Origin of the sequence: Aquimarina besae, from assembly GCF_042434905.1 — a bacterium.
GTDB lineage: Bacteria > Bacteroidota > Bacteroidia > Flavobacteriales > Flavobacteriaceae > Aquimarina.
This window is the reverse complement of record NZ_CP170199.1, coordinates 2,539,098-2,596,768: the sequence shown is the minus strand read 5'-3', so window position 1 is coordinate 2,596,768 and position 57,671 is coordinate 2,539,098. Positions and strand designations below refer to the sequence as shown.

General features: G+C 33.9%; 58 protein-coding genes (2 of these 58 cut by a window edge). 35 read left to right on the top strand and 23 right to left on the bottom strand.

From position 1 onward, the window contains the following. The 3 genes in view from ACE94K_RS11370 to ACE94K_RS11360 are tightly spaced (at most 6 nt apart) and all read left to right on the top strand, a layout consistent with a single transcriptional unit that may run on beyond the window. Window positions 1–1,584, top strand: the 3' portion of a protein-coding gene (locus tag ACE94K_RS11370; protein WP_378172048.1) for a response regulator. The gene continues 501 nt to the left of window position 1, outside the view; only the last 1,584 of its 2,085 coding nucleotides appear in the window; the start codon falls outside the window, past its left edge; it ends in the stop codon at window positions 1,582–1,584. 3 nt (window positions 1,585–1,587) lie between these two features. Further along, on the top strand, window positions 1,588–3,648 hold the full coding sequence (locus tag ACE94K_RS11365) for a response regulator (protein WP_378172045.1): 2,061 nt from the start codon (window positions 1,588–1,590) through the stop codon (window positions 3,646–3,648). A 6-nt stretch (window positions 3,649–3,654) separates the two neighbouring features. Next, a complete protein-coding gene (locus ACE94K_RS11360) occupies window positions 3,655–4,476 on the top strand; it encodes a DUF1853 family protein (RefSeq protein ID WP_378172043.1) in 822 nt (273 codons plus the stop codon). Window positions 4,477–4,820: 344 nt separating this feature from the next. Here ACE94K_RS11360 and ACE94K_RS11355 read toward each other — a convergent pair whose 3' ends face one another. After that, window positions 4,821–6,284, bottom strand: a complete 1,464-nt coding sequence (locus ACE94K_RS11355) for a magnesium chelatase (protein ID WP_378172040.1) — start codon at window positions 6,282–6,284, stop codon at window positions 4,821–4,823. Window positions 6,285–6,324: 40 nt separating this feature from the next. Continuing rightward, on the bottom strand, window positions 6,325–7,455 hold the full coding sequence (locus ACE94K_RS11350; RefSeq protein ID WP_378184265.1) for a VWA domain-containing protein: 1,131 nt from the start codon (window positions 7,453–7,455) through the stop codon (window positions 6,325–6,327). A 211-nt stretch (window positions 7,456–7,666) separates the two neighbouring features. Here ACE94K_RS11350 and ACE94K_RS11345 point away from each other — a divergent pair, with 211 nt between their 5' ends. The 3 genes from ACE94K_RS11345 (at window position 7,667) to ACE94K_RS11335 (ending at window position 10,923) form a co-directional block, all read left to right on the top strand. Next, on the top strand, window positions 7,667–9,133 hold the full coding sequence (locus tag ACE94K_RS11345; protein ID WP_378172037.1) for a M28 family peptidase: 1,467 nt from the start codon (window positions 7,667–7,669) through the stop codon (window positions 9,131–9,133). A gap of 35 nt (window positions 9,134–9,168) precedes the next feature. After that, window positions 9,169–10,314 carry a serine hydrolase gene (locus ACE94K_RS11340; RefSeq protein WP_378172035.1) on the top strand — a complete coding sequence of 382 codons (1,146 nt, stop codon included), beginning with the start codon at window positions 9,169–9,171 and terminating at the stop codon, window positions 10,312–10,314. Window positions 10,315–10,575: 261 nt separating this feature from the next. Then, on the top strand, window positions 10,576–10,923 hold the full coding sequence (locus ACE94K_RS11335) for a hypothetical protein (protein WP_378172032.1): 348 nt from the start codon (window positions 10,576–10,578) through the stop codon (window positions 10,921–10,923). 16 nt (window positions 10,924–10,939) lie between these two features. On the opposite strand, the gene ACE94K_RS11330 is transcribed toward ACE94K_RS11335, so the two are convergent. Beyond that, window positions 10,940–11,173: a hypothetical protein gene (locus tag ACE94K_RS11330; protein WP_378172029.1), complete on the bottom strand. Its 234-nt coding sequence runs from the start codon at window positions 11,171–11,173 to the stop codon at window positions 10,940–10,942. Window positions 11,174–11,286: 113 nt separating this feature from the next. Here ACE94K_RS11330 and ACE94K_RS11325 point away from each other — a divergent pair, with 113 nt between their 5' ends. The 9 genes from ACE94K_RS11325 to ACE94K_RS11285 all read left to right on the top strand — a co-directional run bounded on the left by ACE94K_RS11325 (window position 11,287) and on the right by ACE94K_RS11285 (window position 23,281). Next, entirely contained in the window at window positions 11,287–12,060 is a 774-nt protein-coding gene (locus ACE94K_RS11325; RefSeq protein WP_378172027.1) for an MBL fold metallo-hydrolase, read from the top strand. Window positions 12,061–12,077: 17 nt separating this feature from the next. Further along, window positions 12,078–15,317, top strand: coding sequence for a WD40/YVTN/BNR-like repeat-containing protein (locus ACE94K_RS11320; RefSeq protein ID WP_378172025.1), 3,240 nt, complete (start codon window positions 12,078–12,080; stop codon window positions 15,315–15,317). An 11-nt stretch (window positions 15,318–15,328) separates the two neighbouring features. Beyond that, on the top strand, window positions 15,329–17,278 hold the full coding sequence (locus ACE94K_RS11315; RefSeq protein ID WP_378172023.1) for an alpha/beta fold hydrolase: 1,950 nt from the start codon (window positions 15,329–15,331) through the stop codon (window positions 17,276–17,278). 18 nt (window positions 17,279–17,296) lie between these two features. After that, window positions 17,297–17,974: a DUF2490 domain-containing protein gene (locus ACE94K_RS11310; protein ID WP_378172020.1), complete on the top strand. Its 678-nt coding sequence runs from the start codon at window positions 17,297–17,299 to the stop codon at window positions 17,972–17,974. A 91-nt stretch (window positions 17,975–18,065) separates the two neighbouring features. Then, complete coding sequence (locus tag ACE94K_RS11305) at window positions 18,066–19,793, top strand: FAD/NAD(P)-binding protein (protein WP_378172017.1); 1,728 nt, start codon at window positions 18,066–18,068, stop codon at window positions 19,791–19,793. A 21-nt stretch (window positions 19,794–19,814) separates the two neighbouring features. Further along, window positions 19,815–20,390: a cysteine hydrolase family protein gene (locus tag ACE94K_RS11300; RefSeq protein WP_378172015.1), complete on the top strand. Its 576-nt coding sequence runs from the start codon at window positions 19,815–19,817 to the stop codon at window positions 20,388–20,390. Between the two features lie 48 nt (window positions 20,391–20,438). Beyond that, window positions 20,439–20,633 carry a hypothetical protein gene (locus ACE94K_RS11295; RefSeq protein WP_378172012.1) on the top strand — a complete coding sequence of 65 codons (195 nt, stop codon included), beginning with the start codon at window positions 20,439–20,441 and terminating at the stop codon, window positions 20,631–20,633. 141 nt (window positions 20,634–20,774) lie between these two features. Beyond that, window positions 20,775–21,251 (top strand): hypothetical protein, encoded by a 477-nt coding sequence (locus tag ACE94K_RS11290; protein ID WP_378172009.1) that lies wholly within the window; start codon window positions 20,775–20,777, stop codon window positions 21,249–21,251. Between the two features lie 176 nt (window positions 21,252–21,427). Then, entirely contained in the window at window positions 21,428–23,281 is a 1,854-nt protein-coding gene (locus tag ACE94K_RS11285; protein WP_378172006.1) for a cystathionine beta-synthase, read from the top strand. 257 nt (window positions 23,282–23,538) lie between these two features. Here the strand turns inward: ACE94K_RS11285 and ACE94K_RS11280 are convergent, their stop codons facing one another. The 16 genes from ACE94K_RS11280 to tssD form a co-directional block, all read right to left on the bottom strand. Then, entirely contained in the window at window positions 23,539–24,465 is a 927-nt protein-coding gene (locus ACE94K_RS11280) for a hypothetical protein (RefSeq protein WP_378172003.1), read from the bottom strand. 27 nt (window positions 24,466–24,492) lie between these two features. Continuing rightward, window positions 24,493–24,909: a hypothetical protein gene (locus ACE94K_RS11275; protein WP_378172001.1), complete on the bottom strand. Its 417-nt coding sequence runs from the start codon at window positions 24,907–24,909 to the stop codon at window positions 24,493–24,495. Between the two features lie 24 nt (window positions 24,910–24,933). Beyond that, on the bottom strand, window positions 24,934–25,293 hold the full coding sequence (locus tag ACE94K_RS11270; protein WP_378171998.1) for a hypothetical protein: 360 nt from the start codon (window positions 25,291–25,293) through the stop codon (window positions 24,934–24,936). A 90-nt stretch (window positions 25,294–25,383) separates the two neighbouring features. After that, window positions 25,384–25,944 (bottom strand): hypothetical protein, encoded by a 561-nt coding sequence (locus ACE94K_RS11265; protein ID WP_378171995.1) that lies wholly within the window; start codon window positions 25,942–25,944, stop codon window positions 25,384–25,386. 109 nt (window positions 25,945–26,053) lie between these two features. After that, window positions 26,054–27,151 carry a hypothetical protein gene (locus tag ACE94K_RS11260; RefSeq protein ID WP_378184184.1) on the bottom strand — a complete coding sequence of 366 codons (1,098 nt, stop codon included), beginning with the start codon at window positions 27,149–27,151 and terminating at the stop codon, window positions 26,054–26,056. After that, window positions 27,148–27,351, bottom strand: a complete 204-nt coding sequence (locus ACE94K_RS11255; protein WP_378184182.1) for a hypothetical protein — start codon at window positions 27,349–27,351, stop codon at window positions 27,148–27,150. The genes ACE94K_RS11260 and ACE94K_RS11255 overlap by 4 nt, the downstream gene beginning before the upstream one ends. Window positions 27,352–27,371: 20 nt before the next feature. Beyond that, window positions 27,372–28,142 (bottom strand): hypothetical protein, encoded by a 771-nt coding sequence (locus tag ACE94K_RS11250; protein ID WP_378184180.1) that lies wholly within the window; start codon window positions 28,140–28,142, stop codon window positions 27,372–27,374. Further along, window positions 28,139–29,101 (bottom strand): tetratricopeptide repeat protein, encoded by a 963-nt coding sequence (locus tag ACE94K_RS11245; RefSeq protein WP_378184178.1) that lies wholly within the window; start codon window positions 29,099–29,101, stop codon window positions 28,139–28,141. The genes ACE94K_RS11250 and ACE94K_RS11245 overlap by 4 nt, the downstream gene beginning before the upstream one ends. After that, complete coding sequence (locus tag ACE94K_RS11240; RefSeq protein ID WP_378184176.1) at window positions 29,102–29,779, bottom strand: hypothetical protein; 678 nt, start codon at window positions 29,777–29,779, stop codon at window positions 29,102–29,104. Continuing rightward, complete coding sequence (locus ACE94K_RS11235) at window positions 29,776–30,393, bottom strand: hypothetical protein (protein ID WP_378184174.1); 618 nt, start codon at window positions 30,391–30,393, stop codon at window positions 29,776–29,778. Before ACE94K_RS11235 ends, ACE94K_RS11240 begins: the two co-directional genes overlap by 4 nt. Further along, window positions 30,371–30,907 carry a hypothetical protein gene (locus ACE94K_RS11230; protein ID WP_378184172.1) on the bottom strand — a complete coding sequence of 179 codons (537 nt, stop codon included), beginning with the start codon at window positions 30,905–30,907 and terminating at the stop codon, window positions 30,371–30,373. Before ACE94K_RS11230 ends, ACE94K_RS11235 begins: the two co-directional genes overlap by 23 nt. 6 nt (window positions 30,908–30,913) lie before the next feature. Beyond that, a complete protein-coding gene (locus ACE94K_RS11225) occupies window positions 30,914–31,144 on the bottom strand; it encodes a hypothetical protein (protein ID WP_378184170.1) in 231 nt (76 codons plus the stop codon). Window positions 31,145–31,181: 37 nt separating this feature from the next. After that, window positions 31,182–32,048 (bottom strand): hypothetical protein, encoded by an 867-nt coding sequence (locus ACE94K_RS11220; protein WP_378184168.1) that lies wholly within the window; start codon window positions 32,046–32,048, stop codon window positions 31,182–31,184. A gap of 45 nt (window positions 32,049–32,093) precedes the next feature. Further along, window positions 32,094–32,939, bottom strand: a complete 846-nt coding sequence (locus tag ACE94K_RS11215) for a hypothetical protein (RefSeq protein ID WP_378184166.1) — start codon at window positions 32,937–32,939, stop codon at window positions 32,094–32,096. Next, complete coding sequence (locus tag ACE94K_RS11210) at window positions 32,936–34,381, bottom strand: hypothetical protein (protein WP_378184164.1); 1,446 nt, start codon at window positions 34,379–34,381, stop codon at window positions 32,936–32,938. The genes ACE94K_RS11215 and ACE94K_RS11210 overlap by 4 nt, the downstream gene beginning before the upstream one ends. Window positions 34,382–34,386: 5 nt before the next feature. After that, window positions 34,387–35,058, bottom strand: a complete 672-nt coding sequence (gene tssD / locus ACE94K_RS11205) for a type VI secretion system tube protein TssD (RefSeq protein WP_378184162.1) — start codon at window positions 35,056–35,058, stop codon at window positions 34,387–34,389. A gap of 248 nt (window positions 35,059–35,306) precedes the next feature. Here tssD and ACE94K_RS11200 point away from each other — a divergent pair, with 248 nt between their 5' ends. The 6 genes from ACE94K_RS11200 to ACE94K_RS11175 all read left to right on the top strand — a co-directional run bounded on the left by ACE94K_RS11200 (window position 35,307) and on the right by ACE94K_RS11175 (window position 41,058). After that, window positions 35,307–36,002 carry a hypothetical protein gene (locus ACE94K_RS11200; protein WP_378184160.1) on the top strand — a complete coding sequence of 232 codons (696 nt, stop codon included), beginning with the start codon at window positions 35,307–35,309 and terminating at the stop codon, window positions 36,000–36,002. Window positions 36,003–36,445: 443 nt separating this feature from the next. After that, a complete protein-coding gene (locus tag ACE94K_RS11195) occupies window positions 36,446–36,925 on the top strand; it encodes a hypothetical protein (RefSeq protein WP_378184158.1) in 480 nt (159 codons plus the stop codon). A 216-nt stretch (window positions 36,926–37,141) separates the two neighbouring features. Continuing rightward, window positions 37,142–37,753, top strand: a complete 612-nt coding sequence (locus ACE94K_RS11190) for a macro domain-containing protein (protein WP_378184156.1) — start codon at window positions 37,142–37,144, stop codon at window positions 37,751–37,753. Between the two features lie 413 nt (window positions 37,754–38,166). Beyond that, window positions 38,167–39,135: an ABC-three component system protein gene (locus tag ACE94K_RS11185; RefSeq protein WP_378184154.1), complete on the top strand. Its 969-nt coding sequence runs from the start codon at window positions 38,167–38,169 to the stop codon at window positions 39,133–39,135. Next, window positions 39,122–39,346, top strand: a complete 225-nt coding sequence (locus ACE94K_RS11180; RefSeq protein WP_378184152.1) for an ABC-three component system middle component 6 — start codon at window positions 39,122–39,124, stop codon at window positions 39,344–39,346. Before ACE94K_RS11185 ends, ACE94K_RS11180 begins: the two co-directional genes overlap by 14 nt. Then, the gene (locus tag ACE94K_RS11175; RefSeq protein ID WP_378184150.1) at window positions 39,337–41,058 is read left to right on the top strand and encodes a DUF2326 domain-containing protein; all 1,722 of its coding nucleotides are present in this window, start codon (window positions 39,337–39,339) and stop codon (window positions 41,056–41,058) included. The genes ACE94K_RS11180 and ACE94K_RS11175 overlap by 10 nt, the downstream gene beginning before the upstream one ends. Window positions 41,059–41,143: 85 nt before the next feature. Here the strand turns inward: ACE94K_RS11175 and ACE94K_RS11170 are convergent, their stop codons facing one another. Further along, window positions 41,144–42,286, bottom strand: a complete 1,143-nt coding sequence (locus tag ACE94K_RS11170; RefSeq protein WP_378184148.1) for a N(5)-(carboxyethyl)ornithine synthase — start codon at window positions 42,284–42,286, stop codon at window positions 41,144–41,146. 422 nt (window positions 42,287–42,708) lie between these two features. Between ACE94K_RS11170 and ACE94K_RS11165 the strand changes: the two genes are divergently transcribed. The 6 genes from ACE94K_RS11165 (at window position 42,709) to ACE94K_RS11140 (ending at window position 47,246) form a co-directional block, all read left to right on the top strand. Continuing rightward, on the top strand, window positions 42,709–43,068 hold the full coding sequence (locus ACE94K_RS11165; protein WP_378184146.1) for a hypothetical protein: 360 nt from the start codon (window positions 42,709–42,711) through the stop codon (window positions 43,066–43,068). Window positions 43,069–43,324: 256 nt separating this feature from the next. Further along, window positions 43,325–43,846, top strand: coding sequence for a GNAT family N-acetyltransferase (locus ACE94K_RS11160; RefSeq protein ID WP_378184144.1), 522 nt, complete (start codon window positions 43,325–43,327; stop codon window positions 43,844–43,846). Window positions 43,847–43,923: 77 nt separating this feature from the next. Continuing rightward, entirely contained in the window at window positions 43,924–44,331 is a 408-nt protein-coding gene (locus tag ACE94K_RS11155; RefSeq protein WP_378184142.1) for a DUF6326 family protein, read from the top strand. 119 nt (window positions 44,332–44,450) lie between these two features. Next, window positions 44,451–45,476, top strand: a complete 1,026-nt coding sequence (locus ACE94K_RS11150) for a helix-turn-helix domain-containing protein (RefSeq protein WP_378184140.1) — start codon at window positions 44,451–44,453, stop codon at window positions 45,474–45,476. Window positions 45,477–45,574: 98 nt separating this feature from the next. After that, a complete protein-coding gene (locus tag ACE94K_RS11145; RefSeq protein ID WP_378184138.1) occupies window positions 45,575–46,888 on the top strand; it encodes a S41 family peptidase in 1,314 nt (437 codons plus the stop codon). Between the two features lie 133 nt (window positions 46,889–47,021). Further along, entirely contained in the window at window positions 47,022–47,246 is a 225-nt protein-coding gene (locus ACE94K_RS11140) for a hypothetical protein (RefSeq protein ID WP_378184136.1), read from the top strand. A gap of 176 nt (window positions 47,247–47,422) precedes the next feature. Here the strand turns inward: ACE94K_RS11140 and ACE94K_RS11135 are convergent, their stop codons facing one another. Next, window positions 47,423–47,614, bottom strand: coding sequence for a hypothetical protein (locus tag ACE94K_RS11135; RefSeq protein ID WP_378184134.1), 192 nt, complete (start codon window positions 47,612–47,614; stop codon window positions 47,423–47,425). 314 nt (window positions 47,615–47,928) lie between these two features. Here ACE94K_RS11135 and ACE94K_RS11130 point away from each other — a divergent pair, with 314 nt between their 5' ends. The 7 genes from ACE94K_RS11130 to ACE94K_RS11100 all read left to right on the top strand — a co-directional run bounded on the left by ACE94K_RS11130 (window position 47,929) and on the right by ACE94K_RS11100 (window position 54,294). Continuing rightward, window positions 47,929–48,165, top strand: a complete 237-nt coding sequence (locus ACE94K_RS11130) for a LytTR family transcriptional regulator DNA-binding domain-containing protein (RefSeq protein ID WP_378184263.1) — start codon at window positions 47,929–47,931, stop codon at window positions 48,163–48,165. A gap of 147 nt (window positions 48,166–48,312) precedes the next feature. Then, window positions 48,313–48,687: an endonuclease domain-containing protein gene (locus tag ACE94K_RS11125; protein WP_378184132.1), complete on the top strand. Its 375-nt coding sequence runs from the start codon at window positions 48,313–48,315 to the stop codon at window positions 48,685–48,687. Between the two features lie 572 nt (window positions 48,688–49,259). Next, the gene (locus tag ACE94K_RS11120; protein WP_378184130.1) at window positions 49,260–49,868 is read left to right on the top strand and encodes an aspartyl/asparaginyl beta-hydroxylase domain-containing protein; all 609 of its coding nucleotides are present in this window, start codon (window positions 49,260–49,262) and stop codon (window positions 49,866–49,868) included. A gap of 176 nt (window positions 49,869–50,044) precedes the next feature. Then, entirely contained in the window at window positions 50,045–50,539 is a 495-nt protein-coding gene (locus ACE94K_RS11115; RefSeq protein WP_378184128.1) for a hypothetical protein, read from the top strand. 141 nt (window positions 50,540–50,680) lie between these two features. Next, window positions 50,681–52,351, top strand: coding sequence for a SulP family inorganic anion transporter (locus ACE94K_RS11110; RefSeq protein WP_378184126.1), 1,671 nt, complete (start codon window positions 50,681–50,683; stop codon window positions 52,349–52,351). A 40-nt stretch (window positions 52,352–52,391) separates the two neighbouring features. Beyond that, window positions 52,392–52,958, top strand: a complete 567-nt coding sequence (locus ACE94K_RS11105; RefSeq protein WP_378184124.1) for a GrpB family protein — start codon at window positions 52,392–52,394, stop codon at window positions 52,956–52,958. A gap of 121 nt (window positions 52,959–53,079) precedes the next feature. Further along, a complete protein-coding gene (locus ACE94K_RS11100) occupies window positions 53,080–54,294 on the top strand; it encodes an alpha/beta fold hydrolase (RefSeq protein ID WP_378184122.1) in 1,215 nt (404 codons plus the stop codon). A gap of 79 nt (window positions 54,295–54,373) precedes the next feature. On the opposite strand, the gene ACE94K_RS11095 is transcribed toward ACE94K_RS11100, so the two are convergent. Both ACE94K_RS11095 and ACE94K_RS11090 read right to left on the bottom strand, forming a co-directional pair. After that, a complete protein-coding gene (locus ACE94K_RS11095) occupies window positions 54,374–54,772 on the bottom strand; it encodes a hypothetical protein (protein ID WP_378184121.1) in 399 nt (132 codons plus the stop codon). 198 nt (window positions 54,773–54,970) lie between these two features. After that, window positions 54,971–57,247, bottom strand: a complete 2,277-nt coding sequence (locus tag ACE94K_RS11090) for a fibronectin type III domain-containing protein (RefSeq protein WP_378184119.1) — start codon at window positions 57,245–57,247, stop codon at window positions 54,971–54,973. A gap of 162 nt (window positions 57,248–57,409) precedes the next feature. Here ACE94K_RS11090 and ACE94K_RS11085 point away from each other — a divergent pair, with 162 nt between their 5' ends. Next, a protein-coding gene (locus ACE94K_RS11085) for a DoxX-like family protein (protein WP_378184117.1) crosses the window boundary here: on the top strand, window positions 57,410–57,671 show its beginning. 635 nt of this gene lie beyond the right edge of the window; only the first 262 of its 897 coding nucleotides appear in the window; the start codon lies at window positions 57,410–57,412; its stop codon lies beyond the right edge, outside the window.

The following is a 57,671-nucleotide window of genomic DNA, read 5'->3' as shown; positions in this document are numbered from 1 at the left end:
TTCAAAATTGTAACACTACGAGATGAACTCGAGTGTTTAACCGAGTTGGATTCTGGTAAATATGATGCCTATGTCGGTCCCAGAGCTGTAGCGAATCATTTCATTAGATCCAAAAAATTAGATAATCTAAAAATAAGATCGGGTATTAGTTATAATTATAAACCAGGTATAGCCATCAACAAAACTAATACCGTGTTGGATGGTATTATTTCTAAAGCGTTGGGGAGTATAACAAAAGAAGAAAGAGAATCTACATTAGACAATTGGTTATATCAGAATGTAGTTCCGTTTTATCAAACCTCAAGATTTTGGATCATCGTATCTTTGATTTCTTTACTAGCCTTTATAATAGGAGCAGTTTTCAATTCGTACCTAAAATATAAGATACAGCAGAAAAGAGAAGAACTTATTATTGCAAGAGACATAGCAGAAGAAAGTAATCGCTTAAAAACAAATTTTATAAATAATATCCCACAAGAAATTCGGACTCCAATGAACGGGATTATAGGACTTTCAGAATTTTTAAATGAAGAAGATTTAAGTCCGGAAGAAAGGCAAAAATATGCCCAAATGATTATCGGAAACAGTAAAGAACTACTATCGATAATTGACAATATTTTGGAGATATCTCAATTGCAAACTAAAAGATTCACTCTTAGACTCGTTGAGATAAATCTTAGTGACGTGTTCAAATTATTGGTCACCAATTATGAAGCCAAGGCTGCAGAAAAGAATCTTAGCTTTTACATTGAAAGTAACTTGACCAACTCCCAGAGTCGGGTACTTATGGATCGCCCTAAACTAAACAAAATACTAAACGCATTTATCGATAATGCTGTAAAACATACACAAGACGGTGCCATCACCATCTCATACAGGATAAAAGACGACTTTTTACTTATTTCAGTAAAAGACACTGGTATTGGTATGAGCGAAAAAAATCAAAATAAAATAAAGAAAAGTTTAGCTTCTACTTCCGAAAATATTGTTGGAGGATATGATGGAATAGGACTGGGATTAACTATTGCGAAAAAGAATGCTGATTTTATTGGAGGCAAGATCACAATGGAAAGCCAAGAAAACAAAGGCACCACTTTTACCTTACAAGTACCTTACAATCCTGTTTTAAAAAACAAAGACGATGCAAATGATAGCACAGACAAAAATCTTTCAAAAAAAGAGAAACATATCATCTTAATTGCCGAAGATGGAGAAACCAACTTTTTGTTTCTTAAAACCATTCTCACAAAAATGAATGATTACGATTTTACTATTTACAGAGCAAAAAATGGCCAGGAAGCGGTAACAATCTGTCAAGAAAATGAAAATATAGATTTGGTTTTGATGGATATAAAAATGCCGGTAATGAATGGATATGATGCAACTTCATACATCAAAAAAATGAGGCCTGATTTGCCAGTAATCGCACAAACGGCATATTCTATAGAAGAAGATGTACAGAAAGCTCTGGATGCCGGTTGTGATGATTTTGTCTCAAAACCGGTAGACAGAAAAATTCTTCGACCTATGCTCAATAAATATTTTCCTATTTTTAAAAATAGAAATAAGCCCAATTCTAAATAACATATGCTTAACCAAATCAAATGTGCTTTTGTATTGATCTGTTTAATTACAGGCATAACCTCGTGTTCTGATACTACTATTCTAAACACATCTGAAAAACAATGGCTTCAGGAACAGGAAGCTATTAATGTGGCAGTATATCCTTATTATCCACCGTATCAATTCTTAAATAAAAATGATAGTATTGACGGAATTTTGGTAGATCATTTGGGTTTAATAGAAAATAAAATCGATTATACTTTTCGAAAAGTATATTACACTAGTTGGACACAATTATTAGAGGACACTAAAAATAAAAAAATAGATATTGTCCTGGAAATGCAAAAAACAAAAGAAAGACAAAATTATCTGAATTTCTATACTGAGTTTTTTGAAACGCCATTTGTTTTAGTTGTTAGAAAGGATTACGATTCAACTTTCAATTTAAACGATTTCAAAAACCAAACGGTTTCTGCTCCCGAAGGGTACTCAATTGACGATTATCTTCAAAAAACATACCCTGATTTGAACATTAAAAATTATCCTGATGATATTAGCTGTTTGCGCAGTGTTCAAGAAGGATCATCTGACGCTTTTGTAGGAGGCAAAGCGTTGGTAAATTATTTAATAAAATCTGAAGGACTAAATAATTTAAAAGTTGCAACAGAAATTAATTACGACTATGTTCCGAGTATGGCGGTTCGCAAAGAAAACAAAACACTAAATACTATTATCTCCAAAGCAACTCGCAGTGTTTCCGATAAAGAAAAACAAGAAATTTTAAATAATTGGTTATTTAAAACCGTACAACCCTTTTATAAAAAAGCAAAATTCTGGATCATATCATCTATAATTGTATTTGCTGCTTTTGCCAGTATTGTTTTGATTCAATTTTATTTGAAATTTAAAATAAAACAGAAAACCAGAGAACTTCAGGTTGCAAAAGACAAAGCAGAAGAGAGCAATAGGATCAAAACCAATTTTATTCAAAATATATCTCATGAAATTAGAACACCCATGAACGGAATTATGGGGTTTTCAGAATTACTTAAATCTGATTCTTTAACTCCTGAAGAGCGAAAAGAGTATACCGAGATTATCATTAATAGTGGTAAAGATCTTATTACTTCAGTTGACGATATTTTAGAAATTTCGGCTCTGGAAACGAAGCAAAGTACATTGCGTTTTACAGAAACAAACGTACATAAACTTCTAACAGAACTGGAATCAGAATATTATCAAAGGGCCAGCAATAAGAATTTAGCTTTACACTTTGAAAACAAAATCCCAGAAGAGAAAAGCACCATAATTACGGATAAAACCAAGTTACATAAAATACTGAGCAACTTAATTGATAACGGTATAAAATTCAGCAATACTGGTTCGGTGGCAATCTTTTCTTATCTTGTAGACGATTTTATTCATATATCTGTGAAGGATACAGGAATAGGAATTAAACAAAAGGATCAGGACATCATTTTTAAAAGTTTCTCTCAATCAGAAAAAGAAATTTCTAAAAACTTTGGTGGTCTTGGTTTAGGCTTGGCCATAGCCAAAAAATATACAGATTTGATCGGAGGAAACATTTCCTTTGTTAGTAAAGAAAATGAAGGAAGTACCTTTTTATTAAAAATTCCATATACCGAAATGCAAGAAAACCCAGAATCGCCTACTGACCTGCAAGAATCCTCTAAAAAAGAGAAACACGTAGTCCTGATTGCCGAAGACGGTGAAATTAATTATTTATTTTTGAAAACTGTGTTAACCAAAATGGCTGACTTCGAGTTTGTTATTTATCGAGCAGAAAATGGTAAAGAAGCAGTAGACATTTGCACAGGTAATGAAAAAATAGATTTAGTTTTGATGGATATAAAAATGCCTATTATGGATGGGTATGATGCCACCAGGCGTATTAAAAAACTAAGACCCAATTTACCGGTGGTAGCACAAACCGCGTATTCTACGGAAGAAGATATCGAGAAAGCATTAGCAGCTGGTTGTGATGATTTTTTGGCCAAACCAGTAGACCGAAAGATACTAAGACCTATTTTGGATAAATACTTTTCCATCTTCGGAAATCAGTAAATACCCATGTCTGTCAATCATCAATATGCAGGCTTTTTAGATAGCAATTTACTTTGGAATCATTCTTCGCTTTTTCAGCTGCCCCAGTTTAAACCAAAAGATTTCTATCCAATTACTAACTGTAATATATCCATTGATATTCCGGAAAATGAAGTATTGGGAAAAAGGATTGAACATTTTTTTAATTATTTTCTACAGAATAATAAAAACTATCGGGTACTTTTAAATAACCTTCAAATATTTAAAGACAAAATCACTATAGGAGAGTTGGATTTTTTAATAAAAGACCTGACCCAAAATAACATACTACACGTAGAATTGATTTATAAGTTTTATTTGTACGATCCACATCTAAGTGACAAATCAATAGAAAGATGGATCGGTCCAAACCGAAAAGACAGTTTGTTGGAAAAAGTGATTAAACTAAAAGAAAAACAATTACCACTACTCTATCGGACTGAAACAATCGATTATTTGAAAGAACTAGGTATCGATCCCAGTGCTATTTTACAAAACGTATGTTTTTTTGGAAATCTATTCGTTCCACTCCCCTATTTAAACCAAAACTTACCATTATTGAATAATGATTGTATTGTAGGATATTGGATTCGAGAAGAAGACTTTAATTTAAAAAAATATGGTTTAGAGTTATTCTATATTCCTGAAAAAAAGGATTGGATAGTACATCCAAAACATCATACAACCTGGTTTACGTTCGAACAAATCTCAAAACAGCTACAACAACATCTTGCTCATAAAAAATCTCCACTACTTTGGATTAAAAGTACCGGAGATTCTTTTTCTAAATGTTTTGTTGTTTGGTGGTGACTTCGAGTTAATAGTTGTTTGTTTTTAGTTGATAGAAAGAATATAATCATTTGTCAATATCATTAAACCAATAAGACTGATAAATCCATAATGCATTAAAACTTAATAATGACGACAAAAATAAAGCGAACTGAATATTAATTCAGGTTTGATAAAGAGTATAGTTCATTTTTATGCTTTAACATCACACAATTCTGGTGATAATAAAATATAGTATCTCATTAGATTTAAACAGTTCGAAGTCGTAAAAAGTTCTAGTGTAAATTGAGGAGGTCATTATCATATAAGCCCACGATAAACCATCAACCATCAACCATCAAACCATCAACCATCAACTAAATCTACTATAAATCACTAATATAACTTCCATACAAATCTTTAAACCTAAAACCCTCAGACAAACGATATTTACTCAGCTTTTTGTGCTCTACCAATCCCCATAACAAAAATTCTTTCATAAAATAGCTATCATTTGCATCCAGATCACGCTGATATTTTTTGATCAGATCATTGAGTGGTTGAATCTCATCCAACTTCTTTTTATATTCGGCTTCTGGTATTTCATCCAAAAGCTCAAAACCACTTTGCTCAAAAAACCAATCGATCAATTCCTGATACGGACTTCTTTCACTTTCTTTTTCCAATCTTTCAATTTTAGGAAAATAGTCAGGAAACAAGGTTTTGATAGAATCTGAAATCAAATTTTGTGCTACAGAAGCGGCTCCTTCCTGTTCTCCTTCATAGACCAACTCCACCTTACCGGTAATTGCCGGAATCACTCCCATAAAATCACTTAACCTCAAAAACGTGTGTTCATCTCCAGATTTAAGAGCTCGATATTCGGCTGTACTTAATAAGTTTTCATAGGCAGTGATGCTCATTCTAGCACTTACACCACTTTTAGAATCAATAAATTCACTTTCTCTAGCTTGAAAACTGATTTGTTCTAAGAGATCCTTAGCCAAATCCGGTACATATACTAGATTACTTTGCCTGGAATCTAATTGTGCCTCTTGTTGTGTAATCATCCTTGCAATCTCGATAGTTTCGGGATAATGTGTAAGAATCTGAGATCCTATTCTGTCTTTCAGAGGAGTAACTATACTACCCCTGTTGGTGTAATCTTCCGGATTTGCGGTAAAAACAAACTGCATATCTAATGGTAAACGAAGTTTAAATCCCCTTATCTGGATATCGCCTTCTTGTAAGATATTAAACAAGGCTACCTGAATACGTGCTTGTAAATCAGGTAATTCATTAATTACAAAAATACAGCGATTGGCTCTTGGGATCATTCCAAAATGAATTACCCGATCATCGGCGTAACTCAACTTTAGATTAGCGGCTTTTATAGGATCTACATCTCCAATAATATCTGCTACAGTTACATCGGGTGTTGCTAATTTCTCTGCAAAGCGATCATTTCTGTGCATCCAGTAAATTGGGGTTTCATCGCCTTTTTCCTTAAGAATGTTGGTAGCGTATCTGGATATGGGATGAAATGGATCATCATTAATTTCTGATCCTTCCACAACGGGAATCCATTCATCTAATAAATTGATCATTTGTCTGGCCAGACGTGTTTTTGCCTGACCTCTTAATCCTAAAAGATTGATATTATGTCTGGATAAAATTGCTCGCTCCAGTTCAGGAATTACGGTGTTCTCATATCCATGAATCCCCGTAAAAGTATCTTCGTTATTACTGATTTTTGTTCTTAAGTTATCTCTAAGTTCATCTTTTATACTTTTACTTTTATATCCTGATTTTTTTAATTGTCCGAATGTCGTAATGTTTTTAGTATCCATATTTCTTTTCCGTAGTATATTCTATATTTTGGGTTATCTTTTATCCTCTAATTCTTTTTTTTCTATTGGTTTCATAATCTTCAAATATCATCTCGCCCAACCCTTTTAAGCCTGTATAAAAAGCTTTACCTTGATTGGCATAAGTAAATTCTCTTACAAACTGCATCAGATAGGGGTCTTGTGCTATCATAAAAGTTGTAATAGGAATGTGCAATTTTCTGGCTTGTTGTGCCATCATATAACACTTATTAACAATCCGTCGATCTAAGCCATTACTATTTTTATAATACTGTCCATCAGGCATCCTAAGGCAACTTGGCTTACCATCAGTAATCATAAAAATCTGCTTGTTGGTATTACGTTTTCTTCTCAGCATATCCATTGCTAATTGTAACCCTGCAACGGTGTTAGTGTGATAGGGTCCTACTTGTAGATATGGTAAATCCTTGATTGCTATTGGCCAAGCATCATTACCAAACACCAAAATATCTAAGGTATCTTTTGGATATCTTGTCGTAATTAATTCTGCAAGTGCCATAGCTACTTTCTTGGCAGGTGTTATGCGATCTTCACCATATAAGATCATACTATGACTGATATCAATCATCAATACGGTACTCATCTGAGCTTTGTATTGGGTTTCTTCTACCACTAAATCATCCTCAGTGAGATTTAATTCTCCAATTCCGTGATTGATCTGAGCATTTTTCAAACTTTCAGTAATAGATATTCTTTCTAAAGCATCTCCGTACTGATAGTTTCTATACTCACCTGCGTGCTCATCACCTCTTCCTGTATATTTAGTCCTGTGATTTCCGGTTCCGCTGCGTTTCAAATTTCCAAAAATCTGATCCAGCGCTCTTTGTCTGATAGCCCGTTCAGTTTTAGCAGTAATAGACATCCCTCCTTTACCATCAGGTTTTATCTCTTCTCGGATGTATCCTTTTTTCTTAAGATCTTCGATAAAATCGTCTAATGTATAGTCTTCGCTAGTAAGTTGATATTCCTTATCCAACTCACGCATCCAATCCAAGGCCTCGTCTAGGTCGCCAGAGGTATGTGTAATAATCTCCTGAAAAATATCGAAAAGCTTATCAAATGGAGATTGTTCTGGTGCTTCATAATGCTTGAAGGCAAATCCTTTTTTAAAAATTTCCTTTTTCTCTTTCATCATATAAATTTACCACATTTTATAAAAGATAGCGACTCAACTGTCTAGTAATCCTATAGAATTAACAAATGTTTTGGAGAATTGGCCATATACAGCATCTCTTTCTGTTCTCAATCTATAAACTATTCACAATTCTTATCTTTGGAAAGTCAGGCATATTTTTTAATCTATACTCTGAGAATTGCATATATCAAATAATCTTAATCATCTTATGAAAAATATATATTTATCATTATTAGTAGCCTTACCATTCATAAATTTTGCGCAAGACGATATCGAAAAAGTAACATCCACCGTTTCTAAAAGTGAAATTGAGGGTCATATTTATTTTTTAGCGTCAGATGAACTAAAAGGAAGACAGACTGGTACTCCTGAAAACAAAATAGCTGCTCAATATCTAGCTAATATGTTACGTGGATATGGGGTTAAACCTGTAGCAAAAAATAACAGCTATTTTCAAAAAGTTACACTGAACACTACGTCTTCCTTTACAAAATCCACATTAAATATTGGGGATTTTACAACTTCCAAAATAGTAACAATAAATAAAACAAACACCTCGTTTTCCGGACCAATTGTATTTCTTAATTATGGCTTACCCGAAGATTATAAAAATGTTGATGTAAAAGGAAAAATAGTAGTTACTTATTCTGGTACAAAAGATAATAGTAATCTTAGATTCGCATTTTCTAAAATTCAAGAGAAAACTTTGCTAGCCAAAGAAAAAGGTGCTACAGGAATTATAGAAGTTAATAGTATAGACGATAGAACCTGGTCACAATTAGAGCATAGCTTTAACGGAGAAAAAATGAGTGTTTCTGAGGAAGAAAAGACCAATAATTTTACCTATTTATGGATCAATGATCAAAAAGAAGAGATTAGTAAATTCTTTGAAGCTAAAAAAGAAGTGAGCGCCTCTTTAGAAATACAGGGTATTAAAAAGGATACCGTAGTTTCACAAAATGTAGTCGGAATGGTCGAAGGTACGGATCCTAAACTAAAAAATGAGTTTATCATTTATTCCGCTCATTATGATCACGTAGGTATCGGAAAAGCTATTGATAATGATTCTATTTATAATGGTGCAAGAGATAATGCAGTTGGAACTGTTACCGTATTATCTGCTGCAGAAAACATTGCTAAATATCCTACCAAAAGATCTGCATTATTTATCTTATTCACCGGAGAAGAAAAAGGGTTACTAGGTAGTAAATGGTATGTAAATCATCCTATGATTCCTCTTAATCAAATGGTATATTGCTTCAATAGTGATAATGGAGGTTATAACGATACGAGTATAGCAACCATAGTAGGTCTTGAGCGAACAACTGCAGCAGAAGACATTAAAAAAGCAACAACTCCTTTTGGACTAAAAGCTATTGATGATCCCGCTCCAGAACAAGGTTTATTTGATCGATCTGACAATGTGCATTTTGCTGCTAAAGGAATTCCTGCACCAACATTCAGTATGGGTTTTACAGCTTTTGATGAAGAAATAACCAAATATTATCATCAGGTGACTGATAATCCGGATACATTGGATTATGATTATCTATTAAAATTCTTTCAATCCTATGTATTGGCTTGCAGAAATATTGCTAACAATCCTGAAACTCCTTTTTGGGTTGAAGGGGATAAGTACTATGAAGCCGGTAAAAAATTGTATAATAAAAAGTAGATTATCATTTTCTCATCGTTTAATTTCTAATCTATATGAAATCTATAATATCTATCATTATCATTAGCTTTTTGGCGTTCTCTTGTACACATCAAAATCCTCTGGAAAAAATCTTGAATAATAGCGAGCAGGAGATAGATAAAGTGGTTCAAAACCCAGAGAAACATGAAGTTCAGGTTTTATATAGTCAGATTGATAGAGATGAGAACGGAAAAGTGATTTTTACAGATTATGAATTCAATGTTTCTGACAGCACCTATTTTTATCCTGCAAGTTCTGTAAAGTTTCCTATAGCACTACTAGCATTAGAAAAGCTAAATGAGCTACAAAAAAGCGGAATTTCTATAGACAGAAAAACACCGTTCATCATTCAATCTGATACGCTTTATACCAATATTGAGAAGGAAATTACTAAAATTTTTGCAGTAAGTGACAACCAAGCATATAACCGTTTATTCGAATTTCTGGGACAAGATTATATCAATCAAAAATTAAAATCTAAAAACTTACAAGGCAGGATTTCACATCGATTATCAACATCCAATGCTCATATTTTAAAGACACAATCAATTTTTTTCAAAAACAATGTAGCAGATAGCACTTTTCTGTACCAACAAGAAAGCACAGAAAACGCATCTCCAACAAAGTTATCTTTGAAAAAAATATCAAAGGGAAAAGGATATATAGATAATGATACTTTAATAGAACAACCAAAAGATTTTTCAGAAAAAAACTATCTCCCTTTACGCTCTTTACACAAAATGATGAAACAAATTCAGTTTCCGGAAATGTATCCAAAAGAAGAGCGTTTTGATATGTCTGAAAACGATCGTGAATTTGTTCTAAAAGCGATGCGAACTTTACCTGGTAAGGCTGGCTATGATAAAAAAGAATATTATGATGGATATGTAAAATTCTTTATGTTTGGAGATAGCAAAGAAGATATTCCAGAGCATATAGAAATCTATAATAAAGTAGGATACGCTTATGGGTATCTAACAGATTGCGCTTACATCAAGGACACTAAAAACAACATTGATTTTATTCTATCTGCTACCATACACGTAAATGAAAATGGGATTTTTAATGACGACAACTATGAATATGACAGTATCGGCATTCCTTTCCTATCTACCTTAGGAAGAAGCATTTACAACCTAGAAACAGGGCGAAATAAATAAGTGACAAAAAATCGTCTTCACTTCCTTATTCTTCAAAAACCTTACAAACAATGCAATGAACCTCATATTTTATGATTTATTCACATTTTTTTAACATAACTATATCATAAAAGGGTGTTTAATCACTTAATTTTGAAATTCCCTTTATTTAAGAATATCCAAAATTAGTACAGGCAAATACAAAAGTATGGTTACAATATCAACATAGTAGCTATATAGTATGTCTGAGACATAGTATATAGTTTTTATAAAATTTAAAATATGAAACACTATTTACTTTTCTTGGTAGTATTATCTGTCATTATTGCATATCCAAATAGTATCAAAACGAAACAAAATTCTACCTATACTTTTCACAACCAAATAGATCGCAAGCTTTCTGATGAAGAAGTTCAAAGACGTGGTCTTGATATACTTGCGGCTGAAGTGATTGAACGTATCGATGAGATCGATTTAAGGAAAATGGCCAGGTCAGCCATCTTTGAAACATCTTACGGATTTCGGTGGAAGATGATCAATCTTCATACAGGTAATATTATTATTATCAAAGTTGACAAAAATTTCAAGTTAATTTCGGCCAGAAATAGTAAAAAATCAAAACTGATGTAACCTTAATATTTTTTCCTTAGGATAGCATTTCCATCACATCCTTATAATCTTCTAAATACTCCCAATATATGATTCTGTCATAGGCGTATTTAATCAATATATATTTCTCACTAACTGAAAGTATTCGATCCACCGCTACCAGCTTTTTTGAAGCAGTTGCCACCGATACTTCTTCAGTAATTTCTTGATTTCTGGCATCGAAACCGTGCAGTATAATATGATTTTTTAAAGTGAGTTCTATAAATTTCATAATCTTGGTTTTTCTAATTCAAATGTAGCCATTTTTCACCTTAACACCCCTTTAAGAGTTTAGCATTGTCATTTTCTTAACTTTAGGCTCACAATTAGGTAATCGGTCAAAAAATGTTAAAAAGATTTTTTCTTTTAACGCTTATTTCTCTGGGTATTTCTGGTTTTTCCCAAAAGAAATTATCTTTAATCTACACGGGAAATATGGGGGTTTATATATCGAATGGGGATTCTTCTGTATTAATTGACGGCCTGCATACCAAATACGGTGAGGATTACCTTTTTCCTACCTCTTCTTTAATACATAAAATAAGCAAGGAGTTACAACCAGATGCTATTCTATTCACCCATTATCACGGAGATCATTTTAGTGCATCTTTAGCCAATGAGTATCTGGCGTCTAACAAAAATTCCGTTTTGTTTGGGTCCAATCAGATTACTAAAGAAATTAAAACTTCTGAAGATAGGTTGTTTACCATATCCACGACCAATTATAACAAGCAAACCATTAAGGTTAAAGATTTCAAAATTACCGGAATAAAAATAAATCACGCTGGCAAAAGACATACAGCGGTGGAGAATATAGGCTATTTAATTCATTTGGGTACTCATAGAATTTTGCATGTGGGTGATACTAATTGGATGGAAGAGATCAATCTATTTAATCAATTGAATCTGACCAATGAGCACATAGATATTGCGATACTACCTTATTGGATGCTTTTAGAAAATAACGCATCCCAACAAATTAAAAACCATATCAATCCTAAACAAATTATTGCGACACATATATCGCCAAGAATACCAAAACAAGAATTACAGGATCTTCAACAAAAATATCCGGATATACATTTCTTAACAAAACTACAAGAACAAATACAACTATAATTAACGCACTTAACAAAATGAAAAGACTTATATTTCTCATCTCTCTTCTCTTGCTTTCCGCAGTTTCTGCACAAGAATTTTCAATGGATTATGTAAAAAACCTGCAACCACGTAACATCGGACCAGGCGGAATGAGTGGACGTGTAACTTCTATTGATGTGGTCACCTCTGATCCGGATATTATGTATGCCGGAACAGCATCCGGAGGACTATGGAAATCTACATCCGGCGGAATTAAATGGGAACCTGTATTCGATAAAGAAGTAACTGCCTCTATCGGGGCCGTGGCTATCCAGCAATCCAATCCTTCGGTAATCTGGGTAGGAACCGGTGAAGGAAACCCAAGAAACAGTCTTAATGGCGGATACGGAATATATAAATCCTTAGATGGAGGAAAGAACTGGAAATTGATGGGCTTAGAAAAAACTCGTCATATTCATAGAATCATTGTAGATCCTACAAATCCCAACACCGTATACGTAGCGGCTATAGGATCTCCTTGGGGCGAACATCCTGAGCGAGGAGTTTTTAAAACTACTGATGGTGGAGAAACATGGAATAAAGTACTTTTTGCAAATAATAAAACAGGGGCAGCTGATCTGATTATGGATCCTTCTAATCCTAACAAATTGATTGCTGCCTTATGGGAGCATAAACGTGATCCCTGGTTTTTTAAATCCGGAGGAGAAGGTTCTGGATTGTTTATTACACACGATGGAGGAAAAACCTGGCAGGAAAGAACTGATAAAGATGGTTTACCCAAAGGGGAATTAGGGCGTATTGGAATCGCCATTTCAAGAAATAAGCCCAATATTGTATACGCCTTAATAGAAGCTAAGAAAAATGCGCTCTACAAATCAGAAGATGGTGGCTTTAACTGGAAAAAGATAAACGATAAAAATGATATTGGTAATCGTCCGTTTTATTACTCAGAGATTTATGTAGATCCACAGAATGAAAACCGCGTGTATTCTGTATTTACCTATGTAAATGTATCAGAAGATGGTGGTAAAAATTTTACACAACTTATGCCCGCGTATGGTGTAGATAACGGTGTTCATCCCGATCATCACGCCTGGTGGATTCATCCAGAAGATGGCAATTTTATGATTGATGGTAATGACGGAGGATTAAATATTACTCGCGACGGAGGAAAATCCTGGAGATTTATTGGAAATTTACCGGTTGCTCAATTTTATCATATTAATGTAGATAATGAATATCCATATAATGTATATGGTGGGATGCAGGATAATGGTAGCTGGCGCGGACCTGCTTATGTTTGGAAAGCGCAGGGAATTAGAAATTCGTACTGGCAAGAAATCTCTTTTGGTGACGGATTTGATGTAGTTCCTGATAAGGATGATTCCAGATACGGGTGGTCTATGAGTCAGCAAGGATTTGTGAGCAGATATGACTGGATGACGGGTAATAATTATACCGTAAAACCTACTCATCCGGATCCCGAAGTAAAGCTGCGTTTTAACTGGAATGCTGCGATCAATATTGATCCTTTTGATAATAGTACATTGTATTTTGGAAGTCAATTTGTACATAAAAGTAAAGACAAAGGATTAACTTGGGAGATCATTTCACCTGATCTCACCACTAATAATCCTGAAAAACTAAAACAAGCAGAAAGCGGTGGTTTGACGATGGATGCTACAGGAGCAGAGAATCATTGTACCATTCTGGTAATCGAACCATCTTCGTTAGAACAAAATATGCTTTGGGCGGCTACAGATGATGGCCGTGTGCATATTACTCAAAATGGAGGTGCCAACTGGACAGACGTTTCTAAGAACATTAAAGGCTTACCGGCAGGTAGTTGGATTGTACAGATCAAAGCTTCTAACAAGAAAAAAGGAGAAGCACTATTGGTAGCAAATGACTACAGAAGATTTAATTATACGCCATATGCATACCGAACTGTTGACTATGGTAAAACATGGCAACGCATTGTAGATAATAGTGATGTCAAAAGCTACACTTTAAGCATTGTAGAAGATCCTGTAGAAAGAAACTTATTGTTCTTAGGAACCGATGATGGATTGTATATTTCTCTGGATGCAGGAAACAAATGGACCAAATGGACAGCTGGTTTTCCAACAGTTTCTGTAAAAGATTTGGTGATCCATCCTAGAGAGAATGATTTAATAATTGGAACATTTGGTAGAGCGGCTTGGGTATTGGATGATATTAGACCTCTTCGAGCTTTAGCAAAAAACAAAAGCATCCTAAGCCAAAAATTACGACTATTTGAACCTCCTGTTGCCTATCAGGCAGCATATCAGCAACCAACCGGAAGTCGTTTTGGAGGTGATGCATTGTTTAATGGTGAAAATCGAGATGCCGGAGCTCATATCTCTTATTTTGTAACCGTAATCCAAAAAGATCCGTCTAAAAAGGAAGAAGACAAAAAAGAAGACAATGAAGATGAAAAGGATGAAGAAGAAGAAGAAGATACCGTAACAGATGAAAAAGAAGAAAATAAGATAAAATGGGACTCTATTCAATTAAAAATTTATGATGGAGATCGCTTGGTTAGAACCCTAAAGCAAAAAACTCCGGACTCTACAGGGATCTATAAAATGAGATGGTTTATGGATGAGAAAGGTGTTGATAGACCATCAAGAGAAATCCAGAAACGTAAAGGAGAACCTGGCGGTGTAAGCGTAAAACCTGGAACGTATAAACTAGTAATGGAATATGGAGATCAAAAATCTGAAACATCGATACAGGTAAAATCTGATCCCAGATTACAAGTTTCTCAGCAAAACATTAACGAAGTGTATGCTGCCTCTAAAGAATTGGAAACTATGCAGCAAACTGCAGCAGATGCCGTAAAACAGTTAGTAGAAAGTAAAGATATTGCTTCTAAATATCAAAAAGAACTAAATAAATTAGATAAAAAGAAATATAAGGATCAGATCAAAGCCTCTAAAGACATCATCAAGAAGATTGATTCTACAGTAGCCATATATCTGGGTAAAGAAGATAAACGACAAGGTATCACACGTAATCCTGAAGTTACAGTAATACAGCGATTAGGTACAGCCGGATGGTATACGGGTAGCAGACAAAACGGATTGACAAGAACAGAAAGAACCCTGATCAATCAGGCTAAAGATGCACTGGCAGATGCTTTAGAAAAAACAAACACCTTCTTTACTACAGATTGGAAACCTTATAAAGAGACCATGGAAAAATTAGATACTTCTCCATTTAAAGAAGTAAAAACATTCACAATCAAATAAAACTTTTACCAATGAAAAAATTAATCATTTTAGGAATGGGACTCTTAGTCTTCTATTCCTGTAAAAAAGAAAAGAAAGAAGAGGTTACAAAACCCATGGCGATCGAGCAATATTCCATAGAGCAATTTATGGATAATGAAAATGCATTTGCTAACGGATTTTCTACCAACAAGTCAAAAGTGTTGATTACGAGTAACCGCTCCGGAATCTATAATATGTATACAACTTCTGTTAAAGGTGGTGAGATGATTCCTGTAACACAATCCGATAGTTCTTCAATCTTCGGAATTTCATATTTCCCAGAGGATGATAGAATCTTATTTAGGATGGATGGTAACGGAGATGAGATATATAAAATTTTTCTTAAAGACAGCTCTGGTATCAAGCGTTTGACTCCAGAGAAAAATGTAAGAGCTCTGTTTAGAGGTTGGTCTAAAGATGGAAAGAGTTTCTTTTACGGTAGCAATGAGCGTGATCCTAAGTATATGGATCATTATGAAATGAATATAGCTGACTTTACTTCCAAAATGATTTATCAAAATAATGACGGTATGGATTTTGGAGGAATGTCTGAAGACAGAAAATATATTGCCCTTACCAAAGCAGTTACTACCAACGATATCGACCTGTATATCATGAATACAGAAACCAAAGAAAAAATTAAAATCAATGAGAATACAAGTGGTAATCAACCTCAGGATTTTTCTCCAGACAATACTTCATTCTATTATACTACTGATGATAATGCAGAGTTTAGTTATTTAATGAAATACAATCTTGCCGATGGTACCAAAGAAAAAGTAGCAGAAAAAAACTGGGACATTAACTCTTTTTATTTCACAAGAAATGGGACCTATCAGGTAATGTTTACCAATGAGGATGCTAAAACTGTCTTGGATGTAAAAGAAGTCGCTACCGGAAAAGCTGTAGAATTTCCTTCGTTCGAAAATAAAGAAATTTCTAGTGTTCGCTTCTCTAGAGATGAGTCTATGGCATTCTTAGATGTTTCGGGATCCAGTACTCCAAGAAATGTATATTCGTATGATGTAGCGTCCAAAGAATACTATCAATTAACCGATGTTCTCAATAAAGACATTAATCCGGATCATTTGGTAGCCTCAGAAGTGGTGCGTTTTAAATCTTTTGATGGATTAGAAATCCCAGCAATTTATTATAAACCAAAACAGGCAACAAAAGATAATAAAGTACCAGCATTGGTTTGGGTACACGGTGGTCCCGGTGGACAATCTAGACAAGGGTTTAGTTCGCAAATTCAGTATTATGTGAATCACGGATATGCCATATTGGCTGTCAACAATAGAGGTAGTAGTGGATACGGAAAGACATTTTATAAAATGGACGATCAAAACCACGGAGATAAAGATCTAAAAGACTGTGTTGCCGGAAAAGATTGGCTGGCACAGCAAGATATTATAGACGCTGATAAAATTGGGATTATCGGAGGGTCTTACGGTGGTTACATGACGATGGCAGCACTTACCTACACACCAGAGGAATTTAAAGTGGGAGTGAATATTTTTGGAGTAACCAACTGGCTTCGAACACTAAAAAGCATTCCGCCTTGGTGGGAATCTTTTAAAGAAGCTTTATATACAGAAATGGGAGATCCCAATACTGTAGATTCTGTAAGATTGCGTCAGATTTCGCCCTTATTTTATACAGAAAAAGTAACCAAACCTTTGATCGTGCTCCAGGGAGCTAAAGACCCGAGAGTTTTGAAAGTTGAGTCTGATGAAATTGTGGCAGGCGTGAAGAAAAATGGTGTTCCTGTAGAGTATGTATTATTCGAAGATGAAGGACATGGTTTTGTAAAAAAGGAGAATCAGATTGAAGCCTACGGAAGAATCTTAAAATTCTTAGACAAATATCTAAAAGGATCAGGATCCGAAACCATTAATGACGGAAAAACTGAAGAAAAAACAGTCACATCAGAATCTTAAACCAGAGCAAACATCTTAATGAGAAAAATATTATTAGTACTGGCACTCACAACGAGTGCCTTATCCACTTACAGTCAGGAAACAGGAGAGAATGAATGGGGAGCTTGGTATATGTATTTCGGAACAAACCAAATCACAGATCAGCTAAGTATTCATTCTGAAGCACAGTTTCGATTCTATGAGATTGCCGACACGTTTAACCAATTATTATTACGTACGGGGCTCAACTATCATCTCAATGAAAATGCCATTGCGACTGTGGGTTATGCCTATATCAATACAGATGGTACCTTTGAAGATGTACCGGGAGAAGAAAACAGCGAAGAACATAGAATATTTCAGCAGTTTATTTTGAAAAACAAGGTAGGAAAAGTAAAATTTGAACATCGGTACAGATTGGAACAGCGATTTATTAGTACACAAGGAGATAATTTTACCGAGCATCGTGCACGATATCGACTACAACTCACCTACCCATTTAATGACAAATGGTTCTTGAATGTGTATAATGAAGTATTTATCAATCTACAAGAACCTATTTTTGGTCAAAATAGATTGTATGGCGCCGTTGGGTATAACGTAAAATCAAACTTCAGTATTCAATTAGGATATCTGAAAAACCATTTTACCGGAATCAATTTTGATCGATTGCAGTTAGGTATTTTCTATAATACCGACTTTAGGAAGGAAAAATAAATGCTATAGTGCTTATAATATTGGTAAAAATCAAATATATTTTTACTAAATCGACGTATCTCGATCTAATTGATTTTAAAGTGTAGTATTCATGAGAGAATTAGCTATAATTGGGGTTGGACCACGTGGACTTTCGGCATTAGAGAATTTGTGCATTGAAATTGCTAAAACCAAAGAACACAAAAAAATTCAGATCACATTATTTGAACCTTCTGAAGTACCGGCTACAGGAACTGCCTGGAACATAAATCAGTCTGATACTAATTGGTTAAATATTACCGAAAGAGCATTAAAAAATCTACAAGGAAGGCCAGCCATATACTTAAATGGATTTAGCATACCTCCTTTTCCTTCGTACACAGATTGGCTTCCGATAGAAGAACAAAACCCTCCAGAAGATGCTCCTGATCAATTTCCACCAAGAAGAAAACTCGGAAATTATTTAAATTTACGATTCGAGTCTATTTTTATTGTACTCGAAAAAGCAAAACTTGCTATTTTAATAAACACGAAAATACTTACCGTTGATTTTAAGCAAAATAAATTCCTAATTAAAGATACTAATGACATCAATTATCAATTTAATGAAATAGTTTTAACAATAGGACATCAACCTACTACTTTATCAGATCAATTACAACAATGGAAAAAGCATGCAACACATCACCATCTTGACCTTTTTACGAATCCATATCCCGTAAAAAATATTCTCCATACTTCTATCAGCTCTCCAGACACTTGTATTGGCATTAGAGGTTTTGGTTTGGCAATGATTGATGTGATGAGAGCTTTAACTATTGCCAGTGGTGGTTCTTTTACTATAACAAATGAAAAGACGTTACAGTGTACTTACAATCCCGGTAGAAACACCACAAGGTGCATCATTCCTTTTTCATTAGACGGTAATCCTATGGTTCCTAAACCTATTAATGCTACTATTGATAAGTGGTTTACGCCAACTGATTCAGAAATTAAAACCTTTGGATATTTGATTAGAGAAGTTGCTCAGGGATCTCAAAAAGTATTTGATATTCAGTTTTTAAAAAATGCCATTGCAACAATAGCAGTACGCATTTATAAAGACTTAGGTAAAAAAAGTGTTCCTCATAATATAGATGTATCCGAAATAAGTGGCATAATTATCAAATGGCTTACAGACGAAAAACATCAAGATCAACTCATTCAGCCTATTGATAACCCGCCAAGTGTGAATATCGAAGCGTATATCAACATGGCTCTTGGCAAAGTTCCTATTTCGTTGGATTACTGTATTGGGCAGGTTTGGCGTCATTGCCAACCCACACTTTATAAAGAATTTTCTCATCCTCGTCTTACTGATGAAATTATACAAGATGTCATTTCATTAGATGAGCGAATTAAACGCTACTCTTATGGACCTCCGGTAGAGAGTATGCAGCAAGTTATAGCCCTTGTGAAAGCCAATATACTTAGACTCGATTTTGTGGATAATCCAGACATAAGATTGATTTCGGAAGGTTGGAAATTACAATCTGGAGAAGAAGAACAAATAGTACAAGTGATGGTAAATAGTGTATTAGATCCTCCACAATTATTAGAGGTAAAATCATCAGTAGTTAAAAACTTACTGTCTAACGATATCATAGCACCCATGCATTCTGAGTTAGGCATTCATACGCGGAGTGATGGTTGTGTGATATTGCCAAATGAAGCTGAAAGTATACCACTTTCTGTATTAGGGCGTCTTGCCAAAGGAAGTGTTATAGGTGTTGATGCTATTCTGGAATGTTTTGGATCAAGAATAGAGCAATGGGCAGAATCTGCAGTAGAAAGAATATAGAATTAAAGAAAATATCAATATATGATATCACTAACCAAAAAAGACAACCCGGCACTGTTGCTGATAGACGTGCAGAAAGGCATTAACAGTCCCGGATATTATGGTACCGAACGTAATAACCCACAAGCAGAAAAAAATATCGAAGCCTTGCTAAGAAAGTGGAGAGAAGCAGAGCTACCCATCTATCATGTAAAACATTGCTCTAGCAACCCAGAATCTCCTTTAGCTAAAGGGAAATCTGGTAATGATTTTCAGGATTTTATTGTGCCTGGGGATCACGAACCCGTCATTGAAAAAGATGTAAACAGTGCATTTATCGGTACGGATCTCAGAGCGCAACTAGAAACAGCAGCTATAAAAAATCTGGTAATCGTAGGACTTACTACAGAACATTGCGTGTCTACCAGCACCCGAATGGCATCTAACTACGGATTTAATGTATTCCTGATTGAAGACGGCGTAGCGGCCTTTGACAAGATAGGTGCTTATGGCGATCATTACAGTGCCCAAATAGTACACGATATAGAAATTGCCAACTTAAAAGATGAGTTTGCAACAATCGTAAAGACCGAAGAACTGATCAAAGCTTTTGATTAGATGTTTTTATTTTCATTATTTTAGAATTCCGAAAAACGAAATTACAACATGAGTAAAATAGTAGAATTTCTTAAAAAAAACTTGACTGTGAGGATCGTTACCTTACTAACAATTGTTTACATTGGAGTTTCGTACTTTTTTGGAGAAGATCTAACGCTGTTTGAAGTAGTTATTTTTATATTGGTTTTTCTATATGTTGTTTGGAGTTCTGGAAAAAGACCTGCCCCATCTAAAAAACACTAATAAGCTATGTTCACCTTGTCATTCCAGTAAATACGGGAATCCATAGTGTATCTCATACTTTTTTACGGATCCTGGGTTACGGAAGAATGACAAAGGTAGTCTTACAATGGATTTGTATATTTGTTCACCTAATAGCCAAAAATGAAAAGCTTTTTTTTGTACCTAGGATTCATACTAGTCTTGATCATTGTTGGGTTTTTGGTATATCCCTATTTTCTCGATCTTTCCTTTGTTTTTTTAGATAAACGAGATGTAGAGATATTTAGTAGTTCAATCAGTGGGCGATTTTCTGAACATCTCTACTTTGCGACATCCTTGGGAGCAATTCCATTACTTTATGTATCCACTAAATATTTCACCGATCTTGAAAATCTCAAGCAAAAAATACTAACCTATTTGTTAATCATTGGTGGTGGTATCCTAAGTTGGCAATTGACAATCGTACTATTGAACTATCGATTAAAAAGACTTTCAGAATTCAATATACAAGCCGGAATTGACAATACTGTTAGTATAGAATCCTTAGATTTCGATGCTTTTCTACCGATAGGTTATGCGGTTGGAACCATCGTAAGCATTCTTATTTTCAGAAATAGAAAAACATCTCTTAAAGACTAGACGAACACACTGAGATACCTCGTTAAACTTTGGGTATCAAAATAGCAATAAACAGGCTTCGGTTTTCTAAACGGACCTTACCAAAAATTGTTAGGAATATGATAATCAACCGTCTAAATACGCATTAAAAAAAATCTAAATAACGTATCTTACGCCCCATTTTGAAGGTTACCATTATGCAAGACACAAATATACCGTCCTATATCAAAGATGTACTAAAAAACATGCCTGCTGACTGGCTGAATCTTACAACACATCGATTGGATATCTATAATGAAGAAAGGGCCAAAACACAGTTTTTAATCCAGTTTGAAAGTCTACTTAACGACAACAATTCGCATACCTCTGCATTAAGTGCCTTGCCAACTGCTTTTGATTATATACGATTAGGTCATCCTTTATCTTGTGTGCTAGAATGGACCATTGCAAAAACACATCACCTAAATGCAGATTATGTGATCAGCTTTTCTTCTAAAACGATCCCTATACTTGCGGTACTTAGAAAAAATGTATTTATTAATAAAAATACGCAGATTGTTTACACCGATGAAATCCCTGATACGTTTGATGCCGAAATCATAAGACAGATCTACGGATATACCTTTGATTTAAAGAAAATATCTGATACAGCTGCGATTCCTGAGTTTGACGGTAGTACAGTTTTGATTTCACAACAAGATGACATTTGTAATTTTGACCTTGACCAAAAGGTAGATTTTTACATCAATTACCATCACCATTTAGGAAGTGTGTTATTAGTAAACGGTAAGCATAACCAATCTTATATTTCCGAAATACAGCATGTGAGACGAAGAGAAACCATCGCCATGACTCCCGCCAATACATTGGTGGCGCTACAGCAATTCGTTTCAGAATCTCAATCTCTCACTGAGTATCCCGAAACCGATGTAGAAAATCATAGAAAAAAGGTATTGAGGTGCATTAATGAAATAACAAATACCCATACCACACCGGTGGTTGGATCCAGTGGCTTATCCATACAATATGCGATCATGATGGGGTTAATTCATGATGCGATTGAAAAACATAGCGGAAAGGCTATCAAAATTGTGGTTCCGCCAAACTGTTATGGGGGTACCAACGACCAGGCCAGACGTGTTGCCGCTTGTCTGGATCAGGTAGAAATTATGGATTTACCCGTGGATGGTGATAATGATATGGTTCGAAGTGTTAATAAAGTATTAGATGCAATTGCGCAGCAAGATGCAGTGCCATATATCATTGCAGAAATTCCGACCAACCCCAGAGTTGAAGTTCCTGATCTTGAAAAATTAAGAGATGCATTAAGCAAACAACGTTTTACACCTGATGGAACCCCTGCTGTAGAGCCGGTTTTTATTTTGGATCAAACCTTTTGTCCCAATGTACATTTCCTGGGAGAAAATAATATACTTTCTACCGTAAACGCCATTGCGTATGTAAGCGGTTCTAAATTTCCCAGTGGTGGACGATGCACAGCCGGCTATTGTGTGACCAACAAAAAATCGGAAGCATTGATGGAAAAGATTGCCTTGCATCTACAACTTTGTGATAACGAAGCCACCGACTTGCAACTGGAAATATTGGCAGAACAATTGCCATCTATGAACCAAAGGATTGTTGATGCATATCAGAATACGCGCGAATTTGTAACCTTTATTCAAAAAGAATTACCGGATGCGAAAATCAACTTTGTTTCTACGGAGCTTGCTGCACAAGGTTTTACGCCTTCCGTTTTTTCGTTAGATTTACCCACCAAAGGCGCTACAGAAGAAGAAAAAGAGTTTTACAAAAGAGCTTTAAATCTAAAATTGATCCACTTAATGATCGACAAAATTCCTAACGAAAGTAAGTTCTGTGTGAGTTATGGACAGTTAAAAGGGTGTTATTGGACCATCCCCGCCACATCTACCCAGGGAACCACCAAAGAAGGTGACAAAGATTATATTGTACGTGTAGCGTTGTCTGCAAACATGGATTTGGAGCTGCATAAAGAAGTTTTTAGGGATTTTGTAGAGAGTATCGAGTAGTATGCTTTGTTGTTTCTACTATTTGCAATACTTTACCAGCGATATTGGTAGTATTTGGACAGCACTTTGATCGCACTTCGACAGGCTCAGTGTGACAGCTCAGTGTCACATAGGATGAATCTGCAAAAGGGATAGTGTCTACTAAAGCAAAGGAAAAAACATCTTTCTCTTCAATTTTAAGAATGCATTATTCTTTTTTTACTATCCGTAATTTTTCTTGGTGTCAAGCCTAAACTCGTTTTCAGCATCTCATAATTTTATGATACTTTGTACAGTTGATAGACACCCTTGGTATATCGCAATAGTTGTTTGGATTTTTGAGTGGTTTCTTTTTCATCACAGTCATCTTCTCCTTTCTCAAAAGTTTCCCTGGTCGTAGTTTTCACATTAACCAATATATCGTAAAATCCTTCAGATTGGTTCGCAGCCATAATCAGCACTTTATCAACATTGATAAACTCTCCTGTGCATTGCATATCCCATTCACCCCAATGTGATTGCGTTTCGAAAGCATTTAATACTCGTACTAGTTTGTCCTTTTCCTGAATAAATAGAGAAAGTGTTTTAGTACTGTAGGGATTTGGTCTGGAAGCTCCAATATAATAAAGTGTAATCCCAAAAGCTCTTTGATCATCCGCAACCTGATAATTGGCTGTATCAACGGATACTTCTGCAAGACGTACCGCATCAGATTGCCAGCTCTCAGACTCATAAAACTGTTGCTTGATTTTGACTGTTTCAGAATCTACTACCAACACATAACTATTCAGCGTAAAAACATCGCCATCATATTCTAAGCTGGCAATTGTAGGGATCACAACCACAGTACTGGCGGTATCATAAGGCAATACCTTTTGTACTACAAACTCCTCATAAACCTGAACAGGTTTTACACCCAATTGTTCTAAAATTTTGGCAATAAAAGGTGAAGGTATAAAGGCTTCCCTTTCTGTATATTTATCTGTCTCTGTTTCTGTTTCTTCTCTTTCTTCTTTTGCTGTGGAAGGCTCTTCTGCCCTATCTACAGCATCTTCTACTCTTTCCGAAACGCTTTCTACGGCATTTTCTACTTTAGTACCATCAGCTAAAATGGTGATACCGTCTTTATTAGCATCTTTCCTTTCTAATTGAGAGTTACAGGAAAAAAGAAGGGCAAGAATTGATAATACTAATATGTTTTTCAAAAGTGATTTATTTTTAAACTGACATTTTTATTCGGATTGTAACCATTTATAAACTCCGTTATCAAAATAGATAAAACCTCCTCCACAAGATTCTAAGTAATGGATGTAGAAGGCATCTGTTTTTAATACATGTTTTTTCTTTTCCGGTGGATCATTTGTTATAAAGTCTTGTTTTTCTTCATCCCAATTAGACCAAATTATAGACCCTTTTGGAACTTTTTTAAAATGACCTACCCAGTTATAATCAGATTCCCCCAAGGGATCATCTGCATTACCTAAAACATCAATTCTTGGATCATTTCCTTCATAGATAATAGCAATCTTACCAAATGCTGTTTCTCCTTCAGTAGTTTTATTTTTTTCCCGAATAAGAATAATATGATCTTCCACGGTGTCTCCATTAAAATCACCTTTGATGTAAAAAGGGTTATTGTCGGTACGCAAATCATATTCATTTGTTAACTGATGTTACGTTAACTTTTTACGTGTCATTTGTATAAAGTCTTTTTGCGGTTGTAGATAAAAACCAAACACAAACAACTCCTTATCATAATCTATGCCTGATGGATAGATCGGATCTATGATAAACCACTCTCCTTTTATGTTGTCGTTGCCATCTAAGATGGTTGAAAATTTTCCGGTTTGCTTGATAACTTCAACGGCTGTTCCAAAGGGCAGTTTACCCAAGTATTTTCCTCCGGTAGTAGGTTGATCTCTAAGGATCAAACCATTTTGTGCAGTTACGTAAAAAATACTCTGACCAAATGAGTTAGAAAAACTACAGAGAAGTATACAAGCGAAACAAATATGTTTAATAAAATTTTTCAATTAGTCTATTTAAATTATTCGTGAATGAATATTTCACTATAAGTTACTATCAAAATATGAGTTCCAATATTTAATACTATTATCCAAAACTCAACCAGCTACCCCGATATCTACAATGACTAATTTAGCACCTATCAATTTAATGATTAACATCGTGGAAAACTCTACATTATAGATTTCTCCTTCTTCTTCTATTTGGTCTTGTATATGATAGTGAATAGAGCCACCACAAGAATCAGCATCGACTTCATAAAAAGTTTCAACGTTAAATTCAGATTCATAGTTAGATTTCAATAGTTCATAAAAATTTTCTGTGAACTCCAACGCATTTAGGTGTAACTCCTCTTTTAATTTCTCCGGATCATTTATATAAATAGATCGTATGAGTTTATCATATTTTTTAACATCATCTAGCGACAACTGACACTGATTTTGATTTGTCCCGATAGTATCAACTCCTTTATCTTGATCAGTTACAGAAGCCTTTTCAATACTTACTGAGTCATTTTTTTCTGATACTTTATTCTCTATAGCTGTGCTTTCCATTGTCAAATTTGTATCAGACTCATTAATCTTATTAACTTTAGAAGTGTTTTGCTTGCAACTAATTACAAACAAAGTAAAACATACTAACAGAAAATATCTTTTCATTTTTCTCATTTCAATAACTCCAAAACTCGTTTAGGAATTTTAGTTTCTTTATCCTTGGTTTTCATTTGTCTTAGATAAAAAATCCCAAAAAAAGACGTTTAGTTTTATATCAATGCCTATTATCACACCTTAAACGTACAAAATTTTTATCTTTATCTATAAAGTTGATCTTACTACAACCAAAAGAATGGTACAAAAATCCAAAAAACACTGATGGCCTATCTTTAAATAGTTTTCCTGTCATTTGTTCGGTTTCTAATCTTTCATTATCTCCGTGGATTGCCATAGGAGTGTAAGAACGACCTTCTCCTTCATTAAAATACATATCTATAATATGAACCTTTGAACTTTTATCAAAAACAACTAATTGCCTTAGACTGTTCTTCTCTTTTGTTCCGATGTCTAACATAAAATAATCCAGACTGTCTTTAGAAAAATTGTAAATCTGTCTTATTAAATTCTTATTAATATTCGCAACATTCTTATTATTGAGATATGAATTGAAAAATGAATATTCTGTTTTATTCCAAATTATTGGTTGAAGATGTCCATTTTGAAATGGGTTTTCTTCTCCAATATAAACAAATACAGATTCGTTACCAATATTGTTGGATTGTATGGCACTCTCCAGATTAAACCCTATTATGTAATCCTCTTGCCTAAATGGGCCTTGTGTTTCATAAGGGCTTAGAATAGCGACAACGGGCTGATCATTCACATTATAGGTAAACACCTCGTCACTTGACACGTGATAAGCAAATATTTTATGTTTTCCGGAAATATTCATTCTCTCCAAAAATCGCTTTCTATATGCAGGACCGAGTTCATGGTAATTGTCATTTACAATTGCATTAGTTTTTAAATAATGGGGCGCTACCACTAAAGAATCGGCGTGATTAGACCATGGATAACTATCTGTTAAAGGCACTAGATGGATTAACTTATTTTTTGTGTTTTGATAAGAATACGATACGTAGATAGGTAAGAGTTCTTCTTTACTCTTTTTATATTGAGCATACATCTTCTTTCTAAGCTCCAATAATTCATTAGATGTATCTTGTACAATGGAGTCAGTGATTTTAATTAGTTCTATTTTAACATCAGCATCTGATATTACATTATTGTTGGTCGCAGAAATGTCTTGCTTGCATCCTATCAAACAGGACGTTATACACATTAGCAATAAAAATCTTTTCAGTTTTCTCATTTTAACCGCTCTAAAACCCGCTTAGGAATTTTAGTTTCTTTACCCTTGGTTTTCATTTGCTCAACATAAATATTATAGGCTTTTTGGGTTTTCTCTTTTTCTTGTAATCCCCAATACGCATCTCCCAGATTGATATAGGCTACCGTTCTATCCGGAACTTCCTCTACAATCTTTTCTAAAAGAAATACTGGCTTCTTCATAGGCTTTTGCTTGTTCTAGATTAGTAAAATCTATAGATAAAATCCGGTTTTAGATATGATTTTAGTTCATCAAATGTAAAAACTATTTCTTCTGACAATAAGTAAGGAGAAGCATAATGCATAATTACATCAGAATATACAATACTCAAATGAGGAGTATCTTTACGTTCAACTAAATAAAAATTGGACAGATTATCTGCGGTAAGATGATATTCTTCTGACTCTAAGTCTTTAATAAATTCTCTTCTCATACCAAGATCGTCTTCAATACCCTCTCTTTTCAATTCTCTGTACTCTGTATCAACTAAATCTCTAATAATAGAATCGACTTTTCTTGAACATTTTGCTATGATGTAATCTATTCCATTCTTATTGACCAAATCATCGATCTTCAGTAACTCTCCTGTAATAAGATCAAAATTATGGTACAATTCTAATTGATATCTTAGATTAACTCTATCATAATTTTCTGAAATACTTACTATATTATTTTTACTATACAGAATCTCGGTTTTTGTATGTATCTCTTCACAATCTTCAAGATACTCGGGGTTATCATTTATTGAATTTTGACAACATGCTTTAAATTCCTTTATATAAGCTTCTTTATTAAAGAGCTGTGATTTTATTTTATCGATACCACTACCTTCTGTAGAAAAAGATAAAGATTCAACTACTTGATAAGAACCATCATCACAATAAATGGTATCAACTGTTTTTTCGACAATTTGGGGAGTCTGTGACAGGAGAACCTGATTGGTAACAAAAATTAGGTATATTATTTTTCTCATTTCAATCGCTTCAAAACTCTTTTAGGAATTTTAGCTTCTTTACCCTTGGTTTTCATTTGATCCACGTAGGTTTTATAGGCTTCTTTAGCTTTCTCCTTTTCGTCTAATCCCCAATAGGCATCTCCTAAATTAATATAGGCTACCGTTCTATCCGGAACTTCCTCTACAATCTTTTCTAAAAGAAATACTGCTTCTTCATAGGCTTTTGCTTGTTCTAGATAGTAGGCTATATCGTTATACTGAGTGATTGCTTCCTTAATTCCTACATTATTTAATGCGATACCAAGTACACTAGTATCAGTCATCAATATCATTTGATCAAATTGACCTTTAGTAAACAACGCTCTAATAGTGCTATAATATTGATCTATATGCTGTTTATAATTTTCATCCTGAAAATTTCTAAACTTTATTAATTGGGTAGCCTCACTTTCTAAATCAACAGCGTCATCAAAAGAATAAAGTATTCTGCTATTATATGCTTTCCCAAATAAGGTTTCCTGCTGTCTATCACTGTAAAAATTAAATGCTTTGTCCAGGAAAATGCCTTGTTCCTTAAATACAATTCTGTGTTGCACGGACTTATATTTATAATGAATTAAGTCAAATTCATAATTAATACTAATTCCATTACCATCGGTTAGACAATTACAAACGATCATAAAATCCGTAACCATTTCCTTATTTGCGATTTCTTCTATTAATTTGGTTGCAGGTATTGTAAAGTCTTGATCGTTCTTTTGTATAAGAATATTTTGCTTGATGGTATCCAGACTAATTTTATAATGATCCTTGAAACATTTTTTAGTTACCTGATATTCATTGAGGTTAGTTAATAAACTTTGTTTCCTATTAGAATTTTGCCATAGATTTCCAGAAACGCTTTCGTTGTTATTCTTTGTGTAAAATAAAAATGTTAAAGCACTAAGCAATAATATTGATTTTACAATTTTTACCATTTAATCTATCAAGTCTATGAATACAGGTTTTAAAACATAATTATCATCCTTTTCAAATTTATAGATTCCATTTAAAGTTTTAAAACCTTCTAAACCTTTATTAAGGCTTGGTTGATCATGATTAAACAAAACCAACTTAAATGGTAGTTCGCCATTTTTATTAAAACAGGACTTATCAAAAGCATAATTCTCATACAACTCTCCTGTTCTTGTATATATACTGTCTTTTATTTTAAACCTTTTTTTCACATCATTTAACATAGTTTTGAATTCCGTCTCAACAACTGGATCAAGAGAATAGTCATTTGTATTTAAATGATAGAAGTTCTTTTTACTTAGAAAACCACTGCCTTCCCAAACTTCAAAGAAATTGATAAACGTCTCCTCTTCATCATTTAAAGCAAATGGGAAAGTAATCTTTCCACCATCATCGTGTTCGAATATTAATAATGTATCCTGTCTATCAGAATATATAATCAACCGTTCTTCACCTTCTTCTATTATACTATGATTTGCATAGATTTTGACTTTTTCGTCTTCGTAAATTAGCTTACCGTCTTTACTTTGAAGTCCGGAATCTTGCTTTTCTGTGCTTGAAGAATCTATTTTATTCGTGTCCTTTTCTTTACAAGAGCAAAGAATAATTAGAAAACATATGATCGTAGGTAAAATTCTCAAAAATCAATTTTTTTGTACTGATAAAATTGATGCTCCTTTTCCTTGTTGACTATATTAAATGCTATATCACCTTTCAAGCTGTCAGGAATAATTTTATTTATTAGATTTTTATTTTCTTTTAAGTTATTCAACAAATAAAGAGCTTGGTCATATTCTCCTTCGGATTCTTGTTCTGTAGAATTCTTGATAATGTCTTTTTTTTGTTGAAAAGAAATCATGGTATTGTAGATTATTTTAAATTCAAAATCATAAAACTCATTAGTTTCAAATTTAAACTTGCGAAATCGTATTCTTTTATCATTTTTGTATGGTAATACTGCATAACCAATCCCTTTACTGGCTGTTTGACCAAATAATGTATCAATACTAAACATTACATCTTTTGGAACGTTATGTGTTTGACTTCTTTTTAAAGCTAATGCTTTTCTAATAATTATTCTTACTGGGATACTATCTTTATATGAAGAAAGATCTGTATTATCAAAAAGAAATTCGAGATTAGCTTCTTTTTCTCGATAAGAAACTTCTATTTTTTTTGATTTTTGACTACAACCTAAAAAAAGGAAAAAAGCACTTAAAAAAAGTATGTAGCTAATTTTTATCAATACTTGCACATCCTTTATACATTTTACCTTTTACTGTAATAAAAGTTTCATAAACTAAATAGTTATCGGATAATCCTAACAAACAAGATTTATCTGGTTCTAATTTATGATCCACTCTGCGTATTAGGCCAAATGCCATATTATCATTTGATTTAAACATTAAGTTAAAACCTGATTGTTCATCGTAATAAAATTTGCAGGAAAAACTTTCTTCTTTCTCCGAATCAAACTTTTTAAAGAAAAGCTTTGAAGAGTTTATTCTAAATTGCCAAAAAGGTTCATCTCCTTCCCCTATAAAGTACAAATCATTAGCTTCCATAATCTTAACTAACTCAGCTGGCTTAAATTGATCTACCTGCATCAGAGAATCTTTATTCATAAAGACTACAGAATCTTCTTTAAAAACTTTTAGATCATTTTCATCGTTATATTCTCCTAGAAAAATTATTTCCTTTTCATATTTCTCTTGACAACTTACTAAATTTATAGAGAAACAAAATAATAGCAACAGATTTATTCTCATATCTAATTATTTGTGTGGATTACCATTAAGTTTTGGTGGCCAATTAGTTTTGTCTCTACCCCAAGGTACTTTATAAGTTTTGTGACCCCAATATCGATCGTGATTAAACTTAGAAATTTCCTCAATTGGAACGCCTTTTTCCTTTAGTATAGAATAGAAATGATTATAATCAAAGTCCGTAGGATCTTGATGCCCATCTGCAATTCCTCTATCCACTTCTATATAAGCTTCCCCCATTTTAGGACAGGAATTAATTAATTTATAACGGTTAATATCATTTTAAAATCTCTATATCCGATCTTTTAATAAATCCTCCGGAAACTGTTTTGCCGTCGTAATATACTTTTACCCAGTCATCTTGTATTGCCTCTAAGTAAGCAATATCACCTTTAACCAAAAATGCTTTTCTCTTAGTAGCTGATGACATTCCGTTATGAAAAAATGTTTTGTCGGAGATTACCTTTATTTTCTTAGATTGTTTTTCAACAGCAAATTCTTTTATGTAATCAAATCCTTCATTATCTGACTTAGTCTTTAAAACCTTAAAAATCTCCATTGGTAAGGATGAAATTAGCCTAAAACTAATTTTTTTGTCTTTTTCGTCATAATCAAAACCGTCTTCAAAAATTTCTGTAACATCAAAATATCTATTGAAATTATTACTTACTTCAACATTACTTTTATTATAATTTTCTAATCCTTTTTCAAATCTGACAAGTAAATCTCCTGAAGTTTTTAAGTTATCTACTAGTTCCTGTTCTTGTGAATACAAATCCCGGGTAATTGTATTTAAGAAACCTAAATAATTCTGATTGAGCGTACTATTGTTTATTTGTTTTTTAATTAATTTGATATTCAAACTTTTATGACCACTAACAACTTTATAATATTTATTGCTATTGTAATCTTTAAATGCAGACTCATGTTCTAGGTACTCAGAAAAGCTCTCCCAAAAACCTTGAAAATCATTAGTTGAAATTTTTGTTTTTTCCTGATCTGATTGACTAATTGTGTTTTTTGAAATCTCCTCAGAAGATTCTTTCAACTCTACTTTTTCATTAGTACTATTTTTGCAAGGGTTAAAACTAACAATAAGACCTATGAAACATATCAGTATGAAAGTTGTTTTTATTATACTCATTACCTCTTAATTGTCAATTTCGCTATTACCTTGATAGACCTGTTTCTATTGTTCAGATTTAATCAAAAAAGTTTTGAGCTCTTCAAAAGAAAAAAACAAATTCGGTTTTTCTAACATATTGACATAACGATTATCAAAAGGAAAATCATAATCCAATCTCAAACCTTTAACTCCTTCCAGTTTTTCTAAACTAAAAGAACTTGCTTTTATAGACTCTTCACTTAATTTATAATCGAATTCAGTACTTTGGTTCTTAACTTCCTCTCTATCGTCTTCAGGAATTTTGTAATCGGAAATAAAATCTTCAAAGATATTTTCAATTCTGAGATTTGATTCTTTTAAAATCCAGTTTACTCCCTCTTCATTTATAATATCTAATAATTGTAATTCTTGCTGATTGTTAATATCGTAATTTATATTTATATCAAATTTTTCAAAATTAGATTGTATTGTAACAATTGAAAACTGAAGACTTATTATTCCGTCATTATTAAGTTTTATTTTGTGATTAACCTCTATTGAAGTTGATAAAGCATCATCACTATTACAGTTAACTTTTGCTAAACCCAGTTCTTTATAGATAATATTAGATAACGATTTATTTTCAATTTCTCCAATATTTTCGTCATTTAAAAATAAAAAAACATCATTATCCAATAACTTTCGGACAATAATTATTTCTAAATTTTTAGAGTTTTCGTTGGAAGTCTCTACAATAGGTAAATTATATTTTAAAGAAGACCCTGTTTTCTTACAGTCTTCTGCAAAACTAACTGGCCTAAATTCTATCTTAGAAACAACTGACTTTTGACTCTTACAGGAGCTAGTGAACAAAACTAATACTAAAAAGATCGGTAAAAGTTTCAGGGTGTTTTTTGAAAAGCTTATCATCTGTTTTTTTTCTTCTTCTTTTTTTTCGATTTCTTTTTACCTTTTTGAGTTTCACTAGAGGTAAATGTTTTAAGAGTTATTTTTTGTCCTGAAATTATTGATTCTAAAGGTATAAAATTAACTCCTTTCGGTTCTATCTTTACAACTTCAGGAGAGTTTTTTAATCTATCCAACAATACTGACGCATTAGGATCCTTTAAATTAACTTTCCTTTTAGGACGCCCTTTCTTTATAGAAGTATCAATTTTGATCAAATCCTTAGATAGATATTCTAAATTAGCCACCACTTCATCCTTTTCTTCCTGAGTACCTTTGGCATACAATTCTCTATAATGCTTATATACTTTAAAACCTGAATCTTCTCTTGCTTTTAAAGTATTATCATATCTATTATTTAATCCATTGTTACCTCCATTAATCCTTCTGGACACATCGTACACTTTATCATCGTCACTGTATGAATAAATTTTGCCATTTCCTTCCATCCAATACCATAATGCAGATTGAACTGCAAAAATTAAATCACTAGAATCTGCTAGTAAATCAGACTTGCTTTTCAGTTTAGTACGGTCAGTAATTTTTGTGAAATCTATTTCTCCATTTGTATCATCAGGAAATGGATTCTTCTTTCTAAATTCAGAAAAACTTTTTAAATTATCGTGAAATGTAATCTGTTTTAGTCCCTTCCCCCTGTATATATATCCATCTCTAGACATCTCATCACCATTACCATATCTTCCCCCATACACTCTTGATAAAAGTTCCACACCAAAAGTTTTGTGCTTTTTTAAAACAATATTAAAATCAACTACCTCAACTTCTTTTCCTTCTTTATTTTTCTCTTTTTTCTTAATTGTTTTCAGTGTTTCTTCTTTGTCGTTCTTTCCATTATTATATCCATAAAGCTTTCTTTCGTTAACTATTACTTTCTGGTCTTTTAGTATCTTCTTTAACTGGGTATTAGTCTTGGAAATAACTTTACCATCTTTGTCTGTAATTTTGAATATTTCTGTAAGATGCTTTTCTAATGAATTAAGTACGGTATCATCTATCTGTTTACTAGTACTAAAATGATTATCAAAAATATGTAAAGAAGAGTGATGATATTTGGTGCCCTCTTTAAGATACTCTTCTTTAAAAGCCATTTCCGCTCCTATTTGAGCAATAAAATGAGCTTTTCTTAAACAGGTATCAAGCTTATAGTCTTCTCTATACTTATTTAAATATTTCAACACCTTTGTGATAAAAGCATCATTTCCTTTTGGGACAACATGTTTGATCTGAGCTGCTGTGATTTCTTCCTTACAATATGGACATTCGTAAGGTTCTTCTTCCTTTATAACTATTGGAACTTCTTTATAATTCAACGATTCTCCGTTATATGTTATTTTCGGTATATACGTTGTAGACCTTTGTTCTTTATTAGAATTATTTTCTGCCATTTGCTTTATTCTTTAAGAATTACCTCTCCATTCTCATTGACTATTCCTCTTAAAACAACATTATTACTACTATCACCATCACCGTCTTCTAAAGTAATTTTAACTTCTTCTCCCTCTTCTATATTTTTTACTTTAGCATATAAAAAAACCTTTTTTAGGTTATTGGTTTCCTTAATTTCAGTAGCCTCATCGTCATCAATCCATTTCATTTCGGTTATCTTAGGAGGATCAGGTTCCTTTTCCTCCTCCCTTTCCGTAATCGGGGCGGCTTCTGTAAAAGGATTGCTGGGGTTCCAGTTTTTTTCAAAGAGTACATCTCGTACGCGTTGGATTCCTGGTGACAAGACCAACTCCATTTTTAATGGGCTATTACCTTCTGCATTAAACTTTTCTTCTAAATGGATACAGTGACAATTGGCAAACTCAAAATCAAAAAGCTTGCTATAGCCATCCCGTTTATAAAAACGTACATAGCCATTGTACATTGTATGCGTAGAAAACATCCAATCGTAGAACAACTCATCATCCTTTGTAGATTCTATCAGTAAGGTGATCCCTCCACCGTGTATGGTTGTTTTAGGACGGCCATTGTGATCGATCAGTTGTTGGTATAAAAATGTACCATCCAGCACATTTCGCTCCTGGTCATTGATAAATAATTTTGCCTGAAAGGCCATAGGCGTAATAATTTGAGATTTGAAAGGCGTAAAATATCAAAAATAACGTTCACAAACGTTCCGTATGATATGAAATCGATGTAGGGACATTTTCCCGCGATAAAAAGTTCATTTATGATCATAATCATTACCATCGTCAGAACAACGTTTTAAAAAAATAGAGTTTCTACAGGTAACATTTGAGTTTCTTTTGACACAATATCTAGAGAAGCAGTATTCCTACTGCCATAATTTTAAAATTAAAAACTATGTCAAAAGAACAGTATGACGCAAAAGTAGCCGTCTTAGAAGCAATCACGCCAGAAACCGTAAAAGCACCTACCATCCCTGCCGATGTATATTTTCAGGAAGCCGAAGACCTGTTTGTATGGATGCAACAGGATCAGGAAGCATTAGTAGCCAAAGGATTGGATTGGGACACCTATGCAGCCGATCTGCCGATCCGCACCGGAGCCTCCAGGCACGCGCAGTCTGTGTGGATGAGCGAACGCTACACACAAGAAGAAGCAGCCAAAGAATGGAACCAGGTATCACCCGGTGCCTATGCCCTGCGCAATGACCTCTTAGCAGATTTTAGATTTGCTTATCGCAAAAGAGAAGACTTATTATCTCGTGTACGCGCCATTGCCGACGGCAGCGGAGATGCCGATATGATCCAGGACCTCAGCGACCTTAGTGTGCTGGGTAAAGCCAACACCACAGAACTTACCGCTATTAATTTTGATCTTGCCCAACTGGATACCGTAGCCGTTAGAGCCAATGAACTGGCAGACCTGCGTGCCAAAGCCAATGGTGCCAGTCTGGATAATACCAAAGCCAAAGATATGCGCGACCGCGCTTTTACCCATCTTAAAGAAGCGATGGACGAAATTCGAGCAACGGGTAAATATGTGTTCCGTAAAGATACCGAACGCTATAAAGGATATATCAGTCGGTATAAGTAACGTTTAGCAATGCCATGCCGGATCCGCGTGTGCTTGTATCCGATCAGCGGTACGCTGAACGAGTACAAAGCTGCGCGGATTTCTTATACCCCTACAAGAAATACTCCTATACTACCGATGATCGATGATAACAGGCCGCGGAGGCATCAAGCACCTGTCGGGAAGCACCCTACCCTGCCGATGGTCGATAAAATAAGAAAGCGCATATATAAAATTATAAAAGGGATGGCCTGCGATTACCGATGATCGATCTAGTATATACAATACTACACGAAACAACCGCGATGGAGGATACAGCTATCGCGCGGAATGGTAAAATGCTTGTTTGTATATATAAATATATATAGTGTACGGTATTAGAATTATTAGAGATCTATATTAGAAATTGGAGAGATAAGATTATATTAGAAGTCTTAAAGAATTTTTATTTTTAATATACTAAAATGAATTTATCAGAAGAACATATCATTAATTTAAAGTTGATTTATGAATCCAATGGACAATCAATGCACAAATTAAAGTTCATAGATACATTTGGTAATCCTCATCCACAGCCTGAAACAATCATTTCTGAACTAATCGAATTTGATTATATCGAGATTGAAGATGACCCATCTATTTTTTTTTTGACGACATCTGGGTATGAACAGGTAGAAATAATAAATAATGGTTTACAGCACTATAATGATGTAACAAAAGAAATTCAAGTTGATTATTTTACGAAGTCAATAGAGAAGCTTGGAATAAAAAGGTTTAAAAAAATTATATTTATTTGGTTGATTGGTTTTGGGATCATATTAACCGTATATAGTTTTCTAAACGGTCATACTAATAAACGAGCCGTAAATGATATTGAAATTATTTTGACAGATGAAATGAAACAGGATATCAGGAAAAAAGCTAAAAAGCAACGGATTCGTTGAGAGGTGAATAAATTTTGAATATCCGACATCTTTAATGAATTATGACATCAACCTGAACCTGATTCAGGCTCTTTGAATCTGCTTAATATTTACAATAAAGGAATTCCGAAACAAACCAGCACGACTGCGCTAATGCCGACAGGTTAAGAATAATAATTGATTGTGATATTACTAAATAAAAGCACAACCTATAGAATTTAAAAATAAGTAATAAAAATGTCTACTTCTCCTAAACTTTTCCAAATCACATTAATTGACCTTCAACAAGAATTATGTAATGAATGGGAACAATTATTTAAAGATTTTTCCAAGATCCAAGTTGTTCACGGCAAATTTGAATTCGTAAAGGATTTCGACTGCTTAGTAAGTCCGGCAAATTCTTTTGGTTTAATGGATGGTGGTATTGATTTAGCTATCCGTAATTACTTTGGGATGAAACTACAGTATAATGTGCAAAAAAGAATTCAAAAAGAATTCTATGGTGAACAACCTATCGGTACATCCATCATAGTGCATACCGAGAACGAATATCATCCTTTTTTGGCGCATACCCCAACAATGCGAGTACCAAGTGATATTTCGCAAACAGATAATGTTTACAGCGCTTTTTTTGCAATGCTGATTGCTGTAGCAAACTATAATAAAAATCATGAAATTCGAATCGAAAAAGTACTTTGCCCCGGAATGGGAACTGCTACCGGAAGGATGCCTGCTAAAGAAGCTGCCAGGCAAATGTTTATTGCGTACAAAAACTTTATGAACCCAACTACTAATATGAATTGGAAGAATCTGAATAATAGACATCAGGAAATTATTGGTGAAATATAACATAGATAAAGGATAAATCTACCAGATTACAGACACTGCCAAAAACTTTTTTATAAAATTTCCCTACCCAATTCTTACAAGATTATATCAATACCCACAAGGATTTTAGTGTTTGCAAGGTAAAAATTCCCACAATCGGGAGCACGATGGCTATTTTTTATTGAGGGAATAATTATGTAGTTTAGAATCCTACCCCAGTAAAACACCCCTTTTATCAAATAGAAAAATAACAACATCATTGTGGTTTTCCACAAGGAAGGTTTGTGGGTGTGTTGTAGGTTTGTGGAGGAGATGTTGGAGATATAGTTGATCTGATGACACTCTACAATTTTTATAACTAAAACGGAAAAACAGAAGCCAAGATTTAATGATAGGATAAATTAATAATTATCTTTGACTAAACTTAAAACTGAATGAATAGAAACAAATATTTTGAATACATTGAAGAAAAAATTAATATCCTTGCTTATCGAATTCAAACAAAGGGAAAATTAAACATTCTTAATCTTCACTTACATTCAGAGAATTTCTATCTTCATTTTTTTAATTTATTATATGGTTATGAGCTAAATAATTTAAATAGCAATACTCAAAATGTTGAAGCTATAGATTTGATAGATCATAAAAACAAAATAATTTTCCAAGTATCCTCTACTAGTACTAAAAAAAAAATTGAATCTACTTTAGCTAAGGATATATTCAAAAAATTCGAGGCTTATAGGTTCAAGTTTATTTCAATTTCAGTAGATGCAAAAGATTTAAAAACTAAAACATTTTCAAACCCTCATTCAGTAATTTTCGACCCTAAGAATGATATCTTCGATATAAAGACGATTTTAAATCATATCCTCATAAAACCAATAGAAAGTCAAAGAGTATTTTATGAATTTATTAGAAATGAATTAGGAGGAGAAATTGATGTAGTAAAATTAGATAGTAATTTAGCAACTATAATAAATATCTTGTCCCTTGAAAAATGGGATGATTCACATTTTGACGACAATTCTAATAGTTTCGAAATAGAAAGAAAAATTCAGTTTAATGAACTTGATGAAGCAAAAGAAGTAATTGAAGAATTTTGTATCTATTATAAAAAAGTAGATGAAAAGTATACAGAATTTGATTTATTAGGTGCAAATAAAAGTAACTCAGTCTTAAATTCAATAAAAAAAGAATATAGAAAACTAAAAAAAATAGATAACAAGGATGATATTTTTTTTAACACTATAGAAAACATTAAAAATAAAGTTCTAATTAGCAATAATCTAAATAACATTCCTATTGATGAAATTGAATTGTGTATCGACATTTTAGTTGTTGATGCATTTATCAGATGTAAAATTTTCGAAAATCCTAAAGATTATACATATGTTATTACCTGATAATATTCATCCAGAAAATAGCATATATTTTAATGCTTCACTAGTTTTAAGAACTTTACAAGAGTTTGGTGAACTAGATATGCTTGATTTGTATCAAAAGGTAACTAAAAACAAAAAAATATCATTTCCAGTTTATATTTTATGTCTAGATTGGCTTTATATAATTAATGTAGCTGAAATAAATCAAGGAGAAGTAAAATTATGTTCTTAAAATCACTTCAAATAATAAACACCAAGAATTCCTCTATAATTCGTGAGATTCCATTCCGCAATGGAATAAATTTAATTGTAGATGAAAGTGAAGAAAGTATTACCGGCAATAACATCGGAAAAACAACCGTACTAAAACTAATTGACTTCTGTTTCGGAGCTAACAAAAATAATGTATGGCAAGACCCAGAAAACCCAAAAGAAGTATATAATTTAGTAAAAAACTTTCTAATAGACAATGAAGTTTTAGTAGTACTTACTTTATCAGAATCATTAAATTCAAAGGAAGAAAATGATGTGATAATAGAGCGTAATTTCCTTAGTTCAAGAAAAACAGTTGTAAGAAGAATAAATGGTAAACAATATACAGATGAAGAATTCGAAGATGTGCTAAAAGAATTATTCTTTCCAAATTTAGTTGCAGAGAAACCAAGTTTTCGACAAATCATTTCACATAATATTCGCTACAAGGATTTAAGCATCAATAACACCTTGAAAACATTGGATAAATTTACTTCTGATGCTGAATATGAAACATTATATCTGTATTTACTAGGTTGTGAGTTTAATGAAGGAAATCAAAAGCAAGAGATAATTCAACAGATAAGACAAGAAGACAGCTTTAAAAAGCGCTTAGAGAAATCTCAAACTAAATCAGCATACGAAACTACACTCTCGCTTATCGAAAACGAAATTGAGGAATTAAATAATAAAAAATCCAAACTAAACTTAAACGAAAATTTTGATTCTGATTTGAATAAGTTAAATCAAATCAAATATAAAATCAACAAATTGAGTTCCGAGATAAGTAAAATAAATATCAGAAAGGAATTAATAATTGAAGCGAAAAATGATTTAGAAGCAAATAAGTCAGAAATAGACCTTCCACAACTAGAACAAATTTATAATCAAGCTACAGACATATTAGGGGAATTACAAAAATCGTTTGAAAATATGGTAAACTATCATAATCAAATGCTGACTGAGAAAGCAAAGTTTATCAATAATGAATTGCCTAATTTAGAGAACAAACTTGAACAAAAAAATAAAGAACTTGACACGTTATTGGACCAGGAATCAAAACTATCTATAACTATAGCTAAAAGTGATTCATTTGAAGAATTAGAACTTTTGATTGGCGAATTAACCGAGAAATACAGAATAAAAGGAGAATATGAAAATACAATCCAACAACTGCAAGAGGTTGAAGACAATCTGAACTCTTATAACAATCAACTGAAAGAAATTGATGAGGAATTATTTTCTGATGAATTCGAAGAAAAAGTAAAAACTCAATTAAACAAATTCAATAAATACTTTTCATCAGTATCTGAATACCTATATGATGAGAAATATGCATTAAAGTACGATAAAATAACTAATAGAAAAGGACAACGTCTATATAAATTTTCCGCTTTCAACACAAATTTTAGTTCAGGTAAAAAACAAGGAGAGATTTCTTGTTTCGATATCGCTTATATTCTTTTTGCGAGAAATGAAGGAATGCCAAGTATGGATTTTCTTTTGAATGATAAAAAAGAGCTGATGCATGACAATCAATTAGTTAAAATAGCTCAGTTCGTGAATGAAAGTAATATTCAATTTGTTGCATCAATATTAAAAGACAAGTTGCCTTTAGAATTAAACTATCCAGAAAATTTTATATTAGAACTCTCACAAGAGAACAAACTCTTCCGAATTGAAAATAATTAAAAACACTACACTGTACAAAAATTCCCCAACTTTGTGTAATACTTAATCCTTCAGATACCCGCTTACATCCCCAAACCACATTATTTTACATCACCTGATGCGGATAGTTCGTTTCGCGATTCTGAAACCTTAGAATCGCTTCTTTTACTACGACCCCTTTATCGATATTAATCGCATTTTTAATAGTTGCATGATGCTTCCAGTTTTGTGGCCCGGCAATTACCGCCGCTAAGTGCACGATTAATGCTGCAGAAATCGCTCTGGAGGCACTTTCCCAAAAATAACTTGGGGTGTGATCTACCGCATAATAATCAATATGATCTATGGATAGTATTGGTTTTTTAAACGTAGTAGGCGTTGCAAAATAAAAGCCCATACCCTCGTCGCAACTAACATCTATAATTAGTGCGCCCGGTTTTAGTCTGGATTTTTCTTCTTCGATCACAAAATCGATCGGATCATCAGTATCCTGATACGTACCGTTTACAATGATCTCTGATTCGCTGATCAAATCGATCAGTGGTCGCTCTGATCCGTCGTGTTCTACAACTTTTAATCTAGGTTCGTTAGCTTCTCCTTTGGTAATGCGCACATAATTTACATCTAATATTTCCTCTCTGACTTCGTGATCCGGTCTTTGAATACAAATGGTGATATCCCGAAATCCGTGTGCTTTTAGTGCATAAATCGCTCCTCTGCTCACCGCTCCAAAACTAAAAATAATCACCTTTCTTTGGTTGCCATAATGTCCGTCGATCCCTTTAAGTTGCAATGCGTGTATTACCGCAGCATACCCTGCCATCTCGTTATTTTTATAAAAGGTATGTCTGCCGATTCTGCCATTCGGGCTCCAAACAAACATATCTTCAAAGGCTATTAAGGTTAATTTTCTATCAATAGCGGTTTGTGTGATCTGCATTTGCTGAGCGCAATGAGGATATCCCCAAAGTACTCCTCCCGTTTTCAGTTCTTGTAAATCTGATAGTACCGGTTTGGCAATGATCACGGATCCGATGTCCGACAAGATCTCGGATCGTGTAGCGATCCCTCCAGATTGTTTGGCGATTTCTTCGTCTTCAATATTAAATGGTTTACCGTATCCTTTTTCGAATATAAGTTTTTTACGGACATCTTCAGGAAGTCTTTTTAAATGTTCCGGATGAATAGGAACACGTCTTTCATCCTCTTTTTTTGACGTTCCGATCACTCCTATTTTTGATAATATCATATGATTTTCTTTTTAATTGAAACCAAACATCACTAATGAAATGAGTCAGGCACTGTTATAAGGCTACTAAATAGAATTATTTGCCGGCGATCAGGCATGAATTTGACCACAGAGGTGTCAATAATTAAAAAGGTTACGAAAAGTGAGCCTTTTTGTTCACTAGGAATTAGTGAGTATTATCAATACGAATGAATAAATAATTGTATGCTCCAAGTTACGCCAATTAATCGTATTTAACGGGTAATATGGATAGTATCTCTACGTTACGGAGTTGGTAACTCCTAAATTTTCTGGTATCAGGATATAAATATCTCTATTCCACAACGTCTCCAACTTTGAGGATTGCACCACACATTTTAGAAATATAATTATCTTAGTAGGTATATATCATACACATATTCATCCCTAATCAGATACTCGAAATGGACGATTTCAATCAAATATTTAAAAGTTCGAAAGCCAGAGAAATGGGTATTCAGCTCAAAAAAATTATCGAATCCCATCTGGATGGTATTGAAGAAAATATCCTGGGAGGTGCAAAAGTAAAACTTGTGCTGTATACCAGAAATGGTAAAAACAATGTCTTATGCGGAATCCAGGAAGGCAGCAACGAATCGTGTATGTTATATGTACATCATATAAAAGAAATTGATCACGAAAGACTGAAGTTTAGCGGTAAGGGTAAACACGCCAAGCGTATTAAATTTACAGATAGTAATGAGATCCGTGAAGATGATGTGAAATGGTTATTGTTAAAAGTTAATGAAAACGCTCCTTTTTAATATTTCAATTGAAGTTTTCCACGTTCTCCGCAAAGTCCCCCGACCTATCTGACTGACAAGGTAGGTTTTGAGGAAGATCTCTGCTTTTCGAGGTTCAAAATCCTATTCTCGACCTGTGCGCCTTTGGAGTATATATTTCTTCCTTCGGTCGAAACACTCGGATGGACGGATTTTGACTAAAAAACTAAATGTTCAATAGGTTAGATATCCCTATCTTCGTTCCAATAAGCAATTGTAATATCTGAAAGAAAAATAAATGACCTACAAAACCTTTGAAACCGATCGATTGTACGTAAGACCCACCAACCAGGATGATGCGGCGTTTATCTTTGAATTGATGAACACTGAGAAATGGCTACAATATATCGGAGATCGAAATATTAAATCTGTGGAAGATGCTGCAGCCTATATTCAATCCAAAATGACTCCGCAACTTACCAAACTTGGATATGGTAATTATACATTGATAACCAAAAAAGATCAACAAAAGGTGGGCACCTGTGGGTTATATGATCGAGAAGGATTAGAAGGTATTGATATAGGATTTGCTTTTCTCCCGGAATATGAAAAACAAGGGCTAGCGTATGAAGCTGCAAAAACCATCAAAAATGCTGCATTTACTGATTTTGGAATGAATTTAATTCAAGCAATTACAACAAAAGACAATATCGCGTCTCAACGCCTTTTAGAAAAACTGGGATTACACCTATCCGGAACCACCAAACTCCCCAATGATACCAAAGAGATGCTGGTATATAAAATAGAGAAACAAAATTAGGGGTGAGGCAACCTTTTCTAAGCATAATACGTCTATATAGATAGAGATACCATCATCTTTCTATTAAAACGACAACCATGTTAGAAAACCCACCAGTGAATATCAAAATTAAAATGGCAACATTATGGATCACTTTAATGTTCCTATACATCTACGGCGATTACTTTGAATTATACACTCCTTCCAAAGTAGAGAAACTGATGAATGTTACTGATGTACTCGATAGTCCTGTTAAATTATTTGTGGCTGCCGTCGTATTGGCTATACCTGCATTTATGATCGCATTCAATATTTTTTTAAAACCAGCCATTAGCAGGATATTAAATATACTGTTTGGTAGTTTGTTTACACTTGTTGTGGTGTTGGTGGGTAGTACTTCTCTTTATCCCTGGTACAGTTTTTATGTGTTCTATGCTTTTTTAGAAGCCCTAGTTACCATATATATTGTATGGCAAGCATGGAAATGGCCAAAAGAACATATCTAATCTATGCATAAAAAAAGGTTCAAAGTAGTTTTTGACTTAGTATAATAACTTTTGCCAAAAATCATAATCCTGTAAGAAGCAAAACTCTTCATCACAAAGAAAATTTTATATTTGAAACGGTGAATTATGTAACTCAAATATTATTTTTCTTTGGTGCTATTGGTGTGTTCAACAGTTTTATTATTTCGGTGTATATACTTTTTAACAAAACCTTTGCTACACTAAGCAGCAAATTATTTGGATTATTTTTACTCGTAGTAAGTTTACGCATACTCAAGTCGTTGTTTTATGCTTTTTCTACAGAGGAGCCGATTTGGTTCTTGCAATCCGGCCCCGGTTTTTTCTTATTGATTGGTCCTTTGTTCTTTTCCTATGTCATAAGTCTGATCAGACCAAATTCATTTTGGGTAAAACATTGGAAATATCATATAGCTTCTTGGTTCTCCGCAATAGTTTTACTTTTGATTTTTATCCCCTTCAGCACCTATAATGAGCTTAACAAAGTTGTTGTATTACCTATTATTAATTTTCAGTGGTTAGCTTTTATTATACTTTCCGTAATATATTTAAAAGTAAGTTCTAAAAATAGTGGAGCTAGTGCTCTACAAATCAAATGGCTTTTGTCACTAACCGTTGCTACTGTCATTATATGGAGCAGCTATGCGTTCATCCCTTTTGAATATTTTGTCAGCGGTTCGATTATTTATTCCATCCTATTCTATGGCTTCTTTTTGTTTTTTCTTATCAAAAAGAAAATGGTTTCGAAGGTTTTTAAAAGAGTAAAATCAAATAACACCTCTACACATTCTGAAAAAAACGACCTTCTTATTCGTCAACTACATCAATATATGCAGGATGAAAAATGGTTTATAAATCCAGATTTGAAGCTATCTGAAGTAGCCAAAAAACTAGATATTTCTGCACACGAGTTATCTAAGTTGATTAATGATAATTTGAACAAAAACTTTACTGATTTTATTAATGAATATAGAATTGAAGAAGCCAAGCATTTAATTACTAAAAATTCTTTGTATACTATAGAAGCGATAGGTAATCAATCCGGTTTCAATTCTAAATCAGCTTTTTATAAGGCTTTTAAAAAGGCAACTAACACTACACCTGCTAAATTTAAAGAGCAACAATGAGTTCTTTTTTATAAATCAGAACATGAAAAAGCACACCAAATGGTTCTTCTTTTTTGGGTTTCAATAGATTTGTAAATGTTCAAAAAAATCAATCAAAAATGAAATTCAATCTTTTTAGTATTTTACTTTTATTTATTTTCTGTTTTTCTTCCTGTAAAGAAAAAGAAACAACAAACGAATCATTAAACAGACAGGCTAAGCATTATATAGCAGACTACGATGAACTTGTAGCTACCTTGACTACAGAGCATCCTACTTTATATGAATTTACTTCTAAAGAAAATTTTGATAAAAAAGTTATACAGCTAAGAAGTCAAATTAATAATTCTACCTCCAAAAAAGATTTTATTTGGATACTAAGCGAGCTCATCGCTACGGTTGGTTGTGGTCATACTTCGTTAGGTTTTTTTAATCAGCAACGTGCCTTGCTTACACCCAAAGAATATTTTCCGCTATTAACCCGATTCATTGATCAAAAACTATATGTTGTCGATAATTTGATAAACGAGGATACAGTAAATGTAGGGGATGAAATAACACAAATTAATGGTAAGTCTATAGCCGAAATTATGGATACCATTTATGCACATATAAACTCACAGGCATCCATTAAAAGTTCAAAAAAAGAATTATTTAATGGTTATAATACTTCGTATTTGGCGTATGCACTGGATTTCCCTGAGACTTACACCATAAAAGTAGCCGGTTCTGATGATACCATTGTCTTAAAATCTTTAGAAAACAAACCACCTGATGCGCCATTATTTAGTAAAAAACATCCCTGTCAGAAAGATTTCTGTTTAACAGAAGCCAACAAAGAGACCGCTTTATTAACCCTACGCAACTTTGCATATTACGGGAGAAAAACGGAGGTGTTTACAGATTTCTTAGATGATTCTTTTAAAGAAATCAAAGACAAAGGATATACAAATCTTATTATTGATGTTAGAGGAAATTTGGGAGGGCCGGGAGCTGCAAGTATTCATCTTTTAAAACATACCTTACAGAAACCTTTTAAGTATTTTGTAGAGGATGGAACCGATGATGACAGAAGAGGCATGCAGCAACCTTTTGAAAATAATTTTAATGGTAAGATCGCTTTTGTGATGAATGGTTTAGGAAACTCTACCGTGGGGCATTTGGCGTCTGTTTACAAAGATAAAAGAAGAGTTGTGTTTATAGGAGAAACGTTGGGTTCAAACCAGTTTTGTACTGCCAATCAAAAACAGTTTCAATTAACACATACAGATTTTCACTATTCTGTAGCTAGAAATGTTTTTGTAACTGATGTGCAAGAGAAAAACACAAAGGCTACCATAACTCCGGATATTAAAATTGAACAATCCATTGAGGATTATTTATCAGACAAGGATGTGGTTTTAGAAAAAGCCTTGGAACTGATGGAAGAATAAAATATCCAATTATTTCCTTAATAGTGCTAAGTAATTTTTATAGCCATTTGTTCGTAACGCATTACGGATATGATTATATTAGTTTTTATATTGTTGTTGACAACAATGAAGAACAAAACTAAAAGTTTAACAAATGGAAAAAAAATGGTTACTATTAATCACTATACTGATTTTCTTACTATTCACTTTCCTTTTTTGGGTGCTGACTAGTGGCTACGCCAAAAAAGGATATGGTACAAAGATGTGGAAACATTGGCCAACGAGATTATCCTATTGGCAAGCTGCTATATTGTATAGTATTGGATTAACAGCTATAACAATGTTTCTTTTGAAATGGGGAAATATTTTGACTTTCTAGAAGAGCTAAAAGAAAATAGTATAGATTCTGGACTTTAAAATTTTGACTCTTAATTCTACATTGACAAGTAAAAACTTGGACTTACATAATAAATTAATCAAGAAATAGCTAATACAAGTAAGTTGCTTCTCTTTCTCACGAGAAGCAACTTAATTTGTTATCCGAACAGACTTTGCTTACATCTCTATTCCGTCAATCTTTAGTATTCCATCAGAAGATACTATGGTATTAAATCGTATTGGGTGTGAGCCTTTTTTGGTTTTTACATTTAAAAGTACTTCGTCTTCTTTGGTTACTCTGATTTCGGCAACTTCGCCTTCTGCTAACTTTTTACGAAGGTTTTTAAAGATTTTCAAATGCTTTTCCATAGGAAAGGAATTTAAAAAAGAAGATTCCATCCTACGTTCAAACAAGGATTGCTTTCGCCGTAGATACCCCTAACCAAAATCCTAGCATTGTACCTACTTCATTGATTCCATTTATAAAAAATGCTGTTAAGCAAGGACTTCATATGCTATGCAGTCTTCCGCCTTTATTGCTATCAAAATAGCGTATAAAGATTAAGAATTATATTTTGAAATAACAAACTCTAATCGTTTGCTTATGAAAACAGAATTCGAAAAAAAATATTCCGGAATTGGATTGGAAAATGTAAAAAAGTGAATGAAACTACAGTTTCCTTATTAGTATCATTTGGATATTAATTACTAAAGATACAAATGTCTTTCTGGTACGACAATCTATCAAAGAAGCTTTACAAGAGTTAGGAGATCGTTTTGTACAAATTCATAAATCTACCATTATCAATCTGGATCAAGTTTTGGCTTTTGATACACATTCTATTACCATTGAGAACACTAAACTTTCGATTGGACAATCTTATAAAGTAAAACTGATGGAGCGTTTGGAAGTGAAGTGATTTTTTACTGGTAACATTCTTTACTATTTTGACACTATCCTATAGCGGGGGTGAACTGAACTCCCCTGATTCAGCAAAGCGGAATTCATTCCCCTCTTTGGTAAAGAGGGGTGCTTTTAAATTGGTAAGTAGTTTATAAACTCAGTTATGGCGAATAAAAAACGAATTCATACCAGAAAGGAATTACAGGAATATAGGAGGAAACTTAGAACTGATGGCACTCCGGCAGAAGCTTTTCTTTGGAAATATTTAAAAGCCAGGAAACTTGAAGGAAGACGGTTTCAAAGGCAGCATAGTATTGAATATTACATCGTGGATTTTTATTGTGCTTCAGAAAAGCTAGTTATTGAATTAGATGGAGAGATTCATAATACACCTCAAGCTCAGGAAAAAGATCAGAAACGTACCAAAAGACTTAATGAATTAGGTTTTACTGTAATTAGATTCGAAAACAAAATGGTTTTTGATCATTTACAATCTGTTTTAAATGAAATATCTGATCATTTTAAAGAATCAAAATAAAATTGCGGTGATTATAACTCCCCTGATTCAGCAAACAGCTGAATATTTCCCTCTTTAAAAAAGAGGGGTGCTTTTTCAACAGGGATCTTAAAAACTACCTCATGAAAAACATCAACAACTCCTTAAAAACTCCTCATTTTTATTAAATGAAGCTGGATTTTATATCCCTCCCAATCTTTACCATTAAACAAAATACAAATTCAAAACTATCTCGCGAAAAACATGAAACACTCCTTAAAACTCCTCTAATTACTAAAAAATGAAGTTGTTTTACCAGGAATATAATTTTTACCATTTATTCCGACACACCTTAAAAACAGTCTTGCGAAAAACATCGCACACTCCTTAAAAACTCCTCCCTTTTTAAAAAAGGGAGGTGGATTCCGATTTTATCGGAATTCGGAGGGTTCAATTACCCCACACCTACCAAAACCCCAAGAGATCTCATATTCTTACTTTTTACCTTGGCACTTCATTATGAAGTAAAATTCAGGTAAAATCCCCTGGTCTGGGTACCCAATAATTAATTATCTTAGAGCTTTACTCCAATTATTTAATTACAAAACATCAAAATGTCTGTAGCAACCATACCAACCAGCGATCGAATTAAATTACCCTTTACTTTTGATGCTAAAAAGATGTTAGAGGAGTTCAAAGCTTTTACACCGGAGCATTTTGAGTATTATGATGTCATACCATTACGAGCACCTGCACATCAAGTAGATACATCGCTACCATTTCCTCCGCCAGCAGATGATTATGCCGATGGCTCTTGGACCGATTGGTTAGACACCAAGGCATTACAGCAATCTCCTTATCTTACCAGTGTGGTAGATTTTTTTAGAGCACATACAAAAGTGACATTAGTGCGTTTATTACGTTTGGCACCTGGAGCCATTGTAAAAGAACATACAGATCCAACATTGGGATTAGAAATAGAACGATCTGTGATTCGGTTAACCATTCCTATTACTTACAGTGATGATGTCATATTTTACCTCAACAATACTCCAGTTTCTATGTTACCCGGAGAATGCTGGTATCTAAGATTAACAGATCCCCATAAGATTGATAATCTAGGGAATACAGAACGTGTTAATTTCACTATTGACATGATCCCAAATGATTGGGTGCGAACGACAATTATAGAAAGTGATGCTCAATCACTAAATCTTACATAAGCATTTTATGATGCTTAAGAACGTATGCCTCATCCTAAAATTGATTCAGGTTCCCACAAGAATATAATATAATCATCCCCATAATTGATGCTGAAAATATAATCAGCGAACTACCACTAAACATCGTTTGATGTAAAGTGGATTATTACTTTTTAATAAAATTTAAAACAAAAATTATGGAACACAAATTAGCAATTGGGGTTTTTCGAAGGTTTGATCACGAGTTAGTAACAGATCATAACGATTCAGAAACGGAACTGGCATTACACAACAGAAGAAAAGATGCCTTGATCGATGTATTTGAGAATGAAGATCAAATAATTGTCAAGGATTGGGGACAAACCAAAGACACAGAACCGCACGAATTTGTTGAATTGGTTTTAGGAATCGTAGGAACAGCTGTTTTTAATTATGCTATCGTGCCGGGACTCAAATATGTTGGAGAAAAGTTAGCTGAAAAATTGGTTGACGATGCAATCTCAAATTCTGCCAAATGGATTATTTCGAAATTACGACCGAAACAAGAATCAAAAGAAATATTAGATTTTCAGATTAAATTACCTAACGGAACTTTAATTGCCGTAGATCCACCTGATAGAAATGCATCCATTACCATTCATTTTAATGATGGAAAGGTGGAATCCATAAACTATGACGCCGAAAAGTCATAATGGATAAAATAAAAACACATCCTATTATTCGAGGCAGGTCACTTGTATTCTCATCTTAAAAATGTTAAACCTACATCAAAAACGCACATAGTTTAGCCGTAAATGAAGTATATTTAGCGCTTCATAAATTATCTTAAGCCTATGTTGTCAAAATTCTATAACGTAAAAAATTTAAAAGGAGATTTTACAGGTGGATTAGTTGCCGGAGTGGTTGCATTACCGCTCGCCTTAGCTTTTGGAGTACAATCAGGTATGGGTGCTACAGCCGGTCTGTATGGAGCCATAGCTGTTGGTATCTTTGCTGCCCTATTTGGAGGTACCGAGACACAAGCCAGTGGTCCAACAGGTCCGATGACCGTAGTTTCTGCAACGCTAATTGCCGCTGCTATAGAAATGAATGGTTCTCTAGGTAATGCGATGCCTATAATCGTAGCAACTTTCTTGTTAGGTGGACTCTTCCAGATATTATTCGGATTTTTAAATATTGCGAGTTACGTTAAGTATTTTCCATATCCCGTAGTCTCAGGATTTATGAGTGGTGTAGGTTTGATCATTGTGATTCTGCAACTTTTTCCATTTGTGGGTTTAAGTTCGGCAAAATCAACCACAGCAGTTATGCAGGATTTACCTAGGCTTTTTTCTGATGCCAATCCATACGCGTTACTATTAGGAGGGATCACTATTGCTGTATATTACCTCTTTCCAAAAATAACCAAAGCAATACCCAGTGCTTTGGTAGCCTTGATCGTTGCTTCGCTGGTAGCCTATTTTACAAAAATGGACGTACCTTTAATTGGAGAAATACCATCCGGATTACCATCGCTTCAATTAGGTGGCATTTTTGCAATAGATTCTGGTGCACTAAGCGTTATTATCGAATATGGAGTCGTTCTCGCTGTATTAGGAAGTATAGATTCCCTTTTAACCTCTGTGGTTGCCGATAATATGACCAAAACCAAACACAATAGTAATCGAGAATTGATCGGGCAAGGGATTGGTAATATGTTGGCAGCAGTAATTGGTGGTATTCCGGGAGCTGGTGCTACTAAAGGAACGGTAGTGAACATCAACGCAGGTGGAAAAACCAGATTATCCGGAGTATTACACGGTTTATTTTTATTGGCTGTATTATTAGGTTTAGGAAAACTGGCAGCACATATCCCTCTTTGTGTATTAGCTGGATTATTGATCCCTATTGGATTTAAAATAGTAGACTTTAAAGGATTAAAACACTTATTAAAAGTACCTAGAGCCGATGCCCTTGTATTGATTCTTGTATTATTTATTACCACTTTTGGAAGTTTGATACAAGCGGTTGGTATCGGTGTGGCATTAGCTTGTTTATTATTTATGAAAAAAGCCGGGGATTTGAGTGAACAAGGAATGGAAGTTGGAGATATTGCCGATTTTGACGGTTCTAAACCTTGGCAAGACGAAATTGAATTCTACGACCGCTATAAAGGCAAAGTCATTATTAAACATTTGTATGGACCGTTATTTTTTGGTTTTACTTCCTATTTTAAAGATCAGATCAAAGCATTACCAAAAGATGTAAGGGCTGTTATTTTAAGAATGGATCGTGTTCCTTATATTGATCAATCAGGTATCTACACCCTTGAGGATACCATTTTTGACTTACGAGCACAAGGAATTGAAGTAATATTTGTAGGACTCAAAGAACAACCTGCAGATATGCTCAAGGCGGTTGATATCATTCCGGATCTTGTTCCTGAAAACGATCTATTCGAAAATATTGAGGATAGCTTTACCTATTTACGAGAGAAGTTCAAACAAGGGTCGGAAGCAGTGTAAATAAAATTAACAACACAGATAATTCTATAGTTTCTTATCAATGAAAAAAACTTTATTTGATCTCACTAAAGAAGAGTGGAATACATTATTCCCTATTGAATTGGTAGATCACAATCCTGAATGGAAAAGAATTTATAAAATTGAAAAAGAACGAATATTAAAAAAGATTGGATCCGCATCTATTATACGAATAGAACATTTTGGGAGCTCCTCAATTCCATCCATAAAATCTAAACCCTATATAGATATGTTGATAGAAATTCCAGAAGAATTACTATTCGACGAAACCTTGATTTCAGATTTTACCGATTTAGGATATTCTCATTTTGTAGTACCAAAAAGAGATAACATTGAAGCCTATTCTTCCTTTGGCAAAGGATACAATCTTGAAGAAAAAAAAGAACAAATTTTTCATATCCATATGTGCCCTAAGAACAATATGATGTGGAAACAAATTGGGTTTAGAGATTATCTGATAAAAAATCAGGAGCGAGCTAAAATGTATGAAAATCTCAAAATTCAGTTAGCGAAGAAATATAAGAATGATCGAGGAGCATATGTTCTAGGAAAAACCAAATTTGTATATGAAACTTTAGAATTGATTTAGTAAATCTTATTTAAATCAATCATCGAAATCTTGATTAAATACTTTCTTTAACACATTTTTAACCCTGGAGAAAAGTTAGAAAAGCTCAAAAAAAACGACATTTAAGAAAAACAACGGTCACATGAGTCTTTCTAAAATTTCCTTTACCAATGCAGAAGGTCAGACGCTTTCAGGGCGTTTGGAATTACCCGCAGATCAACATCCTCATAATTTTGCGCTTTTTGCACACTGTTTTACGTGTAATAAAAATCTGGGGGCGGTTCGTAATATAAGTCGGGCGCTCACTTCTCAAGGATTTGGTGTACTACGATTTGATTTTACAGGTTTAGGTGAAAGTGAAGGTGATTTTGCTGATACTAATTTCTCAGGAAATGTAGAAGATCTGGTTGCGGCAGCAGATTTTTTAACCAAAGAATACCAGGCTCCATCTCTATTGATCGGTCACTCTCTTGGTGGTGCGGCAGCTGTATTTGCAGCGGCAGCTATAGACTCGATTAAAGCAGTTGCCACTGTGGGAGCACCTTCTGATCCAATACATGTACAGCATCTGCTACGAAGTGGATTAGAAGAAATCGAAGCAAATGGTAAAGCCGTTGTAAACCTCAGCGGAAGGGATTTTACGATCAAAAAACAGTTCCTAGACGATCTGGAAAAAAAATCATTACCAACAGTAGCAAAAAACTTGGGTAAAGCATTATTAGTGCTACATTCTCCACAAGACACTACCGTGGGTATTAGAAATGCGGAAGAAATTTACCACGCTGCAAAACATCCTAAAAGCTTTGTGACCTTGGATGGTGCAGATCATTTATTAATGCGAAAAGAAGATTCTATATATGTTGGAAAAGTGATTGCGGGTTGGTCCTCCAGATATGTAGATATTCCAGAAGAACCCAAATTAAAAAGTCAACATCACGTGGTTGCCAGTCTGGGAAATGAAGAAGGTTATACTACGCAAATGAAAGTGGGAAATCATTATATGGTTGCTGATGAACCTGAAAGTGTGGGCGGTAATGATTTTGGACCTTCACCTTACGAATTGGTTTCTGCCGGATTATCAGCTTGTACAGCCATGACCATTAAAATGTATGTTGCCAGAAAAGGTTGGGATTTGCAAAATGTGGAAGTACATACCAACTATGACAAAAAACATATGGAGGACTGTGAAAATTGTGAAGATCCTATGGCGAAGATAGATACGTTCGAAAGAGAGATCAAACTAGAGGGAAATCTAGATGAAAAACAAATTCAGCGAATTCTGCAAATCGCCGATAAATGTCCGGTACATAAAACACTGCATTCTGAAACACAAGTGATTACTAAGCTGATTCGCTAATTCATATCAAAAAGGGAAGTTTATATAATACTCACTACTTCCCTTTTATCATTATGAAAAGTATAAAAATTGATATAATCTATTCTGACCAATAGTGTAAGGTAACTTCAATCCAACCTTCCGGGGTTTCATTTTCGGGACTTACCTCAACAATGGCGGAAGATGCACCGTCAAAGTAACCATCACGGGCATCAAAGCGATACATTCCTGTGGGAAGGCTTTCAAAAAGACCTGCCTCATAAAGGGAATCGAAGTAAATCTCACCTGTTTCTAAATTTGTGGCACCGTATCCAGGTAATGTTCCTGCCGGAATTTCTTGACCTGACCACTCGTCGACTAATCTAACATAGACGTCAAATCTAACTTCACTTTTTTCTTGGTACGTAAACGCTTCTATTTGTGAATTATGTGTGTCTTTCTCGCAAGAAAAGAATAAACAGATAACATTTAAGCATATGAGTTTCCTAACAAGTCTCATCACAACATTGATTTAAAAGTTATTTTATAAATTTCAGCATATTTGTTTTGAGATCGATTACCTAATGATTACCATAATGTTATATAAACTAGTACTCATTAAGATAGACCTGTCCAACCAATAATAAAAAACCACTAAACTACAAGTAGCTAGTGGTCTTTGAAGCATTTTACCCCCAAAATGCTTTGGTTAAATCTTTTATTTTTTTATCAGTCTTTTCGTTCGAAAAATCTTTCCATTCAAATCCTGAATAGACAAAATATAAATTCCGGATTGTTCTGTTCCTTTAAACTGAATCGTAGTGCGATCCGAAACTATGTTTTGTACTATTTGTTGGTGTATTACTTTACCATTTAAATTGTACAATAGTATTTTAAACACACCTTCTGAATCTTTGGAAGCCTTCATTGTTAGTTGATCCGTAAATGGATTGGGATAGATATCAAAAGTCAAATCATTATCACCTGCATCCAGAGGTGGTGACGGTACTTTATATATATCTGCACTTATACGTAATGTTTCGCAATCGCCTAAATTCGTCCAACCAGAAGAGGTACGCTCATATAAGTATCCGGCGTAGGTAACCTTATCTCCGACAGTATAACTGACATTGCTTTGCCACGGAAAAATACCTTCGCAAATATCTACAGGCACGTTACCTGAAGTAGAATAATTAACGATTAATCTTGCAGCTTTACCAGCACCTCCTTCATAAGAATCTGCCACTCTTTTGGCAGAAGTATTGGTGAGACTAATTCCTTTACCGCGTATGATAAAACTAGCATTGTTACCAGACGTCCATCCACTTTTGTTTACCAAACTCTGAACCATATTCTTAAGATTTGGAGATCGCTGTGCAGTACCATTCTGACCACTGGACCATGAATTTGGATTCCAGGTAACTTTACTGGAGAATGTGGTTCGATTCGAAACTTTATCGGAGTTACTAAAAGCTGGTGAATTGTTGCTATTATGTAAGGATATTTCCAGTTCGGCATTAGCACTGTTACTTTCGTCTGCCGTAAACTGTAGATAGGCACTGGTTATGGTAGCATTTTTTGGCAACGCCAGTGATCTAAACCTAAGTCCTATGATCTGATTACCTGCATTACTATAACTATCATAAACCATTTCCAGATCACTACTATTTGCATATAAATCTCCGTTTTGGCGCTCCTCAACATCATCTCCTCCGGTAGTAATGGCGACTTCGATACTGCCGTTATCAGGATCGGGGTCTACAGTAGTACCTTTATTGATAGTTACCACACTACCATTAGAAGGATTCCATATGTCCAAATTAGTAGGGATTTGAAACACATTGTCATTAGAAACTGATCCTACTTGCGAAGCATTATCCACCTTAATGGTTCGGATTTCTGTTTTTTCTTCGTCCACAAAAATCCATTTGAATTGATTAAATCTTGCAGAGTTTCGAGTCCAGTCTTTATTATCGTCATTAGATCTAAGAGGAGCTCCCCAACAACCTTCGCCTGCATACACAGTTCCGTTTTGATCATCTCGGATAAACCCTTCATCACTTCCAGACCCTGAACTTGGTTTGACCGGCCAGGTAGTTTTTACGGTATGTGCATCGCACTCTATCACAAGCTTCACTCCTTTTTCATAGAATAACTGCGCCCAATTGTTATATTGACTATTTCCTTCGGATTTATAAGAAACATGTGGACGCATGGGTTTATGATACTGTGCCATTTTCCAAATCACATTATGACTAGCGTTCAAATCATTACGCAACCAAGTAGTCTGATTCCCAGAAATTGAAATTTCAGTATTTAAAGTATATGTTCTTACCAGATTATCTCCAAAAGTAAGTGCATAATATACGCTGGATGAAGGGGTGTCAAACAAATGATACACACTATTGTTGCTATCCTCGTGGTTACCTCTAGTTGCCACAATCGGAAACATTCTGCCATCTGAAGCTATTGTCAAGTGCCAATCATTAAACCAGGTTTGCCATTGACTGTTGGTATCATCATCTGTCATATCACCTCCAAACAAAACTGCATGTGGTTTTAACTTAGCCACCAGGAGATTTGCGTTCTGCCTTGGAGTTCTGTTATTTCTAGAATCTCCTCCTGCTATAAAAGACAGTCTACTTCTATCGGCCGGAGCTGTTTTAAACCAAAATCGTTCACTACTGCCCTGGCTATCTCTAATTACAAAATAATATGCTGTATTAGGTTGTAACCCTGTTAACCGTGCAAAGGTATTATTCATACCTTTATAAGAAACCGTTCTGTCTGGTGATTTAGAATTTGGATAATTCGTATAGTTTGTTCCGTAGTCCGTTGTACCATAGTATACGATAGGGTTGTTACCAGATGTTTGGTTCCATCCAATAACGATCGAGGTTGCAGGATTGCCTCTCAGCATCAGGCGGTATTTATCATTGGAGGCGTGCAATTGTAGCCCCATAACCAATATCAATAGTGTAATACTTTGTTTCATTTAAGCAGATGATTAGGTTAGTTGTTTCAAATTTAAAAGTTCTTTTAAGTATAATATTCTCTCTAGTGAAATCTTAATAATTACATAATTTCTATAACTTCAACTTAGAAAAAGTATAACCTTAGTTTTACAATCAATTAACATATCTTGTTTTTTATTTGTATGATGAAACGTGATCAAATACAATTACTGCTTAAATTCAGCGTATTTTTTATTTTTATGGGTAGAGCTTGGCAGCATCTCTTTTGGGACGCACCCTACCGTACTTTTTTCTGGGACGAATCCCTTTTAAAACCTATTATAGAGGGCTTATTTCAAACCCCTTGGCAGGAATATGCCACAAGTAAAAAAACAGATCAAATCATTCAGATAGGAATTAAAATTAATGGAATGCTATACCTCATTTCAGGAATTGCTTCACTAA

Excerpts from the sequence above, each read along its gene's own strand:
- ACE94K_RS11365 (WP_378172045.1), top strand. The coding sequence starts at position 1,588 with ATGCTTAACCAAATCAAATGTGCTTTTGTATTGATCTGTTTAATTACA.
- ACE94K_RS11360 (WP_378172043.1), top strand. The coding sequence starts at position 3,655 with ATGTCTGTCAATCATCAATATGCAGGCTTTTTAGATAGCAATTTACTT.
- ACE94K_RS11355 (WP_378172040.1), bottom strand. The coding sequence starts at position 6,284 with ATGGATACTAAAAACATTACGACATTCGGACAATTAAAAAAATCAGGA.
- ACE94K_RS11350 (WP_378184265.1), bottom strand. The coding sequence starts at position 7,455 with ATGAAAGAGAAAAAGGAAATTTTTAAAAAAGGATTTGCCTTCAAGCAT.
- ACE94K_RS11345 (WP_378172037.1), top strand. The coding sequence starts at position 7,667 with ATGAAAAATATATATTTATCATTATTAGTAGCCTTACCATTCATAAAT.
- ACE94K_RS11340 (WP_378172035.1), top strand. The coding sequence starts at position 9,169 with ATGAAATCTATAATATCTATCATTATCATTAGCTTTTTGGCGTTCTCT.
- ACE94K_RS11335 (WP_378172032.1), top strand. The coding sequence starts at position 10,576 with ATGAAACACTATTTACTTTTCTTGGTAGTATTATCTGTCATTATTGCA.
- ACE94K_RS11330 (WP_378172029.1), bottom strand. The coding sequence starts at position 11,173 with ATGAAATTTATAGAACTCACTTTAAAAAATCATATTATACTGCACGGT.
- ACE94K_RS11325 (WP_378172027.1), top strand. The coding sequence starts at position 11,287 with ATGTTAAAAAGATTTTTTCTTTTAACGCTTATTTCTCTGGGTATTTCT.
- ACE94K_RS11320 (WP_378172025.1), top strand. The coding sequence starts at position 12,078 with ATGAAAAGACTTATATTTCTCATCTCTCTTCTCTTGCTTTCCGCAGTT.
- ACE94K_RS11315 (WP_378172023.1), top strand. The coding sequence starts at position 15,329 with ATGAAAAAATTAATCATTTTAGGAATGGGACTCTTAGTCTTCTATTCC.
- ACE94K_RS11310 (WP_378172020.1), top strand. The coding sequence starts at position 17,297 with ATGAGAAAAATATTATTAGTACTGGCACTCACAACGAGTGCCTTATCC.
- ACE94K_RS11305 (WP_378172017.1), top strand. The coding sequence starts at position 18,066 with ATGAGAGAATTAGCTATAATTGGGGTTGGACCACGTGGACTTTCGGCA.
- ACE94K_RS11300 (WP_378172015.1), top strand. The coding sequence starts at position 19,815 with ATGATATCACTAACCAAAAAAGACAACCCGGCACTGTTGCTGATAGAC.
- ACE94K_RS11295 (WP_378172012.1), top strand. The coding sequence starts at position 20,439 with ATGAGTAAAATAGTAGAATTTCTTAAAAAAAACTTGACTGTGAGGATC.
- ACE94K_RS11290 (WP_378172009.1), top strand. The coding sequence starts at position 20,775 with ATGAAAAGCTTTTTTTTGTACCTAGGATTCATACTAGTCTTGATCATT.
- ACE94K_RS11285 (WP_378172006.1), top strand. The coding sequence starts at position 21,428 with ATGCAAGACACAAATATACCGTCCTATATCAAAGATGTACTAAAAAAC.
- ACE94K_RS11265 (WP_378171995.1), bottom strand. The coding sequence starts at position 25,944 with ATGAAAAGATATTTTCTGTTAGTATGTTTTACTTTGTTTGTAATTAGT.
- ACE94K_RS11260 (WP_378184184.1), bottom strand. The coding sequence starts at position 27,151 with ATGAGAAAACTGAAAAGATTTTTATTGCTAATGTGTATAACGTCCTGT.
- ACE94K_RS11255 (WP_378184182.1), bottom strand. The coding sequence starts at position 27,351 with ATGAAGAAGCCAGTATTTCTTTTAGAAAAGATTGTAGAGGAAGTTCCG.
- ACE94K_RS11250 (WP_378184180.1), bottom strand. The coding sequence starts at position 28,142 with ATGAGAAAAATAATATACCTAATTTTTGTTACCAATCAGGTTCTCCTG.
- ACE94K_RS11245 (WP_378184178.1), bottom strand. The coding sequence starts at position 29,101 with ATGGTAAAAATTGTAAAATCAATATTATTGCTTAGTGCTTTAACATTT.
- ACE94K_RS11230 (WP_378184172.1), bottom strand. The coding sequence starts at position 30,907 with ATGAGAATAAATCTGTTGCTATTATTTTGTTTCTCTATAAATTTAGTA.
- ACE94K_RS11225 (WP_378184170.1), bottom strand. The coding sequence starts at position 31,144 with ATGGGGGAAGCTTATATAGAAGTGGATAGAGGAATTGCAGATGGGCAT.
- ACE94K_RS11220 (WP_378184168.1), bottom strand. The coding sequence starts at position 32,048 with ATGAGTATAATAAAAACAACTTTCATACTGATATGTTTCATAGGTCTT.
- ACE94K_RS11215 (WP_378184166.1), bottom strand. The coding sequence starts at position 32,939 with ATGATAAGCTTTTCAAAAAACACCCTGAAACTTTTACCGATCTTTTTA.
- ACE94K_RS11210 (WP_378184164.1), bottom strand. The coding sequence starts at position 34,381 with ATGGCAGAAAATAATTCTAATAAAGAACAAAGGTCTACAACGTATATA.
- tssD (WP_378184162.1), bottom strand. The coding sequence starts at position 35,058 with ATGGCCTTTCAGGCAAAATTATTTATCAATGACCAGGAGCGAAATGTG.
- ACE94K_RS11200 (WP_378184160.1), top strand. The coding sequence starts at position 35,307 with ATGTCAAAAGAACAGTATGACGCAAAAGTAGCCGTCTTAGAAGCAATC.
- ACE94K_RS11195 (WP_378184158.1), top strand. The coding sequence starts at position 36,446 with ATGAATTTATCAGAAGAACATATCATTAATTTAAAGTTGATTTATGAA.
- ACE94K_RS11190 (WP_378184156.1), top strand. The coding sequence starts at position 37,142 with ATGTCTACTTCTCCTAAACTTTTCCAAATCACATTAATTGACCTTCAA.
- ACE94K_RS11185 (WP_378184154.1), top strand. The coding sequence starts at position 38,167 with ATGAATAGAAACAAATATTTTGAATACATTGAAGAAAAAATTAATATC.
- ACE94K_RS11180 (WP_378184152.1), top strand. The coding sequence starts at position 39,122 with ATGTTATTACCTGATAATATTCATCCAGAAAATAGCATATATTTTAAT.
- ACE94K_RS11175 (WP_378184150.1), top strand. The coding sequence starts at position 39,337 with ATGTTCTTAAAATCACTTCAAATAATAAACACCAAGAATTCCTCTATA.
- ACE94K_RS11170 (WP_378184148.1), bottom strand. The coding sequence starts at position 42,286 with ATGATATTATCAAAAATAGGAGTGATCGGAACGTCAAAAAAAGAGGAT.
- ACE94K_RS11165 (WP_378184146.1), top strand. The coding sequence starts at position 42,709 with ATGGACGATTTCAATCAAATATTTAAAAGTTCGAAAGCCAGAGAAATG.
- ACE94K_RS11160 (WP_378184144.1), top strand. The coding sequence starts at position 43,325 with ATGACCTACAAAACCTTTGAAACCGATCGATTGTACGTAAGACCCACC.
- ACE94K_RS11155 (WP_378184142.1), top strand. The coding sequence starts at position 43,924 with ATGTTAGAAAACCCACCAGTGAATATCAAAATTAAAATGGCAACATTA.
- ACE94K_RS11145 (WP_378184138.1), top strand. The coding sequence starts at position 45,575 with ATGAAATTCAATCTTTTTAGTATTTTACTTTTATTTATTTTCTGTTTT.
- ACE94K_RS11140 (WP_378184136.1), top strand. The coding sequence starts at position 47,022 with ATGGAAAAAAAATGGTTACTATTAATCACTATACTGATTTTCTTACTA.
- ACE94K_RS11135 (WP_378184134.1), bottom strand. The coding sequence starts at position 47,614 with ATGGAAAAGCATTTGAAAATCTTTAAAAACCTTCGTAAAAAGTTAGCA.
- ACE94K_RS11125 (WP_378184132.1), top strand. The coding sequence starts at position 48,313 with ATGGCGAATAAAAAACGAATTCATACCAGAAAGGAATTACAGGAATAT.
- ACE94K_RS11120 (WP_378184130.1), top strand. The coding sequence starts at position 49,260 with ATGTCTGTAGCAACCATACCAACCAGCGATCGAATTAAATTACCCTTT.
- ACE94K_RS11115 (WP_378184128.1), top strand. The coding sequence starts at position 50,045 with ATGGAACACAAATTAGCAATTGGGGTTTTTCGAAGGTTTGATCACGAG.
- ACE94K_RS11110 (WP_378184126.1), top strand. The coding sequence starts at position 50,681 with ATGTTGTCAAAATTCTATAACGTAAAAAATTTAAAAGGAGATTTTACA.
- ACE94K_RS11105 (WP_378184124.1), top strand. The coding sequence starts at position 52,392 with ATGAAAAAAACTTTATTTGATCTCACTAAAGAAGAGTGGAATACATTA.
- ACE94K_RS11100 (WP_378184122.1), top strand. The coding sequence starts at position 53,080 with ATGAGTCTTTCTAAAATTTCCTTTACCAATGCAGAAGGTCAGACGCTT.
- ACE94K_RS11095 (WP_378184121.1), bottom strand. The coding sequence starts at position 54,772 with ATGAGACTTGTTAGGAAACTCATATGCTTAAATGTTATCTGTTTATTC.
- ACE94K_RS11090 (WP_378184119.1), bottom strand. The coding sequence starts at position 57,247 with ATGAAACAAAGTATTACACTATTGATATTGGTTATGGGGCTACAATTG.